At 64.0% G+C, this 55,696-nt stretch carries 59 protein-coding genes, 1 tRNA gene and 1 pseudogene (1 of these 61 running past the window's edge); 22 read left to right on the forward strand and 39 right to left on the reverse strand.

Translation table 11 applies throughout. The features are described from left to right. Positions 1–8: 8 nt before the first annotated feature. The 23 genes and pseudogenes from BM046_RS09095 to BM046_RS09210 form a co-directional block, all read right to left on the reverse strand. Positions 9–1,298, reverse strand: a complete 1,290-nt coding sequence (locus BM046_RS09095; protein WP_090538789.1) for a methyltransferase — start codon at positions 1,296–1,298, stop codon at positions 9–11. Beyond that, on the reverse strand, positions 1,279–1,956 hold the full coding sequence (locus tag BM046_RS09100) for an ABC transporter permease (RefSeq protein WP_090538790.1): 678 nt from the start codon (positions 1,954–1,956) through the stop codon (positions 1,279–1,281). The genes BM046_RS09095 and BM046_RS09100 overlap by 20 nt, the downstream gene beginning before the upstream one ends. 20 nt (positions 1,957–1,976) lie before the next feature. Further along, positions 1,977–2,669 carry an ABC transporter permease gene (locus tag BM046_RS09105; protein WP_090538791.1) on the reverse strand — a complete coding sequence of 231 codons (693 nt, stop codon included), beginning with the start codon at positions 2,667–2,669 and terminating at the stop codon, positions 1,977–1,979. Between the two features lie 51 nt (positions 2,670–2,720). After that, on the reverse strand, positions 2,721–3,473 hold the full coding sequence (locus BM046_RS09110; protein ID WP_090538792.1) for an ABC transporter substrate-binding protein: 753 nt from the start codon (positions 3,471–3,473) through the stop codon (positions 2,721–2,723). Further along, entirely contained in the window at positions 3,470–4,252 is a 783-nt protein-coding gene (locus BM046_RS09115; RefSeq protein ID WP_090538793.1) for an ABC transporter ATP-binding protein, read from the reverse strand. The genes BM046_RS09110 and BM046_RS09115 overlap by 4 nt, the downstream gene beginning before the upstream one ends. Before the next feature lie 682 nt (positions 4,253–4,934). Then, a complete protein-coding gene (locus BM046_RS09120; protein ID WP_090538794.1) occupies positions 4,935–6,794 on the reverse strand; it encodes a ClpP-like prohead protease/major capsid protein fusion protein in 1,860 nt (619 codons plus the stop codon). Positions 6,795–6,796: 2 nt separating this feature from the next. After that, positions 6,797–7,012, reverse strand: a complete 216-nt coding sequence (locus tag BM046_RS09125) for a hypothetical protein (protein ID WP_090538795.1) — start codon at positions 7,010–7,012, stop codon at positions 6,797–6,799. Between the two features lie 236 nt (positions 7,013–7,248). Further along, complete coding sequence (locus tag BM046_RS09130; protein WP_090538796.1) at positions 7,249–7,539, reverse strand: hypothetical protein; 291 nt, start codon at positions 7,537–7,539, stop codon at positions 7,249–7,251. A 271-nt stretch (positions 7,540–7,810) separates the two neighbouring features. After that, on the reverse strand, positions 7,811–8,179 hold the full coding sequence (locus tag BM046_RS16130) for a hypothetical protein (RefSeq protein ID WP_143084174.1): 369 nt from the start codon (positions 8,177–8,179) through the stop codon (positions 7,811–7,813). Between the two features lie 79 nt (positions 8,180–8,258). Further along, complete coding sequence (locus tag BM046_RS09140; protein ID WP_090538798.1) at positions 8,259–8,549, reverse strand: hypothetical protein; 291 nt, start codon at positions 8,547–8,549, stop codon at positions 8,259–8,261. A 162-nt stretch (positions 8,550–8,711) separates the two neighbouring features. Beyond that, positions 8,712–9,869, reverse strand: coding sequence for an AAA family ATPase (locus tag BM046_RS09150; RefSeq protein WP_090538800.1), 1,158 nt, complete (start codon positions 9,867–9,869; stop codon positions 8,712–8,714). Beyond that, positions 9,862–10,278, reverse strand: a complete 417-nt coding sequence (locus tag BM046_RS09155) for a virulence-associated protein E (protein WP_090538801.1) — start codon at positions 10,276–10,278, stop codon at positions 9,862–9,864. Before BM046_RS09155 ends, BM046_RS09150 begins: the two co-directional genes overlap by 8 nt. 3 nt (positions 10,279–10,281) lie before the next feature. Continuing rightward, positions 10,282–10,599, reverse strand: coding sequence for a hypothetical protein (locus BM046_RS09160; RefSeq protein ID WP_090538802.1), 318 nt, complete (start codon positions 10,597–10,599; stop codon positions 10,282–10,284). Next, positions 10,596–10,823 (reverse strand): hypothetical protein, encoded by a 228-nt coding sequence (locus BM046_RS09165; protein WP_090538803.1) that lies wholly within the window; start codon positions 10,821–10,823, stop codon positions 10,596–10,598. Before BM046_RS09165 ends, BM046_RS09160 begins: the two co-directional genes overlap by 4 nt. Continuing rightward, positions 10,816–10,980: a hypothetical protein gene (locus BM046_RS16235; protein WP_177197829.1), complete on the reverse strand. Its 165-nt coding sequence runs from the start codon at positions 10,978–10,980 to the stop codon at positions 10,816–10,818. The genes BM046_RS09165 and BM046_RS16235 overlap by 8 nt, the downstream gene beginning before the upstream one ends. A gap of 289 nt (positions 10,981–11,269) precedes the next feature. Further along, on the reverse strand, positions 11,270–11,620 hold the full coding sequence (locus BM046_RS09175; protein WP_235818613.1) for a hypothetical protein: 351 nt from the start codon (positions 11,618–11,620) through the stop codon (positions 11,270–11,272). Between the two features lies 1 nt (position 11,621). Continuing rightward, positions 11,622–11,840, reverse strand: a complete 219-nt coding sequence (locus tag BM046_RS09180; protein WP_090538804.1) for a helix-turn-helix transcriptional regulator — start codon at positions 11,838–11,840, stop codon at positions 11,622–11,624. Between the two features lie 86 nt (positions 11,841–11,926). Next, positions 11,927–12,376 (reverse strand): hypothetical protein, encoded by a 450-nt coding sequence (locus tag BM046_RS09185; RefSeq protein WP_090538805.1) that lies wholly within the window; start codon positions 12,374–12,376, stop codon positions 11,927–11,929. Between the two features lie 18 nt (positions 12,377–12,394). After that, positions 12,395–13,602, reverse strand: a pseudogene (locus BM046_RS09190) (tyrosine-type recombinase/integrase). 208 nt (positions 13,603–13,810) lie between these two features. Continuing rightward, a tRNA-Phe gene (locus BM046_RS09195) sits at positions 13,811–13,886 on the reverse strand. Positions 13,887–13,962: 76 nt separating this feature from the next. Next, positions 13,963–14,235: an oxidative damage protection protein gene (locus BM046_RS09200; protein WP_090538806.1), complete on the reverse strand. Its 273-nt coding sequence runs from the start codon at positions 14,233–14,235 to the stop codon at positions 13,963–13,965. A gap of 49 nt (positions 14,236–14,284) precedes the next feature. Continuing rightward, positions 14,285–15,328 (reverse strand): A/G-specific adenine glycosylase, encoded by a 1,044-nt coding sequence (gene mutY, locus BM046_RS09205; protein ID WP_090538807.1) that lies wholly within the window; start codon positions 15,326–15,328, stop codon positions 14,285–14,287. Then, positions 15,325–17,520, reverse strand: coding sequence for an AsmA family protein (locus tag BM046_RS09210; RefSeq protein WP_177197830.1), 2,196 nt, complete (start codon positions 17,518–17,520; stop codon positions 15,325–15,327). The genes mutY and BM046_RS09210 overlap by 4 nt, the downstream gene beginning before the upstream one ends. 139 nt (positions 17,521–17,659) lie before the next feature. Between BM046_RS09210 and hisB the strand changes: the two genes are divergently transcribed. The 4 genes from hisB to hisF all read left to right on the forward strand — a co-directional run bounded on the left by hisB (position 17,660) and on the right by hisF (position 20,525). Beyond that, entirely contained in the window at positions 17,660–18,253 is a 594-nt protein-coding gene (gene hisB, locus BM046_RS09215) for an imidazoleglycerol-phosphate dehydratase HisB (RefSeq protein ID WP_090538809.1), read from the forward strand. Beyond that, positions 18,254–18,892 (forward strand): imidazole glycerol phosphate synthase subunit HisH, encoded by a 639-nt coding sequence (gene hisH, locus BM046_RS09220; protein ID WP_090538810.1) that lies wholly within the window; start codon positions 18,254–18,256, stop codon positions 18,890–18,892. Between the two features lie 106 nt (positions 18,893–18,998). Beyond that, positions 18,999–19,733: a 1-(5-phosphoribosyl)-5-[(5-phosphoribosylamino)methylideneamino]imidazole-4-carboxamide isomerase gene (gene hisA, locus BM046_RS09225; RefSeq protein ID WP_090538811.1), complete on the forward strand. Its 735-nt coding sequence runs from the start codon at positions 18,999–19,001 to the stop codon at positions 19,731–19,733. An 18-nt stretch (positions 19,734–19,751) separates the two neighbouring features. After that, positions 19,752–20,525: an imidazole glycerol phosphate synthase subunit HisF gene (gene hisF, locus BM046_RS09230; RefSeq protein WP_090538812.1), complete on the forward strand. Its 774-nt coding sequence runs from the start codon at positions 19,752–19,754 to the stop codon at positions 20,523–20,525. A 67-nt stretch (positions 20,526–20,592) separates the two neighbouring features. Here the strand turns inward: hisF and BM046_RS09235 are convergent, their stop codons facing one another. The 4 genes from BM046_RS09235 to gpmI form a co-directional block, all read right to left on the reverse strand. Next, positions 20,593–21,528 (reverse strand): divergent polysaccharide deacetylase family protein, encoded by a 936-nt coding sequence (locus BM046_RS09235; protein ID WP_090538813.1) that lies wholly within the window; start codon positions 21,526–21,528, stop codon positions 20,593–20,595. Then, a complete protein-coding gene (locus BM046_RS09240) occupies positions 21,525–22,808 on the reverse strand; it encodes a S41 family peptidase (protein WP_090538814.1) in 1,284 nt (427 codons plus the stop codon). Before BM046_RS09240 ends, BM046_RS09235 begins: the two co-directional genes overlap by 4 nt. Positions 22,809–22,949: 141 nt before the next feature. After that, entirely contained in the window at positions 22,950–24,128 is a 1,179-nt protein-coding gene (locus tag BM046_RS09245) for a murein hydrolase activator EnvC family protein (protein WP_090538815.1), read from the reverse strand. A 13-nt stretch (positions 24,129–24,141) separates the two neighbouring features. Further along, positions 24,142–25,680, reverse strand: a complete 1,539-nt coding sequence (gene gpmI / locus BM046_RS09250) for a 2,3-bisphosphoglycerate-independent phosphoglycerate mutase (RefSeq protein WP_090538816.1) — start codon at positions 25,678–25,680, stop codon at positions 24,142–24,144. A 168-nt stretch (positions 25,681–25,848) separates the two neighbouring features. Between gpmI and BM046_RS09255 the strand changes: the two genes are divergently transcribed. The 6 genes from BM046_RS09255 to BM046_RS09280 all read left to right on the forward strand — a co-directional run bounded on the left by BM046_RS09255 (position 25,849) and on the right by BM046_RS09280 (position 28,833). Beyond that, on the forward strand, positions 25,849–26,271 hold the full coding sequence (locus BM046_RS09255) for a rhodanese-like domain-containing protein (protein WP_090538817.1): 423 nt from the start codon (positions 25,849–25,851) through the stop codon (positions 26,269–26,271). A 3-nt stretch (positions 26,272–26,274) separates the two neighbouring features. Then, a complete protein-coding gene (gene grxC / locus BM046_RS09260; protein ID WP_090538818.1) occupies positions 26,275–26,529 on the forward strand; it encodes a glutaredoxin 3 in 255 nt (84 codons plus the stop codon). An 84-nt stretch (positions 26,530–26,613) separates the two neighbouring features. Continuing rightward, a complete protein-coding gene (secB, locus tag BM046_RS09265) occupies positions 26,614–27,108 on the forward strand; it encodes a protein-export chaperone SecB (RefSeq protein WP_090538819.1) in 495 nt (164 codons plus the stop codon). 103 nt (positions 27,109–27,211) lie between these two features. Further along, entirely contained in the window at positions 27,212–27,727 is a 516-nt protein-coding gene (locus tag BM046_RS09270) for a disulfide bond formation protein B (protein WP_090538820.1), read from the forward strand. A 108-nt stretch (positions 27,728–27,835) separates the two neighbouring features. Beyond that, complete coding sequence (gene rsd / locus BM046_RS09275) at positions 27,836–28,324, forward strand: sigma D regulator (protein WP_090538821.1); 489 nt, start codon at positions 27,836–27,838, stop codon at positions 28,322–28,324. Between the two features lie 2 nt (positions 28,325–28,326). Next, positions 28,327–28,833 carry a hypothetical protein gene (locus BM046_RS09280; protein ID WP_090538822.1) on the forward strand — a complete coding sequence of 169 codons (507 nt, stop codon included), beginning with the start codon at positions 28,327–28,329 and terminating at the stop codon, positions 28,831–28,833. Between the two features lie 295 nt (positions 28,834–29,128). On the opposite strand, the gene BM046_RS09285 is transcribed toward BM046_RS09280, so the two are convergent. Further along, positions 29,129–29,581 (reverse strand): TIGR02444 family protein, encoded by a 453-nt coding sequence (locus tag BM046_RS09285; RefSeq protein ID WP_177197831.1) that lies wholly within the window; start codon positions 29,579–29,581, stop codon positions 29,129–29,131. Positions 29,582–29,615: 34 nt separating this feature from the next. Here BM046_RS09285 and BM046_RS09290 point away from each other — a divergent pair, with 34 nt between their 5' ends. Beyond that, positions 29,616–31,529, forward strand: a complete 1,914-nt coding sequence (locus tag BM046_RS09290; RefSeq protein WP_090538824.1) for an ATP-binding cassette domain-containing protein — start codon at positions 29,616–29,618, stop codon at positions 31,527–31,529. After that, on the forward strand, positions 31,526–31,987 hold the full coding sequence (locus BM046_RS09295) for a YaiI/YqxD family protein (protein WP_090538825.1): 462 nt from the start codon (positions 31,526–31,528) through the stop codon (positions 31,985–31,987). The genes BM046_RS09290 and BM046_RS09295 overlap by 4 nt, the downstream gene beginning before the upstream one ends. Positions 31,988–32,066: 79 nt before the next feature. On the opposite strand, the gene BM046_RS09300 is transcribed toward BM046_RS09295, so the two are convergent. Continuing rightward, the gene (locus tag BM046_RS09300) at positions 32,067–32,645 is read right to left on the reverse strand and encodes a DUF6436 domain-containing protein (protein ID WP_090538826.1); all 579 of its coding nucleotides are present in this window, start codon (positions 32,643–32,645) and stop codon (positions 32,067–32,069) included. A 186-nt stretch (positions 32,646–32,831) separates the two neighbouring features. On the opposite strand from BM046_RS09300, the gene BM046_RS09305 reads away from it, so the two are divergent. The 3 genes from BM046_RS09305 (at position 32,832) to ppk1 (ending at position 37,485) form a co-directional block, all read left to right on the forward strand. After that, on the forward strand, positions 32,832–34,061 hold the full coding sequence (locus tag BM046_RS09305; RefSeq protein WP_090538827.1) for a GGDEF domain-containing protein: 1,230 nt from the start codon (positions 32,832–32,834) through the stop codon (positions 34,059–34,061). 69 nt (positions 34,062–34,130) lie between these two features. Beyond that, positions 34,131–35,141, forward strand: coding sequence for a porphobilinogen synthase (gene hemB, locus BM046_RS09310; RefSeq protein ID WP_090538828.1), 1,011 nt, complete (start codon positions 34,131–34,133; stop codon positions 35,139–35,141). A 148-nt stretch (positions 35,142–35,289) separates the two neighbouring features. Continuing rightward, a complete protein-coding gene (gene ppk1, locus BM046_RS09315) occupies positions 35,290–37,485 on the forward strand; it encodes a polyphosphate kinase 1 (RefSeq protein WP_090538829.1) in 2,196 nt (731 codons plus the stop codon). On the opposite strand, the gene ppx is transcribed toward ppk1, so the two are convergent. Then, positions 37,464–38,969 carry an exopolyphosphatase gene (ppx, locus tag BM046_RS09320; protein WP_090538830.1) on the reverse strand — a complete coding sequence of 502 codons (1,506 nt, stop codon included), beginning with the start codon at positions 38,967–38,969 and terminating at the stop codon, positions 37,464–37,466. The two genes, ppk1 and ppx, sit on opposite strands and share 22 nt — an antisense overlap. A 171-nt stretch (positions 38,970–39,140) precedes the next feature. On the opposite strand from ppx, the gene trxA reads away from it, so the two are divergent. The 4 genes from trxA (at position 39,141) to BM046_RS09340 (ending at position 43,559) form a co-directional block, all read left to right on the forward strand. After that, entirely contained in the window at positions 39,141–39,467 is a 327-nt protein-coding gene (trxA, locus tag BM046_RS09325; protein WP_090538831.1) for a thioredoxin TrxA, read from the forward strand. A gap of 210 nt (positions 39,468–39,677) precedes the next feature. Next, positions 39,678–40,943, forward strand: coding sequence for a transcription termination factor Rho (gene rho, locus BM046_RS09330; RefSeq protein ID WP_090538832.1), 1,266 nt, complete (start codon positions 39,678–39,680; stop codon positions 40,941–40,943). A 175-nt stretch (positions 40,944–41,118) separates the two neighbouring features. Continuing rightward, positions 41,119–42,585: a 4-hydroxy-3-polyprenylbenzoate decarboxylase gene (ubiD, locus tag BM046_RS09335; RefSeq protein ID WP_090538833.1), complete on the forward strand. Its 1,467-nt coding sequence runs from the start codon at positions 41,119–41,121 to the stop codon at positions 42,583–42,585. Then, positions 42,585–43,559, forward strand: coding sequence for a 2Fe-2S iron-sulfur cluster-binding protein (locus BM046_RS09340; protein ID WP_090538834.1), 975 nt, complete (start codon positions 42,585–42,587; stop codon positions 43,557–43,559). Before ubiD ends, BM046_RS09340 begins: the two co-directional genes overlap by 1 nt. A 54-nt stretch (positions 43,560–43,613) precedes the next feature. Here the strand turns inward: BM046_RS09340 and BM046_RS09345 are convergent, their stop codons facing one another. The 6 genes from BM046_RS09345 to BM046_RS09370 all read right to left on the reverse strand — a co-directional run bounded on the left by BM046_RS09345 (position 43,614) and on the right by BM046_RS09370 (position 49,682). Next, a complete protein-coding gene (locus BM046_RS09345; protein ID WP_090538835.1) occupies positions 43,614–44,849 on the reverse strand; it encodes a heme biosynthesis HemY N-terminal domain-containing protein in 1,236 nt (411 codons plus the stop codon). Continuing rightward, complete coding sequence (locus tag BM046_RS09350) at positions 44,842–46,032, reverse strand: uroporphyrinogen-III C-methyltransferase (protein ID WP_090538836.1); 1,191 nt, start codon at positions 46,030–46,032, stop codon at positions 44,842–44,844. Before BM046_RS09350 ends, BM046_RS09345 begins: the two co-directional genes overlap by 8 nt. Before the next feature lie 10 nt (positions 46,033–46,042). Continuing rightward, the gene (locus tag BM046_RS09355) at positions 46,043–46,798 is read right to left on the reverse strand and encodes a uroporphyrinogen-III synthase (RefSeq protein ID WP_090538837.1); all 756 of its coding nucleotides are present in this window, start codon (positions 46,796–46,798) and stop codon (positions 46,043–46,045) included. Next, complete coding sequence (gene hemC, locus BM046_RS09360) at positions 46,795–47,733, reverse strand: hydroxymethylbilane synthase (RefSeq protein ID WP_090538838.1); 939 nt, start codon at positions 47,731–47,733, stop codon at positions 46,795–46,797. Before hemC ends, BM046_RS09355 begins: the two co-directional genes overlap by 4 nt. A 116-nt stretch (positions 47,734–47,849) precedes the next feature. After that, positions 47,850–48,599 (reverse strand): LytR/AlgR family response regulator transcription factor, encoded by a 750-nt coding sequence (locus BM046_RS09365; RefSeq protein WP_090538839.1) that lies wholly within the window; start codon positions 48,597–48,599, stop codon positions 47,850–47,852. 21 nt (positions 48,600–48,620) lie between these two features. Then, a complete protein-coding gene (locus tag BM046_RS09370; RefSeq protein ID WP_090538840.1) occupies positions 48,621–49,682 on the reverse strand; it encodes a sensor histidine kinase in 1,062 nt (353 codons plus the stop codon). 93 nt (positions 49,683–49,775) lie between these two features. Here BM046_RS09370 and argH point away from each other — a divergent pair, with 93 nt between their 5' ends. Together argH and BM046_RS09380 are read left to right on the forward strand one after the other, a co-directional pair. Next, positions 49,776–51,170, forward strand: coding sequence for an argininosuccinate lyase (gene argH, locus BM046_RS09375; RefSeq protein ID WP_090538961.1), 1,395 nt, complete (start codon positions 49,776–49,778; stop codon positions 51,168–51,170). A 2-nt stretch (positions 51,171–51,172) separates the two neighbouring features. Next, a complete protein-coding gene (locus BM046_RS09380; RefSeq protein WP_090538841.1) occupies positions 51,173–51,388 on the forward strand; it encodes a hypothetical protein in 216 nt (71 codons plus the stop codon). Here the strand turns inward: BM046_RS09380 and BM046_RS09385 are convergent. The 3 genes from BM046_RS09385 to aguB all read right to left on the reverse strand — a co-directional run bounded on the left by BM046_RS09385 (position 51,334) and on the right by aguB (position 54,778). Further along, positions 51,334–52,686 (reverse strand): hypothetical protein, encoded by a 1,353-nt coding sequence (locus tag BM046_RS09385; RefSeq protein WP_090538842.1) that lies wholly within the window; start codon positions 52,684–52,686, stop codon positions 51,334–51,336. The genes BM046_RS09380 and BM046_RS09385 overlap by 55 nt on opposite strands. Before the next feature lie 112 nt (positions 52,687–52,798). Beyond that, positions 52,799–53,896: an agmatine deiminase gene (gene aguA / locus BM046_RS09390; RefSeq protein ID WP_090538843.1), complete on the reverse strand. Its 1,098-nt coding sequence runs from the start codon at positions 53,894–53,896 to the stop codon at positions 52,799–52,801. A gap of 3 nt (positions 53,897–53,899) precedes the next feature. Continuing rightward, entirely contained in the window at positions 53,900–54,778 is an 879-nt protein-coding gene (aguB, locus tag BM046_RS09395; RefSeq protein WP_090538844.1) for an N-carbamoylputrescine amidase, read from the reverse strand. A gap of 244 nt (positions 54,779–55,022) precedes the next feature. Between aguB and BM046_RS09400 the strand changes: the two genes are divergently transcribed. Further along, positions 55,023–55,696: the 5' portion of a helix-turn-helix transcriptional regulator gene (locus tag BM046_RS09400; RefSeq protein WP_177197832.1), read on the forward strand. Its footprint extends 349 nt past the window's final position; only the first 674 of its 1,023 coding nucleotides appear in the window; its start codon is at positions 55,023–55,025; the stop codon falls past the right edge of the window.

The raw sequence follows: 55,696 nt of genomic DNA on the forward strand, positions 1-55,696 counted from the left end.
CAACCGGTTTACAGGGTGGGGGCGAGCTGTGCGTCAGGGAGTTCGGCCAGCAGCAGGAGGTTGCGCGGGGTCAGGGTGGATTCGCAGAACTGGCCCAGGCGCACCTGATATCCACACTCCTGCAGGTAGAGCCCGCGGTCGAGCAGCAGCCAGATTTCCAATGGCCGGCGGAACAGCCCGGGTACCAGCTCCAGGTTGCGCACCTCGGCCAGTCGCTGCCAGCCCTGCTGTTCCAGGGCCTGCCAGTCTTCCGGCTCCCGCAGTTGCAGGCCGTGGTGGGCGGCCAGGTCCCGGCAGAAGTGGGCAATGCCCTGCGCCAGGGCGCTCTCCGGACGTGAGGGCGTGGGCAGGTACTGATCCACTCCCCTTGCCTGCCTTTGCCAGATATCGAAGGCCAGGCGCCAGGCCATGGACTGGTCGCGCAGGCGACGCACTCGCTGCCCGGCGGTGATGCTCTCCTGCAGGGGCAGCCCGAGATCCTCCCGGCTCAGGCGCAGAACGCTGGCACGGGCACGGGCGGACATCGGCTGGTAGCTGGCACTCTCGATGCGGTTGTAGCAGCAGGGGGACAGCGCCAATTGACGGCAGCCCCGGCGAGCCGCCTGTTCAAGCAGAGTCATGTGCAGTTGCCCACAGGCGTGCAGTGCCACAACGCTGTGCTGGGTCTGCAGCTGCGACCAGCTGTCCGGGTCAAGCACATCGGCATCCACATGGCTGCTGCTTACCCCCAGCTGACGCCCCAGCTCTACGCCCTGTCGGTTGAGCTGCGGATCGCGCTCAAGGCAGGTCAGTGGCTTGCCGGCCTGCCATGCCAGCAGCCGGCCCAGATGGCCCTTGCCGGCACACCAGTCCAGCCAGTGCGTTGCAGGTTGCTGCCAGCCATGACGGACGCATGCGGCGAAATGGGTGATCTGTTGCCATTTGCGGCCGGGAATGTGGCGGCTGAGCAGGTCTGCGGTCTGCCGCTGTTCTGTCGTCGAGCGGGTGCTCGACAACCCGGGATCGACTGATGGCTGATAGTGCGGCAATTGGCTCAGTTCGAGGGCGCGCTGGGCCAGCTGGGCGAAGGGCCTTGGTGCACCCTCGAGCAGATGCGGCTGGTTGTGCGCCGCTTCGGCCTGCTCCAGAGTGCGGCTGCGCAGCCAGTTGGCCAGTTCCGGCCAGTCGGCCTCCCAGGGCAGATGCACAGTGGTGAAAGGCCGCGGGCGCCAGAGTGCCTGGTGCTCGAGCAGCCAGGCATCCAGTTCGGCAAAACGGGCAGCGTAGTCGATGCCCGCGTCAACGGGTGCGGCTGGCATCCACTTTCAGCCAGCGCTCGACCAGCTTGAACAGCTGGGTGAACACCAGGGTAATGGACAGATAGATCAGCCCGGCAACCATGAAGAACATCTCATACTGGTAGGTACGCGCGTTCAGGGTGCGCACCACGCCCATGATGTCCAGCAGGGTCACGGTATAGACCACGGCGCTGGCCTTGAGCATGAGGATGACCTCGTTGCCATAGGCCGGCAGACCGATGCGGATGGCCCGGGGCAGGATGATGTGCTGCAGAGCCTGCCGTTTGGACATGCCCAATGCCCGGGCTGCCTCCACCTCACCCGGCGGAACGGCCTGAATGGCGCCGCGCAGGATCTCGGCGATATAGGCCGCGGTATGCAGGGTCATGGTGATCAGGGCGCACCAGTAGGGTTCGCGCAGGTACGGCCAGAGCGAGCTGTCGCGCACCACCTGGAACTGGGACAATCCGTAGTACACCAGAAACAGCTGCAGCAGCAGCGGCGTGCCGCGGAAGAAGAAAATGTAGCTGTACGGCAGCGCACGGATGTACCAGTGCCGAGAAGCCCGTGCCAGACCCAGGGGGATGGCGAAGAACAGTCCCACCACCACGGCGATGCCCACCAGCTCGAGCGTCAGCAGCGTACCCTCCCAGAGCATGGGCGCCCACTGCACTATCATTGCCCAACGTTCTGCCCAGGTCACAGTTCGGTCCTCGCATAGCCGCGGTTGGCACGGTGCTCGAACCAGTGCAGCGCCGCCATGATGATGACGGTCAGACCCAGGTAGATCAGTGCCGCCATGAAGTAGAAGGTGAAGGGTTCCTTGGTGGCGTTGGCCGCCACCTGGGCCTTGCGCATGACCTCCTCGAGGGAGATCAGCGATACCAGCGCAGTATCCTTGAGCATGATCAGGTACAGATTGCCCAGCCCCGGCAGGGCAACCCGCCACAGCTGCGGCAGGGTGATGCGCCAGAAGATGCGCAGCCGCGACATGCCCAGTGCCAGACCGGCCTCACGCTGGCCCGGATGCAGGGACAGCAGGGCACCGCGGAAGACTTCGGTGGCGTAGGCACCGAAACACAGCCCCAGGGCGATGGTGCCGGCCGCGAAGGGGCTGAGGGTCAGATAGGGGTTGCCGAAGTGGCTGCCGAGCCAGTTCATCAGTGAGGTGGTGCCGTAGTAGGCCATCAGTACCCAGAGGGTCTCCGGCACACCGCGTACCACCGAGGTATAGAAGCCGCCGACACCGCGCAGGGCGCGGTTGCCGGAAACCTTGGCGCTGGCACCGAGCAGGCCGAGCAGCAGCCCGAGAGCCACCGAGGCCAGCGACAGGCGTATGGTCATCCAGGTCCCTTCCAGGAGGGCTGGACCGAATCCGTGTAAGTCAGGCATGTGTGTCAGGTCTGATAAGCGGAACCGGGCCCCGCAGGGCCCGGCCTTCCATCAGCGGATGCTGAAGGGGAAGTACTTGGCGTTGATCTCGTCGTAGGTACCGTCTTCGATGATCTCAGCCAGGGCCTTGTTCAGGCGCTCGCGCAGCGGATCACCCTTGCGCACGGCGATACCGATCTGGTCGTCGTCGAATACCGGCTCACCCTTGAGCTCGAAGTTGGCACCGGCGTCGCTCTGCAGCCATTCGTACTGCACGAAGACGTCAGCCAGCACGCCGTCGATACGGCCGGAGGCCATATCCAGATAGGCGTTTTCCTGGGTGTCGTAGAGGCGGATGGTCACCACGTCACCGAGGTTCTCTTCCAGCCACTGACCGGCGATGGTCGCCCGCTGCGCGCCAATGGTCTTGCCCTTGAGGTAGTCATTGTCCACCTTGAAGTCGCTGTTCTTGGGCGCCACGAACTGCAGCTTGTTGGTGTAATAGGGGTCGGTGAAGTCCACCGCACGCTTGCGCTCCTCGGTGATCGACATGGAGGCCACCAGGAAGTCGAAGCGACGGGTATTGAGTGCCGGGATGATGCCGTCCCAGTCGGAGGTCACCACACTGCACTCGGCGCCCATCTTCTCGCACAGAGCGTGGGCGATATCCAGATCGAAGCCGACCGCCTTGCCGGTGTTGTCGATCTCGTTGAAGGGAGGATAGGCGCCTTCGGTGCCGATACGCAGCTTGTCGGCTGCCACTGCCTGGCCACCCAGGAATACAGCGGCCAGGGCCGCCAGAAGAACTGCCTTGTAGCTTTTCATCGATACTGCTCCTTCTTATGGCTGGACATGAACTGCCTGCAGCGCTCGGAGGTGGGATTGTCGAATACCTGCTCCGGAGTGCCGATCTCTTCCACCTGTCCCTGATGCAGGAACACCACCTGACTGGACACCTGACGGGCAAAGCCCATCTCGTGGGTAACCAACAGCATAGTACGTCCTTCTTCGGCCAGGGCCCGGATAACCATGAGCACCTCATTGACCATTTCCGGGTCCAGTGCCGAGGTCGGCTCGTCGAACAGTATGACCTGGGGCTTCATCGCCAGGGTGCGGGCGATGGCCGCACGCTGTTGCTGGCCGCCGGAGAGCTGGGCCGGATAGGCATGGCGCTTGTCGGCGATGCCGACCTTCTCCAGGAACACCTCGGCGGCGGCGATGGCATCGGCCTTGGACTGGCCCAGCACACGCCGCGGCGCTTCGATGATGTTCTCCAGGATGGTCATGTGCGGCCACAGGTTGAAGCTCTGGAACACGAACCCCACCCGCGCCCGCAGGCGATTGATCTGGGCATGGTCGGCGGCCACCAGGGAGCCGTCGCGACTGGGCTTGAGCTTGAGCTCCTCGCCGGCGACCAGTATCTGGCCCTGATGGGGGTTTTCCAGCAGGTTGATGCAGCGCAACAGGGTGCTTTTCCCGGAACCGGACGAGCCGAGGATGGAAATGACGTCGCCATCCCGGGCCAGCAGGTCGACGCCCTTGAGAACCTCAAGATCGCCATAGCGCTTGTGCAGGTTGCGCACTTCGAGAGCAGGGGGTGTCACGTAAAGTTATCCAATCTGAAGCAATGCCGCAAAGCTAGCACAGGTGGGGGATATGACCAATAAGTCGTTTCGCTGGACCGACAGGCTACGACACCGATACAGACCCGGCCAACCTGGGCAGATCTGCCGACGCGGCCTGGACGGACCGAGATGACACAAAAAAGCCCGCTGGCAAAACCAGCAGGCTTGGAATAATGGTGCCAGGGACGGAATCGAACCAGACACGAAAACCCCTGTAATCACTGGCGCCAGCCATAGCCGGTTGAAAATCTACTCACAAATCTACTCACAAATTGCCGGGCTGTGTCGGTTTTTACCGGCAGTAACTGGCAATCAAACGTGAGGCGGCGCGCATATTGCCGTAAATCGGCGAGGGATTCCACCACCACCGGCGCTGTGAGTGATAACCAGGTTGCTCTATCCGCTGGTCACTGGTGCGGGTGCTCTGTCGAGGGCGGGGCCTTGCGCGGCCTGGCTCTCAGAAGGGAGGCAGCGGCATCAGCGCAGCCAATAACGAAACAACAACCAACCGCTGGAAAATCCTCGTATGTAGCCCTCGGGCGGGCCTCGAATAACCCGCAGGTGGGGTGGGTGCCGGGAGTACCTTTCAGACTTTCACTGCAAAAAAAAGGCGGGTAACGGCTGTCCTCACCCGTTACCCGCCCAACCACACGCCCTAGGGTTATCCGTTGCTAGGTGCCAGCACACCTTTAACCAGGCCACGATAATCCAGCGCGGCCACGCCGGCATCGATGCGTACTTTGTAGCTCACCCCGTCCACAGTCCAGCCTTCCTGCTGCTCAATGTAGGGGGTGTCGGCGCCGTCCAGGTAAGCCACCTCAATGGTGTCGCTGCCTTGCGCTGCCGCAACGTACCAGGTCGAAGCGCTGGTCTCGTCCAGGCGGCTCTCAACAATCAGCGTTCCCATGTTGTTCACTGGGTTCATAATGCCGCTGTTCATCTCCGCGCCGGGGATTGAAGTGCTATTGATGACCTGCATGGCAGCAGACTCCAGGGCCGCCGGCACAATAACAAACGCCGGAGCAATGTTCAGCGCGTTGCCTTTGCTGTCCTTCTGCAGGCGCATCTTCTGGCGAGCCTCACCCAATACGGATGGCGACATCCCGTCCTCAGCTGTGACGATATTCCCGTGGTCGGTATGGAACAGCGCCTTACCGTCAACAAAGTTACCGTTGGTGGTCAGCACCGCATATACCAGGTCGCCGATAGTACGGCTGGCGGCGCGGCCAAGGTTCGCCGGCACAGTGCTGAATGCGCTCAGGTCGTCATTGATGATGGCTTGGCGGGTGATGCTAAACAGGCCGCCATAGGTCGCCAGGGTAATCGGTACTCCATGGTCGTCCGTGGAGACGTACTGATACTCCGCACCTTCTGCCACTCGGGGCAGTTGAGGGAATCCAGCCAGGCCAGCGCGGTGCGCTGTATGGAAGTTGGTCAGCGTCCCCTTCTTGGTCCAGAGCGGGAAGGTTTCGCCGCTGTTCTGCCAGCCGGCCAGCATCGCCTTCTGGCTTACGTCCAGTAGCACATGACCAAAGTCGCTGGTGCTGTGGGTGAAGGCGGCACCGACTACCTGCATTTTGGAGCCGAACCCGGCAATACCCACGCCGCGCTCGGTGAGCGATGCCCGGGCCATATCCATCAGACTCATGGTCATGTAGGGGCTGGCCTTGTCCTGGGCCTTGGCAAGTCCCAGGCGGGCCGCCAGAGCGTCAGTCATGCCGTCGCGAATGATGTTGCCGTTCCCGGCGTGAATGAAGGTGCCGGGCTTGGTCGGCGGCGCTGAAGGGGTTGTATCTTCACCCAGGGCAGCCATGACAGCAGCCCGGATCTCGGCAGGGGTTTTGCTCATGATATCGGTACTCTCAATCAGATTGGTTACGGCGGGGATCGACTGGATTTCAGGGTTCAGGATTGCACTGATTTCCCTGGCTCTGGCCTCGGCCTTGCGTGCTGCCAGGCGCTGGCGACACTGTGCGGCGGCTGCGGGGACTTGTACTACGTCGGCAAGGTAGGTCATGGCCCGGGCTGCCATACGGGGTTTCTCGCGCCCCCCATCCTCCACTCGGTGGGCAAAACCGGCGTCCACCGCCTCATGGGCGTTGTACCAGGTCTCAACTTCCATCAGCGCGGCGACTGTCTCACTCGGCAGGCCGGTACGCTCGGCATAGAGCGCAGTCATTTCGGCAGCAGCTTTATCCAGGGTCTCGGCAGTTTTGCGCATGTCCTCAGCGTCACCAGCGGCAACCGTCCAAGGGTTGTGAACCATCAGCAGGCTGTGCTCTGCCATGATCACTTCATCAGCCGCCAGCATGATGATGGTCGCGGCACTCGCGCACAGGCCATCTACAACTGCCGTCACGCGCCCTTTGTGTTTGCGCAGGGTGCTGTAAATGGCGAGCGCGTCCGTCACGCTGCCACCGGGGCTGTTGATGTGAACAGTTACCGGCGCGCTACCGATCAGAGCGGCCTTGACTACTCTGGCGGTGTTGCTGTCGATAACGTCATAAACATGAATATCCATGCTCAGCCCTCGCTGTTGCCCTGAACTTCATGGCGGAACTGGACAGCAGCCGCTTGCTGGTCGCACCATTTGACGATCGCGTGACGGGCCAGCGCCGGGATGGTGAACGGGGGCAGCACGTCATCAGGCAGCTGCGAATCAATCTGTCGCTTCAGTTGCTCCAGGGCGCGTACTGCGTTTTCGTCAAGATGGATGGTTACGGTTCTCGATGTGGTCATAGCTTGATGGTCTCTACTGAATACTGGATACAATCACAGTATTCTGATGACCATCAGATCGGTCAACCCGGCGCCTTTCCTGTGATATCAGCTGGGATCAGCTGGGAAGAATAAGCGCCAAACTTCCCGACGAACGGCGCCGAAAGACGGGGGCAGAGCAATGTCCGGGCGGGTGGCGAGAATCCTAAACACCCGGGAATCGGGGTATTTGGCGGGGTGCGCCTTCGGGGCGGTGATCAGTCCCGGTGGGTATACCAGCCGGTCACGCAGCCATGCGGGCCGAACGTAACAACCTGGTCACCCGCCGGGCTCCAATACTCCCACTCATCCCCGCCAGGGTAAGCGCTTCGCACCTTGGTCGGCTTGCCCCAACTACGTTCAACGTCCGCCGCCTTCATGCCCACCTTGATGGTTTTCTGGATGATGGCCTGGCGCAGCTGGCTGCTGGTGAACTGCTTGCACTCCGCATGGGCTGTACCCGTCACCAGCAGCCCGATGACTATGGCGGAGAATAGTGGGTGGCGCATGGTGTCCCTCCATGGTCTGCATCAGCGACAAGGTAGCACCCGCGCCAGAGTCAAACCAAATACCGGAATTCCGGTAGTTTAAATACCTCGGAAAAGCGGGATTTAAATGTGACGGAATCCCACTGTTAGCCGGTTTTTCATTCTCTCAGTACAGAAACGCAGAAAGCGGCGCAAACCCGCGCCAGCCGTGGGGTTGATGGAGTGCGCAGAAGTGCATGAGTAGCGAAATAGCCTATGTTCCACGGAGTCCGGGGCATACCGTCACGCGATGTCACGCAGGGTCACGCCGATCCAGCGCCAGCAGCTTGTCCAGCGCAATCTCTGACCTTGCTCTGCTGCCTCGCTTCCATTCAGCAGCAGCCAGCCGGTCATGCTCCAGCCGCCCCGCATTCCAGTAGCACCGCAGGGTCTTATCTCGATGACCAGGGCGGCCGATCTCCACCCAGACCTGGACGGCTTGCTTCTCACTGATAACAAGGCCCTGGCGCTCCATAAGGCGCAGAGTCCGCGCAACCTGTCGATGGCATTTACCGATGATGCCGGCAACGGTCGCCGCGTTTCTGGGGGGCGGGCCGTGTTCCAGATAGTCCGGACTGCTGAGCGCCTCCAGGATCAGGCGTTTGTTATTGGTTAATCTCATGGTTGTTCTACAGATGGTGGGCAATAAGAGGCGGCCGGCAATGCTACAGAGCGTCACTGTAGCGTTACCGGCCCGGTTGTTACTTGACTGTGGCCTGCTCCCACCTGGCTCTGGCTGCCGCTTGGGCTTCAGCATGGGTCATCGGGTTGCCGATCATAGTGAAAGGCGGATACCCCGGCACAATCACCGTCCAGTTACAGCGCCGCGCCAATCCATCCCCGGACGCCAGCTCCGCTATCAGCTCCAGGCGATGGGCCTTGATATAGCGGCGCATATCGTCGGTTAGCCGGCTGGCGGGCGAAACGCGCACCCGCTTACCGCTCAGCCGGACGGCCAGGCCGTGCCGTTTCAGGTAGGCCACTGCGTTCATCACAGTTCCTCCTGGTCGGCTTCGTCGAAGCTGTCCCCCTCGGGACCGGGGGCGATCATAGGTGCCTCATCCGTCCATAGATGCCCTTTTCCCTCATAGATGCCCACTTCTGGGGGCGGGCAAGTATGGTCAGAGGGGGCATCTATGGTGTCAGTAGTCGCATCATCCCCTTTTGTGAAGGCCGCCATGCCACTCCCGAAGACCGCCACTCTTTTTCGTGGCGGTCTTCGAATGGTTTTGGCGGTCTTCGAGACCAAACCTCCAAACCCATCCTTCCTTCAACCCGACTTTTACCGCTTCGATACCAAGTGATTTCTTCGCCCGCTCAACTGTTCTCCAAGCGTGGCCGGCGCCGGCGGCATCGGCCTTAATCTGTTTGACGGGAACCTGCCCGTTAGCCAGTAAGCTGATCAGGAACTGTTCCGCGTCTTCCTTTTCGCTAACTTCCTCACTCTCGACACGCTCAACGTCCGCCAGAATCTCCCGGGCGCTGCCGCTGATGGTGTCGCCCCAGGTCACCACGGTTGTGGTGATGTGGTCGCGGACGGTTGTTTCCATAATCGAGTAGGAGCAGCCACCAGAGTCCTCGGCGATATTCGACTTTGCCCGCGCCAGCACTCGCAGGTCTGAATCCTCCTGCTTTGCCGCCACCAGAACTGTCCGCGCCAGGGCGCCGAACGCTTGCGACCCCAGCACCCGCTCCGCTGGATTATTACCGGCGCTGCCTTTTGAAAAGTGGGTAATGCCCAGCACTGAGCAACCGTGTTTTTCCGCCAGATCAACCAGCACCTGGAGGGCGCGACGGACATCGTTGGCCCGGTGCATATCCCCGGCCACCACCGAGACGATGGGGTCAATCATGATCAGACCCACATCACCAATGCGCTCAAGCTCGTCCGCCAGCAGGTCGGCATCCTTGGCCGGGTCGAATGGCTCAGTCTCACCAAGGTCATTGATTCGGCCCTGGAGAATGTGAACCTTATCCAGATCGGCGCCGGCAGCAATCAGGCGCGGGATAATGGTGTCCGCTGGGTCATCCTCGCTTGACCAGATCAGGGCGCTACGGGGCTCGCTGCAAGGTGTGCCATCCGGCCAGCGCCCTCCAGATGTCAGGGTGGCTATCAGCCCAATGCTGAGGGTGGTCTTTCCGGTACCGCCAGCGCCGGCCAGGATGGTCAGCTTGCCCAGGGCAATCCAGCCGGGCCATGCCCACTGAATAGCGGCGGGGGAGATGCTCGAAGCGGGCACAGCGTGGGCCCGCCATTTTGTGCGGGCTGCCTTCGCCCATTCCTCGGCGTACCGGTCAATAACGTTAGCCATGCCTCACCCCCAGGCGCTCACGGGCCAGCTCAAAGCGCTGGCGGTCGGTCTCATTCAGCTTCTCGCCGCGCCGCAGCGTGTCCAAGCCGATGCGGTAGATGAATTGTTCATGGAGAATCGCGGCCCGGCTGGGCCCCTGCCTGGGTTTTTTGTCGCCCGGGAACAGATCGCGCATCTCCAAGCCGATGGCCGCCATAACATCTTGAGTAGAACAGCCGGCCCAGCAGTGAATCAGCACACGGCCGTCCGGCAGTTCACGGACAGACAGGCTGGGGTCTTTGTCATCGTGCGCCGGGCAGCAGGCTTTCCACTTATCCGCAGCGGTCTGCTTTACCTTGTCCAGCCGCCCCAGCACTTTCTCCAGGCAAGCCGATCCCGTCGGCGCCAGTGCGCCGTTTTTGTTTTTCATGGGTTACTCCTGCTTCTGGCTGGCTGGGTTATCGCTTGCGGCAGCTATGCTCGAGCGCAGCGCCGCCAGGGTGGCCCGCGCACGTTGTTGCTTTTGCTCGGCGCCTTCTTGGTCAAACCGCCATGCAGCCGCCTTCATGCAGATCACACTGGCACGGGACGAGGGAAAGGCGGCAGCGATTGAATCAGCAGCATCCTGGGCCTCACTTTCGGCAGCGAAGGGACCCAGCAGCTTGGCGACGAATATGCAGCCATCATCCACCGGCTGTGTGGCAGCGTAATAGGTGGTTACCAGACCGTGGATTTCGACAAACTGGCTCATTGGCCACCTCCTGCCGCTTCAGCGGCCCGGTTGATGTGCTTCGACAGCTCGGCGGCTGCCTCCGCTGTTAGGGTGATACGCATGGGGCCGAACGACAGGCTTACGTCGCCATCGCTGTAAGCGGTGACGGTCGTGCCGCTATTGTCGAGCTCGCCCTCTGCAAAGTACACGCGCCCAAACAGGCCGCCGGTGAGTTGCCCGGAAACGATTAATTGGTTACGCATGGCCGACCTCCAGCGCTTCCAGGGCGCGGGCCTTGGTCATTGCCTCGTTGTAACGGCGCAGACGGACGGACAGGGAGGAATCAGAGCGCAGGGCAGCCAGGGCTCGGGCGCGATAGGCAGCAGCGCGGCTGCTGGACGGATTGCGGGTGTGTTTCATGGGTGTAGCTCCTATGTCTGAGGAGCTGCCACGGATCGCCGCTAAACGATTGAGGGTGGCAGCTGTACGCAGGTTAGCGGACCGGGGACAAAGGAACCCGGCAGACCTTTCGGTCTCCCACGCACAGCCGCCATAAACACGAACTGCGGGCACAAAAAAAGCGCCTGCTGTCGGTGATGGGGCGCTTGTGCGCCTCTGTCTGCTCGGGCCGCTAAACCCGGTCGCTGAATTTGCAGCGACGGGCAAACCATAGCGCGGCTGATTCTGGTTGGCAAGTGCTGGCAATGAATTATTCAGCATTGGCCACCCCCTTCACCGGCTTGGCATCCAGCGCCGCCAGCACAGCCCGGGCGCGCTTGAGCTCACTGGCCGGCAAGCTGTAGCGGGTCACGTCGCAGGGGTCACCCCAGCCGTTGGGGACGCGCTCGGCGCGGCGCTGGAAAGTCAGGCCGTAGCGGTTGGCCAGCGCCGCCACGGTGCTGGGAAGGCAATGATCCCCCATGCGCTCGGCCTCAAAGCGGTTGAGGCTGGCACCGGTCAGCAGGTGCGCCAGTATCCGGGCTATTTTTGTCCTGGGCTTGGTTGTATGATCGGCCTTGCGCGGGCGGCTTGTTTCTTCGGAACGGTCGCCTTTTTTCATTTCAGGCCACCTCGCGCCGGGCGGCCATTTCATCGCACCAGGCCAGAATCTCAGACTCAACCCAGGCGACGGACTTAGGCCCCAGTGTTACCTGGGCCGGAAAGGTACCGGCGGCAATGCGCCGGTAAATTTCAGAGGTGGAAAGGCTGGTGTGCTCGCGCACCTGGGCCAGCTTGATAAAGCGGCGGGCGGCAGTGGTCTGACTGGTTTTCATTGGCATCGTCTAGGCCCTCCGGGGCTTTGTTGGTAAGTGACGATGCAATGGTGGCGGGCTGGAGGTGTTGAGTCAGGGGACAGAATACCGGCTTATTTTGTCCGTCCTCGCTTTATCCTCTGCCGGATTTTCTCGTCTGCCGCCTGGACGTCATAAAGCGGAGCTGAATCATCATTAAAGTTCTGCCGCCCCACAAGATCCTCCGCATCTATGCGTGTCAGCCCTTGCCGCATCAGATCCTGAATGATCCATTCCATATTCTTGGCATACCAAACACCATATTTCTTTTTCCGAGTCAGGCCTAACGCCTTGTCCGCGCTCTCGCCTCCTTTAGCGATGCGCCGGAAAGCCTCGCCGAGCAGTGCTTGGACGCTAGGGTCGATTTCCTTTGCGTTGCCTTGATCCAGCAGGAACGCGATAGAATCCAGGGCAGCGCGCACCTCCCCGGATGTGCCGAACTCCAGAAGGTCGGCAATGCTCGGGGTGTAACACAGCTCCCACGCTGCCAGATCGACAACCACCTCTTTGTCTTCGTCGTCCACCCTCTTACTCCTTACGTCTTACGCCTTGCGCTTGATGCTCACCACATTGGCACCAGCACACAGCGCATCAATGGAATCAGCCCAGGCTTGCATCATTTCCCGGCGCTGCTCCAGATAGGTGGCGTGGTTGTAGGTGTCGCGTATCTCGTCGTTATCGCCATGCGCCAGCTGGCGCTCAATCCAGTCCCGGTTATAACCGCGTCCGTTCAGCTCGGTACTCAGCAGGTGCCGAAAGCCGTGGCCGGTCTGGCGGCCCTTGTAGCCCATCTGGCTCAGCGCCTTGTTGATGGTGTTTTCACTCATGGGCCGGCCAGGATTCTGCTGACCAGGGAATACCAGGGGGTAACTGCCGCTGATGTCTTGAACATCCCGCAAGATGGCGACGGCTTGCGTTGGCAGCGGGACCACGTGCGGGCGGCGGGCCTTCATGCGCTCTTTTGGGATCGTCCAGGTTGCGCTCTCCAGGTCGAATTCAGACCAGGGCGCTTGCCTCAGCTCCCCGGGGCGGACGGCCGTCAGTATCAGCAGCCGAATGGCGCAGCGGGTCAAGGTGTGCATGCTCGTTGCCTCCAGCTGCTCCAGCAACGCTGGCAGCTCCGCAAACGACACGTGAGGATGATGGCGAGTTGCTCCCCGTGGCGCAGCCACCACATCCAGATCGGTGGCCGGGTTGGCCTCGATCACGCCTTTTGCCAGGCCGAACCTGAATATCTGGTGCAACCACTGCCGGATCTTGCCGGCCGCATTCAGAGCGCCGCGTTTCTCCACCTTACGCACCAGCATAACCAGCTCAGGGCGCGTCAGCTCCCGGGCCGGCCGGCTGCCAATGATCGGCAGGATGTCATTGTCCAGGTAAAGACGGGCTTTGTAGCGGGTGCTTTCGGCCCAGCGGGGCGCGTGGTAGCCGTACCACTCGTTAGCCAGGGCCTCAAAGGTGGCCAGCTCGGCCATGCGGGCGCGCTGTTGGGCTTTTCGATGCTCACCCGGATAGACCCATGCGCCAGCACTTCGCGGGCCTTGTCGCGCCTTGTGCGAGCTTCCAGCAGCTTTACAGCAGGATAAGCACCCAGCGCCAGCATCTTGGCCTTCCCGTCGAAGCGGTAGCGGTAACGCCAGAGCTTCGAGCCCGCCGGGGTGACTTCCAGGCACAGGCCGTCCGCGTCGGCAATGCGATAAATCTTGTCTCTCGGCTTGGCGTTGCGGATAGCGGTGTCTGTGAGGGCCATAGCCACCCCGTTGAAGGCCGCGCGGGCTGGGCGCTGGCGGCGAATGTGTGAGTAGATTTTCGACCGAACTGAATCTACTCACAAATCTACTCACATACGGCGGGGCTTACAAGGGTTTGGCTGGGAAGCATAGAAAACAAAAAACCCGCACGGGGCGGGCTTCTTGTGGGGGTTTCGGGTGGTTTTGGCACCACCTGAAAGGTATCAGTGGTGCCCAGGGACGGAATCGAACCGCCGACACGGGGATTTTCAATCCCCTGCTCTACCGACTGAGCTACCTGGGCAACGGGGCGCTATTAAACGATTCGAGACTCGACATGTCAAGCATGGCCGGCAGATATTTTTACTTTTATCAGCCGCTTAGGCTGAGGGCGGTACATAGCCGTCGGCCTTGGCGTAATCTTCGCCGGCCAGGAACTTGTCCATTTCCGCCTGGATGAACTTGCGATCCTCGGGATCCATCATGTTCAGACGGCGTTCGTTGATCAGCATGGTCTGGTGCGCCTGCCATTCTTCCCAGGCCTTTTTCGAGACTTCGTTGAAAATCTTCTCGCCCTTGGGACCCGGGTAAGGCGGGCGCTCGAGGCCGGGCAGCTCCTGCTGGTACTTGCGACAAAACACGGTGCGCGACATGGAAACTCTCCTCTTGACGGACTGGCTCGGGGACGGCCTCAGGCGGCGCTCAGACCAGCTGCTCGACCTGACTGAGCAGCTTGCTGACCGGCGCGGCCAGTCCCAGGCGGTCGGGTTGGCGCAGGTTATACCAGACCTGCCCCGGTTCGGCCACGCCGGGCGCCGGTGCTACCCGTACCAGCAGTGGCTGTATGTCCAGATGAAAATGGCTGAAGGTGTGCCGCAGCGGCTGCAGGGCCTGCTGCTGCTCGACGCGCCAACCGAGGCCGGCCAGAAGATCTTCCAGCTCGCCATGGTCGTCCAGCTGGGGCGGGCACCAGAGCCCGCCCCAGAGGCCGGAATCAGGCCGTCGCTGAAGCCAGATCTCGCCGTTGGGATTGACCAGCAGCGGCATCACGCACTCGCGCACCGGTAATGCCTTGCGCGGTTTCGAGTGCGGATAGGCGGTGGGCTGCCCCAGACGTCGCGCCTCGCAGCCGGCCTGCACCGGACACAGCAGACAGGAGGGCTTGCTGCGGGTACACAAAGTGGCGCCCAGATCCATCATCGCCTGGGTGTAATGGTTGAAGCGCTGCTGCGGGGTATAGCGCTCGGCAATCTGCCAGAGCCGGTCATGTACCGCCTTCTCCCCCGGCCAGCCCTCCACCGCATGGTAGCGGGCCAGTACCCGCTTGACGTTGCCATCCAGGATAGGCGCGCGCAGGCCCATGCTCAGGCTGGCGATGGCGCCGGCAGTGGAACGGCCGATGCCGGGCAGCGCCTGCAGTCCCTCGACGCTGGCTGGGAATTCCCCGCCATGCTCGCTGACGACTATCTGCGCGGTGCGGTGCAGGTTGCGGGCACGGCTGTAGTAGCCCAGCCCGGTCCACAGGTGCAGCACCTCGTCAGGCGCGGCGGCGGCCAGTGCATGTATATCCGGCAGCGTCTGCATGAAGCGCTGGTAATAGGGGATCACTGTCGCTACCTGCGTCTGCTGCAACATGATCTCCGACACCCACACCCGGTAGGGCGTCATGTCGTGCTGCCAGGGCAGGTCCTTGCGCCCGAACTGGTCATACCAGGCCAGTACCGCCCGGGAAAAGTCTTCGTTCACCGGTTGAACAAGCCTCTGATGGCATCACGCACCGCCGGTGCCTGCTCGCCGAGTTTCTCTTCGAGCTTTTCCTCGACCTTATCGCCGATCTTGCGTTCGGCCTCGTTGCGCAGCAGCTGGCCGGCAATCCGGGTCACGCCCTGGGTATCCACCCCGCAGCTCTTGGCCGCGTTATGCAGATAGCCTTCGCAGCGCAGCGGCCATTCCACACCGACGTAACGCTGGTTGATGCGGCAGGCCGGGTCGGGCATCTCGCGCTGATCACCCTCCAGCACCAGCGCCACGCCGTAGTCCAGGCGCTGCTCGGGCAGATGGATGTCACCGTTGCCCTTGGCGGTGATACCCGGCAGCGACGCCACCAGATCACGGCTCTGCACGGTTCCATTGACGATGCGGAAGCTGCCGGTCAGCTTGTTGAACGGTGTGTTCTCGGCGCCGAAGTCGCTGGTCAGCGCCTCCCGGTTGGCCAGGGCGATGGCCTGGCAGAGCCGCTGCTCGAGATTCACGCCCAGCAGGGCGCCGTCGCTTACATCGAAGCTCAGGTTGCCGTTGAGCTCATCGATCCAGCTGCGCATGCTGTTGCCCCGGGTGCGCAGGTCCATCTCCAGATTCAGACGCCCGCGTACCTGCTCGGGCATCTCGTAGGCACGCTGCAGCGCCTGTGAATCCATACCGCTCAGCTTGCCCTTGAGGGTCAGCGGTGCCGGCAACTGGCCGGCGCCCAGGGTGCCGGTGGCGCTGAACTGACCGCCGAAAACGCCCCCTTCGAAGCGGCGCAGGCGGATATTGCCGTCTGCCGCTTCCAGAGTGAGTGTGAAGGGGCTGATGCTCTGGCCGGTCAGCTGCACCTGCTGCAGGTCCAGACTGCCGTGGACATTCAGCCCGGCCAGGGTCTCCAGCGGCAGCAGCGGTTCGTTACTCCAGGGCTCGGGCTTCGCGGTGGAGCTGCTGCCGCCCTGCGCCGGTGCCGAGCTGGCACTGTCAGCGGTCTGCTCGGTGGGCGGCAGGTAGTGATCGATGTTCAGGCTGTCGCCGCTCAGCTCGAAGCGCAGCGCCTGCTTGGACAGATCTTCCAGGCCCAGCCGGCCACGCAGTTCGGTCCCATCCAGCTGGAGCCTGAGATCATTCAGCATCAGGCTGTTGGCGCTCCCCTCCAGATCCGCACTCAGCGCAATTCGACTCAGGGCCGCCGCATGGGTCATGTCCGGCAGTTCCTGACCGAGATCGTGGAGCAGCGTACGGGCATCGAACTGGGCAATGTCGATACTGCCGACCAGCGCCGGCTCGCTGTCCAGTCCGGTAACAGACAACTCGCCGGTGGCACGCAGATCCGCCAGGGCCATGCGCAACTGGCGCAGCTGAGCCGTCTGTTCGGCCAGATCCACCAGCGCATCACCCTGCAGGCGCATTCCGGTTGCCCGGCCATTGAACAGGTCACCGCTGGCGTCGACCTTCAGGTCGAAACCGTCAAGCTGGTACAGCTGGTCGGCCAGACTGAAGCTGGCAACGGTTTTCAGATCGATACGTGCACGGGTGGCCGGTTGATCGGTGAGCAGCAGGCCGAGAAATTCCACATCGAAGGGCTGCTTGTCGATCAGCGCCCCGGTTCGCAGATTGACCTCCTCCAGCAGCAGGTGCTGATTGGCCTGACGGTCGGTGTATTCGATACGGGCATTGGTGATGCGCACGCTCTGCACGGAGACCTGCAGCTGGCCATGGCGCTCGGCTTCGGCCTCGGCGCTGGCCCGGCCCTGCTCGACTGCCTCGGCCCCCTCACCTTCGGCCTGCGCCTGGGGGCCTACGGTCGACCAGTTGGCCTCACCCTTTTCGTCCACCAGCAGATTGAGCCGGACGCTGTCGAGAATGACGTCACTCATGCGCAGCTCGCGACGCAGCAGCGGCAGCACCTCGACGCCGAGACCGACGCTGCCCACGTCCGCCAACGGCTGCTCGGGCTGGCCGACCGGCGCTATGCCCACCTGCTTGAGTTCGATGCCCAGCCAGGGAAACAGCGACCAGCCGATGTCGCCGCCCAGGGACAGCTCGATGTTGGCCTGTTCCCGCGCCGCCTGCTGGATCTGTTCCTTGTAGTCGTTGGGGTCGAACAGGCGGGTAAGGAAGAACAGCACCCCGACCGCCAGGATGACAAGGGCGAGCAGTGCCAGCCCGATGATTCCGGCCAGTTTCTTCATGGTCACTCCCAGATTCTGCGAATGGGTACAGGGTAAAGCTTGTCGGGTCGTCACGCCACCGCCGGCCCTGTCTATAGCCCCGGACCGCGGGGTGCACGTATAATGCCCGCCCCTGATGAAATATTTGCGGAGAATCGCCATGATGGAGCGCAAGGCAAGTGTCGAGCGCAACACCTCGGAAACCCAGATCAAGGTGGAGATCAACCTGGACGGTACCGGCCAGGCCCGCTTCGATATCGGTGTTCCCTTCCTTGAGCACATGCTGGATCAGGTGGCCCGGCACGGCCTGATCGACATGCACATCGAATGTCGCGGCGACCTGCACATCGACGATCACCACACAGTGGAAGACGTTGGCATTACCCTGGGGCAGGCCTTCGCCAAGGCCGTCGGGGACAAGAAAGGCATCCGTCGCTACGGCCACTCCTACGTGCCCATGGACGAAGCCCTGTCCCGCGTGGCGCTGGATTTCTCCGGCCGCCCCGGTCTGCAGATGCATGTACCCTTTACCCGTGCGGTGGTGGGGCGTTTCGACGTGGACCTGTTCCAGGAGTTCTTCCAGGGGTTCGTCAATCACGCCCTGGTGACCCTGCACATCGACAACCTGCGCGGGCAGAACACCCACCACCAGATCGAAACCGTGTTCAAGGCCTTCGGCCGGGCACTGCGCATGGCGCTGGAGATAGATCCGCGCATGGGCGACCGCATTCCCTCGACCAAAGGCTCGCTGTAAATGGGGTCAGTTGCCGTCATTGATTACGGTATGGGCAACCTGCATTCGGTTGCCAAGGCGCTGGAACATGCCGGTGCCAGACAGGTGCTGGTCACCAGTTCGCCGGAGCAGATCCTGGATGCCGACCGCGTGGTGCTGCCGGGTGTGGGCGCCATCCGCGACTGCATCAGCGAACTGCGCCGGCTCGGTCTGGACCAGGTGGTCCGTCAGCTGGTGGACGAGAAGCCGCTGCTGGGCATCTGCGTCGGCATGCAGATGCTGCTGGAGCACAGTGAAGAGAACGGTGGTGTGGATGGCCTGGGGCTGTTCCCCGGTGGCGTGCACTTCTTCGGCGACGACCTGCAGGAGCAGGGTCAGCGCCTGAAGGTGCCGCACATGGGCTGGAACCAGGTCACCCAGACCATCGACCACCCGCTCTGGCACCGCATCGAGCAGAACGCCCGCTTCTACTTCGTGCACAGCTATTACGCCCGTCCGGGCAAGGCGACGCAGATGGCCGGACGCTGCCACTACGGCGTGGACTTTGCTGCGGCACTGGCCCAGGACAATGTATTCGCCACCCAGTTTCACCCGGAGAAGAGCCATACCAACGGCCTGCAGCTGCTGCAGAACTTCCTGGCCTGGGATGGCCGCTGGTAAGCGGCAGGCTATCGGCTGCAAGCGATAAGCTGGCCGTGCGTTTTATTAGTTTGAAGCTTGCAGCGTGACGCTTGCAGCTTCCCTACACTGAATCAGGAAGGTTGCGATGCTTATTATCCCGGCAATTGATCTCAAGGACGGCGCCTGCGTACGCCTGCGCCAGGGCCTGATGGACGATGCCACGGTTTTCTCCGATGACCCCGTAGCCATGGCCGCCAAGTGGGTCGAAGCCGGTTGCCGGCGCCTGCACCTGGTCGATCTGAACGGCGCCTTCGAGGGCAAGCCGGTCAATGGTGAAGTGGTCACCGCCATCGCCCGGCGCTATCCGGACCTGCCGATCCAGATCGGCGGCGGCATCCGCAGCCTGGAAACCATCGAGCACTACGTGCGCGCCGGGGTCAGCTACGTGATCATCGGCACCAAGGCGGTGAAGGAGCCGGAATTTGTCGGCGAAGCCTGCCGCGCCTTCCCCGGCAAGGTGATTGTCGGCCTTGACGCCAAGGATGGCTTTGTCGCCACCGACGGCTGGGCCGAGGTCAGCGAACTGCAGGTGGTCGATCTGGCCAGGCGCTTCGAGGCCGACGGCGTGTCCGCGATCGTCTACACCGACATCGCCAAGGACGGCATGATGCAGGGCTGCAACGTGGAAGCCACGGCGGCACTGGCCAATGCCACCCGCATCCCGGTGATTGCCTCGGGCGGCATCCACAATCTGGGCGACATCCAGCAGCTGCTCGACGCCCGCGCCCCCGGCATCATCGGCGCCATCACCGGCCGCGCCATCTACGAAGGTACCCTGGATGTCGCCGAGGCCCAGGCCCTGTGCGACGCCCACCAATAGATTCCAGCGGAGACTGACATGAGCCTGGCCAAACGCATCATTCCCTGCCTGGACGTGGAAAACGGCCGGGTGGTCAAGGGCGTGAAGTTCGAGAACATCCGTGACGCCGGCGATCCGGTGGAGATCGCCCGCCGCTACAACGAGCAGGGTGCCGACGAGATCACCTTCCTCGACATCACCGCCACCCATGAAGGCCGCGATACCACCCTGCATACCGTCGAGCGCATGGCCAGCGAGGTGTTCATCCCGCTGACCGTCGGCGGTGGCGTGCGCACCGTGCAGGATATCCGCAACCTGCTCAACGCTGGTGCCGACAAGGTATCCATCAACTCTGCCGCGGTATTCAACCCGGACTTCGTCGGCGAAGCCGCCGACCGCTTCGGCTCCCAGTGCATTGTCGTGGCCATTGATGCCAAGCGCGTCTCCGGTCCCGGTGAGGCGGACCGCTGGGAGATCTTCACCCACGGCGGGCGCAAGCCCACCGGACTGGATGCGGTGGAATGGGCGAAGAAGATGGAAGCCCTGGGCGCCGGCGAGATTCTGCTGACCAGCATGGATCAGGATGGAGTGAAGAGCGGCTACGACCTGGGCGTCACCCGGGCCATCAGCGACGCGGTGGGCGTGCCGGTGATCGCCTCCGGAGGCGTCGGCAACCTGCAGCATCTGGCTGACGGCATCCTGCTGGGCGGCGCCGATGCGGTACTGGCCGCCAGCATCTTCCACTTCGGTGAGTACAGCATTCCCCAGGCCAAGGCCTTCCTCGCCGAACAGGGCATCGAAGTCAGGCTCTGAGCGCCCTGCCTGCGGCTTCGCCTGCTCTCCGGGCGAAGCCGTTCCCTTCCTTCCCTGCCCTGGGCGGTCAGCCGCCGCGTCCCAGCAACTCCTCAACACTGACCACCTGCACGCCCTCGATGGCCGGCAGATCCTCGGTCAGCCGCCGCTCAAGGTAGTCGATGGTCTGCGGATAGGGATGGCCGATCATCACCGCCGTGCCGGTACGCCGGGCAATCGCCAGTGCCTGATCGAAGGCCTGGCCAATGGCCTCCGGGGTGCGCTGATTGTCGAGAAACACCTGGCGGGATAAATGGGGCACACCGGCCGCACCGGCCGCGATGGCCGCCTGGGTCTGCGCCGTGGTCCGACTGTCGATGAAGAACAGTCCGCGCTCGCGCAGTACCTGCATGACCCAGTCCATGGGCTCGCGCTCGGCAGTGAGCCGACTGCCCATGTGGTTGTTGACCCCGCGCACCCCGGGCAGGCTGTCGAGGTTGCTGCGCAGCTGCGCCTGCAAGCGCTCCCGGGACATGCCGCTGTACATGCCACCGGGACCGATGGACAGACCCGCGCCGTTCTCCATGGGTTGATGCAGCAGCACGGTGCGCCCCGCCGCCACCGCCTCCCGGGCCAGCTGCTCGGCAGCCAGCGTCTGCGGCAGTATGGCCAGGGCCACGGGCTGCGGCAGGGCAATCAGGCGTCGTCCCTGGCGCAGATTGTGGCCGACATCGTCGATGATGATGGCTACCGCTGGAGTGCTGTCCTGAGGCTCGGCCGGCTCGGGAACCGGGAAGGGAGTTTCCGCCACTTCTGGCAGGGGCTCAGGATCCGGCGGCGTCAGTGCCGGCCGTTCCAGCTCCAGCCAGCGGGAGCGCAGCTCGTGAAAATCGTCCACCAGGGGCTCGCCGGCCGGCAGCTGCAGCTCAGGTTCGGCGATATCGGGGTCAGGGGCGGGGGGATCCTGGGGTTCACTGCAGGCTGCCAGCAACAGCGCCAGCAGCCCCGCTATGCATCTCTTCATTGACGACGGGTGATGTTGAGCCCCTTGAGCAGGTTCAAGGCCTGATTGAGCTGGTAGTCCGCGTCGCGCTCGGCATTGGCACCGGTGGCCGGGGTGCGTACTGTCGGGCGCTCCTGCCCGTCGCCGTTGCCGTTGTTCAGATGCCCAAGCAGATCGGCCTCGCGGTAGCTGACCTCATCCGCATCCCGGGTCAGCTGGGCGCGCTGCACGACGATATCCGGCTCTATGCCCTGGGCCTGGATGGAGCGGCCGTTGGGCGTGTAATACAGTGCGGTAGTGAGCTTCAGCGCACGGTCGTTATTCAGTGGCAGCACCGTCTGCACCGAGCCCTTGCCGAAGCTGTCGGTCCCCATGATCACCGCCCGACGACGGTCCTGCAGGGCGCCGGCAACGATCTCCGAGGCAGATGCCGAGCCGCCATTGATCAGCACCACCAGGGGCACATCACCGCCGGGGTTGGCGGCCGTGGCATTGAAGCGCAGCTCGCTGTTGGGCAGCCGGCCCTTGGTGTAGACGATAAGGCCGTCGCTGAGGAAGGCATCGGCCACCTCGACCGCCGACTGCAGCACGCCGCCGGGGTTGTTGCGCAGGTCCATGATCAGCCCCTTGAGTTCGCCCTGCTCCTTGAGCGTGGCGAGACTGCGGCGTACCTCGTCTCCGGTATTGTTCTGGAACTGGGTGATGCGCAGGTAGGCGTAACCGGGCTCCAGAGTATCGGTGCGCACGCTGCGCACGCGGATGACTGCCCGCTCCAGTTCCACATCGAAGGGCCGACCGGCGCCGCGCACCAGGGTCAGGGTGATCTTCGAGCCCGCGGGACCCCGCATGCGATCGACCGCATCCATCAGGCTCATGCCCTTGACCGGATGATCATCGATCTTGACGATCAGATCCCCCGGCTCGATGCCGGCCCGCGAGGCGGGGGTATCGTCGATCGGCGAGATGACCTTGATGAAGCCGTCCTCCTGCCCCACTTCCAGTCCCAGACCGCCGAACTGGCCGGTGGTGGTGTCCTGCAGGCCCTGGAAGGCCTCGGGTTCGAGGTAGGCCGAGTGCGGATCAAGCCCTTCGAGCATGCCGCGGATGGCATTTTCCAGCAGGGTGGCGTCGTCCACCTCCTCCACATAGGAAGTACGGATCCGCTCCAGTACCTCGGTGAAGGTACGCAGCTCGTTCAGGGGCAGCGGCGCCGCCGGTTCCCGCTCCTGAGCCAGCGCCGGTGCACCGGCCAAGGCCACAAGCAGTCCGACAGTGATGGATAGATCACGCACAGCGGCCATCAAAACTCTCCCCGTCATAACACCCCTGAAATGTATCGGCAGACTGCCGCAGTGCTGGGATCCCGCTCTCCCTGATCACAGCTGGCTTGCTCGAGTATCGCTAGCAGCATGAACGAGGAAGGCGGTTTTTTCAAAGCATTCTCAGCGTGGCAGCATACACCAGGCGGCCGGATCCAGTGGCTGGCCGCGATGGCGAATGGAAAAATACAGCGCCGGCTCACCCAGGCCGCCACTGTTTCCGACAGTGGCAATGGCGTCCCCGGGCTGAACCCAGGTGCCCACCTCGTGCAGCAGCGTCTGGTTATGGCCGTACAGGCTCAGATAGCCGTTGCCATGATCCAGAATCAGCAGAAGTCCCGAGCCGCGCAGCCAGTCGGCGAAGACCACCCGTCCGCCGTGAATGGCATGTACCCGCGTGCCCTCCGGCGCGCCGATCAGCAGACCGTCCCACTTGAGCCGCGCGTCGCTGCCGCGCTGGCTGCCGAAGCGGGCGCGGATCTGGCCATTGACCGGCAGTGGCAGCTTGCCCCGCGCCTGGGCAAAGGGCAGGCTGCCGGCCGGGGTGGGAATGCTGGTGATGGCCTCGTCCAGCTTCTTGATCAGCGCGGCCAGCTCGGCTCGCTCCGCTTCACGCTGGTTGACCTCCTGCTGCTGGGTGCGCTGGCGTTCGCGCAGACTCGCGAGAATGGAGCTGCGCTTGTCCCTTTCGCTTTCCAGCGCTGCCTGGCGCTCGACCAGGGCGGCGCGATCACGCTGCAGCGCGGTCTGCTGCTCGGCGATGCTGGCACTGGCCTGGCGGATCTGTTCGATGGTCTGGGTGTAGCGATTGATCTCTTCCACGCGGGCGCGGTTGAAATCCCCGTAGTAGCGCATCATGCGGGCAATGCGCGCCGGGTCATCCTGGTTGAGCAGCACCTTCAGGTAATCCTGCTGGCCGGCGCGGTGCGCCGCACGCAGCTGGCGGGCGATCTGTTCCTGCTGCTCTTCCAGCGCCTGTTGCAGGGCGGCGGCCTGACTCTGCAGGTCGACCAGTCGTGCCTCACCATCGCGGATCTGCTGCTCGATGCCGCCGGCCTCGCGCCGCAGCCGGCCTATCTGGCTTTCGCTGTCGCGCAGCTCCTTCTCCAGCCCGGACACCTCCTGCCGAAGATTGCCGAGCATCCGCTTGAGCCGGTTGATCTCCGCCTCGGTCTGGCGCAACTCCGCCCGGGCCGCTTCAGCATCGGGTTCGGCGTGGGCCGGCGCAGCGGCCAGCCACAGCAGGACGAACGCCGCTGCACAGGCAACGGCGCGACATCCGGCACTGGCCAACCAGCCCATGCAGCGAGCCTGCTCAGTCTTGCAGGGTGAGGATGGAGCGGCCGGTCATTTCCTGCGGCTGCGGCAGTCCGAGCAGGGTCAGCACGGTGGGGGCCACGTCGGACAGTATGCCGCCTTCGCGCATGGTCACCTTGCGCGGACCGACATAGACGAAGGGCACGGGCTCGCAGGTGTGGGCGGTATGCGCCTGCCCGGTGCTGGCATCGGCCATCTGTTCGACGTTGCCATGGTCAGCGGTGATCAGCGCTTCGCCGCCGACCTTGTGCAGCGCGGCCTCGATGCGGCTGATGCACTGGTCCAGGCATTCCACGGCCTTGACCGCGGCCTCGAACACCCCGGTATGGCCCACCATGTCGCCGTTGGCGTAGTTGACGATGATGACGTCGTAACGCTGCTGCTCGATGGCCTCGACAATGCGGTCGGTAACCTCGGGGGCGCTCATTTCGGGCTGCAGGTCGTAGGTGGCCACGCCGGGCGAGGGAATCAGGATGCGCTCTTCGCCTTCGAAGGGCTCTTCCCGACCACCGGAGAAGAAGAAGGTGACGTGGGCATACTTCTCGGTCTCGGCGATGCGCAGCTGGGTCTTGCCCTGTTTGGCCAGGTATTCGCCCAGCACGTTGTCCAGCGTCGAGGGCGGGAAGGCGCAGGGGGCCGGAATGTCGGCGGCATACTGGGTCAGCATCACGTAACCGGCCAGCTTCAGCTGGCGCTGGCGGGTGAAGCCGGAGAAGCTCGGCTCGACGAAGGCGCGGGTCAGCTCACGGGCCCGGTCAGCGCGGAAGTTCATGAAGATCACGGCATCGCCATCTTCCACCCGTACCGGCTCGCCGATCACTGTCGCCTTGACGAACTCATCGCTCTCGTCCCGGGCGTAGGCGGCCTTCAGGCCCTCGGCAGCACTGTCGGCCCGGTACAGGCCCTGCCCCTCGGTGATCAGGTTGTAGGCGGCCTCTACACGGTCCCAGCGGTTGTCCCGGTCCATGGCGAAGTAGCGACCGATAAGGCTGGCGGTGCGACCCTTGCCCAGGCGCTGGTAGGCCTGCTCCAGCAGAACCAGGGAAGGCTCGGCGCTGCGCGGCGGGGTGTCGCGGCCGTCGAGGAAGGCGTGCACCTGGATCTGCTCGGCGCCGCGGCGGGCAGCCAGCTCGACCATGGCGACGATATGGTCCTCATGGCTGTGCACCCCACCCGGCGATACCAGACCCATGATGTGCACCGCGCGACCGGCGGAGACGGCCTGGTCGACGGCGGCGCAGATCGCCTGGTTGTCGAAGAATTCGCCGTCGGCAATGGCCTTGGTCACCCGGGTGAAGTCCTGATACACCACCCGACCGGCACCCAGGTTCATGTGGCCGACCTCGGAGTTGCCCATCTGACCATCCGGCAGCCCCACATCCATGCCAGAGCCGGAGATCAGCGTCCGCGGCGCGTTCGCCCACAGGCGATCCCATACGGGCGTATTGGCCGCCATGATGGCGTTGGAGTCCGGTGACTCGCTGTATCCGAAGCCATCCAGAATCATCAATACCACGGGTTTGGGAGCTGCTGTCATCCGATTACTCGCTGTAGTAGAAGAGGTAAGGGAAACCCCTGCCGGCGGTGGCAGGCATGCCGGCAAGTTTACTTGGCCGGCGTCGGCGTGTCATGCCCGGTGGTAGTACTGCAGCCGGGATCGGCTGTGTATACTGGCGGGCTTTACTGGTCGCGGAATGATACCTCCATGCAGTTCGTACAACACCTTATAGAGTTCATAGCCAATCACTATCTGCTGTCCGGGGCCTTCCTGGTCGTGCTGGTACTGCTGATCGTCACCGAGGGCCGCAAGGCCGGCAAGGCTCTGACCTCCCAGCAGGCCACCGTCCTGCTCAACCGGGAAAATGCCGTGCTGGTGGATATCCGTCCCAAGAAGGACTTCGCCGCCGGGCATATTGTCGATTCGATCAATATTCCCCTGGACAGTTTCGCCACTCGCATGGTCGAACTGGACAAGCACAGGGAAAAACCCATCATTCTGGCCTGCGCCAACGGCCAGCATGCCGGCGCCGCATCCAAGCAACTCAAGGCTGCCGGTTATGCCAATGTCAATCGGCTGGCACATGGAATCAGTGGTTGGCGCGCAGACAACCTACCTCTGGTCAAATAACCCATGGCAGATATCACCATCTACAGCAGCGACTATTGCCCCTTCTGCATCCGTGCAAAGCAGCTGCTGAACAGCAAGGGCGTGAACTATCAGGAAATCGTCGTTGATGGCAAACCCGCCGTTCGTGCCGAAATGGCCCGTCTGGCCGGGCGCACCTCGGTCCCGCAGATCTGGATCAATGACACCCATGTAGGCGGATGCGACGACCTGATGGCACTGGATCGCTCTGGCAAACTCGATAGAATGCTGGCAGGCTGACTGCCCTGATCACTCAGGAAATCCGCTCGGGGCCAAGGGCGCCTTGTGGATTTTCCATACCACCGGCACCAACAAGGACTGAACATGGCTGAAGAGCAACAGAACAACACCGCCGCCAATGGCGCCAACCAGCCGCAGGTACAATTCGCCCTGCAGCGCATCTACGTGAAGGACCTGTCCTTCGAGTCGCCGAAGTCCCCGGCGGTATTCCAGAGCCAGTGGAACCCGCAGGTCAGTCTGGATCTGAACACCCGTCACAGCCAGCTGCAGGAAGGTATCCACGAGGTGGTGCTGAGCCTGTCCGCGACCGTGACCAACGGCAATGACGAAGTCACCTTCATCGCCGAAGTACAACAGGCCGGTATCTTCGCCATCAACGGACTGGATGAGGCGTCCATGCGCCACACCCTGGGCGCCTTCTGCCCGAACATCCTGTTCCCCTACGCCCGCGAAGCGATCGACAATCTGGTATCCCGCGGCAGCTTCCCTCCCCTGATGCTGTCGCCGGTCAACTTCGATGCCCTGTTCGCCCAGGCCGAGCAGCGTCGCATGGCCGAAGGGCAGCAGGCCGACGCCTGATCGCCCACACCGCCGGCCGGGTGCCGGCGGTGTACCCACGCTTGTCAGCCGCCTGCGGCTCATCTAATGTATTCCGTCGCTCATCCAGCCACCGGACCCACGCATGACCCTGCCTGCCTCACGCCCCCTGTATCTGTTTGCCTTCATCGTCTGTGTACTGCTGCTGGCAACCGCCTATTACATGGAATACGTGATGGAGCTGCTGCCCTGTCCGCTGTGCCTGGTGCAACGGGCGGCATTCCTTCTCATCGGCCTGACCTGCCTGGCCGCAGTGCTGCATAACCCCCAGCCCCGTCCGGGTCGCCACCGCGCCATTGCCGCCCGTGCCTACGCCGTGGGCGTGACCCTGCTCGCCGCCTTCGGTGCCGCCACCGCCGGTCGCCAGGTCTGGCTGCAGCACCAGCCTTCGGATCAGCTGCCCTCGTGCCTGCCCAGCCTGGATTACATGATCGATGTACTGCCGGTGTTGGAGATGCTCACCCTGCTGTTCAGCGGAACGGCGGATTGCGCCAAGGTCACCTGGACCTTCCTCGGTCTGAGCATCGCTGAATGCACCCTGCTGGCCTTCATCGGTTTTGCCCTGTTCGGTCTCGTCCAGCTGGTGCGCAGCGAGGACTGATACTGGCACTATGCCCGCTTGATACCACCTGCCGGACTGACCTATTCTGTCGGATCCATGGGAACAGCAGTCCCGATCCCGGGCTCACAAGGCAAAACGAGGTGGATCATGCTGGAGAAATACAAGAATGCCCAGGAACGCTGGGGCGGAGTCGACAGGCTCATTGACCGCTGGCTGGCTGATCGAAAGGAACTCGTGGACCAGTATATTGCGCTGCGTGACCAGACCCATGAGGGTCGCAGCGTTCAGGAACAACTCAACCTCTTCTGCAGTGCCCTGCTTGATTACGTGTCAGCAGGGCATTTTTCCGTCTACGAACAGTTGGTGCGCGGCGCCGAGGAAGCCGGTGACGACCGGGCGCTGGAGCTGATGGCTCGGGTCATGCCGCGGATAGAGACCATCACCCAGTTCGCCGTGCTGTTCAATGACTACTACGGGGCCAGGACCAAACGCGTGCTCAAGGAAGATGTCATGCGCTCACGCCTGCTCAAGATGGGCGGCCTGCTGGACGAGCGCTTCGAGCTCGAGGACTGCCTGATCGAGGTTCTGCACAATGCCCATCGCCAGCCCCAGCAGGCGACTGCGACGGTGGGGTGACCATGGCAGAGCAACGCAAATCACCGGCCGCCCCGGTGCCGACTCCCCTGCACCTGCTCCAGGGGCTGACCCGGACGCTGAACGAGCATCTTGCCGAGGCCTGTCAGCGGGCCGAGGAAGATGCGCAGAAGGTGCTGGACAAGCTGGCGCAGAAGCGTGCCCGTCTCGATGAGAAAACCGCCCAGGCCGAGGCCCGACTGGCCGAGGCTCGGGCCAGCGGTGGCAGTACGGACAAGCTGGAAAAGCTCGACGGCAAGCTGAGCGAACTCAGGGAGCAGCTGGCCGTCGTCGCCCAGGCCCATGATGAAGCGCAGAGCTATGCACGGCAGCTCAACAGCGATGTGCGCCAGACTCTGCGCCTGGCCAAGGGACTGGCGCGGATTGATGCCCAGGCCGGCCAGGCCATCGAAAAGCGCAACAACCCGACCGCCACCACGGAAAAGCGCCCCTCCTCCCGGCGATCCCGCGGTCGTCGCAACAACGACAGCGAACCCACCCCCGAACTGTAGGAACAGCGCCCCCGCTGCGAACGGCGTGCACAGCACGCCCCAGGGCCAACCCCTTCGTTCCCGGGGCGGGGGCTCCTACAAAACCAGCGCAAGCCACCCCACACCCCACCACCCGTAGGAGCAGCGCCCCCGCTGCGAACGGCGTGCACAGCACGCCTAGGGCCAACCCCTGCGCCCCCGGGCCGGGGGCTCCCACAAAACCAGCGCAAGCCACCCCAAACCCACCACCCGTAGGAGCAGCGCCCCCGCTGCGAACGGCGTGCACAGCACGCCCAGGGCCCGGAACGGAGGCCCCCTAGAGGCTACCCTGCCCAAGCCCGACCGCGACCCGCTCCAACTCCTGCGTCGGCGCTTCGGCACCCAGACTCAGGTGTTCGCCGACAGTCCGCATGCCCGCGGCGGCCAGGTTGCGCCGCTCACACAAGGCCTCAAGCACCCCGAGCTGCTGCCACTCGGCTGCCAGCTCACAGGCCTTGACCTGCTCGTACAGGCTCCGGCAGGCACTGTCGCCGGCCAGGCGCCGGCGCACCTGGCGCAGCGGCACTATCACCTCATCCCGCCAAGGTTGCTGCACGGCCTTCAGCTCGCCCCACAGAGCGGGATCGGCTTGCAGTCCATGCGTGCCCAGCCAGCAGGCGGTCAGCAGCAACAGCACATCCTCGCCGTGCTCATCCTGCAGCCCCAGCAGCAGCTCCTGCACCCCCGGCTGCGCATACAACCAGCCGGCGTAATCGGTCAGGCCGGTCATCGCTTGTACCCTCGACGCTGATATACTCCGCGCCATGATAAAGATCGAATCCCTGACCCTGCAACGCGGCCCCCTGCGCCTGCTGGAAAACGCCAGTCTGACCCTGCACGCCGGTCAGAAAGTCGGCCTGCTGGGCACCAATGGTGCCGGCAAGTCGAGCCTGTTCGCCCTGCTGCTCAGGCAACTGACACCGGACGCCGGTGACTGCTCCCTGCCGCCGGACTGGCGCATCGCCCACATGCGTCAGGAAATAGATGACCTCCAACGCCTTGCCGTGGATTACGTGCTCGACGGTGATCAACGGCTGCGCCAGATCCAGCGCCAGCTGGCCGAGGCCGAGCAACGCCAGGACGCCACTCAGCTCGGCACCCTCTACGCCGAACTGGAGGCCCATGGCGGCTTCAGTGCCGACAGCCGCGCCCGCACCCTGCTGGCCGGTCTGGGCTTCACCCCGGATCAGTGCGAGGCCCGGGTCGGTGACTTCTCCGGGGGCTGGCGCATGCGCCTGAACCTGGCCCAGGCACTGATGTGCCCGTCAGACCTGCTGTTGCTCGACGAACCGACCAACCATCTGGATCTGGACGCCATTCTCTGGCTGGAAGACTGGCTGCGCAGCTACCCCGGCACCCTGCTGCTGATTTCCCATGACCGGGACTTTCTGGATGCGGTGGTGGAGCACATAGTCCACGTCGAATCACAGAAGCTGACCCTCTACCGTGGCGGTTACAGCCAGTTCGAACGGACCCGTGCCGAACGCCTGAGCCAGCAGCAGGCCGCCTACGAGAAGCAGCAGGCCCAACGCGAGCACATGCAGAAGTACATTGCCCGGTTCCGCGCCCAGGCGACCAAGGCGCGCCAGGCCCAGAGCCGACTCAAGGCCCTGGAGCGCATGGAACTGCTCGGCCCGGCCCATATCGACTCGCCCTTCAGCTTCAGTTTCCGCGAGGCCGACAACCAGTCCGACCCGCTGCTCGACCTGACCGGTGGCACCCTGGGTTACCAGGGCAAGGCGGTGCTGGAACAGGTGAAACTGCGTCTGGCCCCCGGGGCACGGATCGGCGTACTGGGGCCCAACGGCGCTGGCAAGTCCACCCTGATCAAGACCCTGGCCGGCACCCTGCCGCTGATCGCCGGCGAGCTCAAGACCGGTGAACATCTGGCCATCGGCTACTTTGCCCAGCACCAGCTGGACAGTCTGGACCCGCAGGCCAGCCCCTTGCTGCATCTGGCACGCCTGGCGCCCCAGACCCGGGAGCAGGATCTGCGCAACTTCCTCGGTGGCTTCGATTTCCATGGCAGCCGTGCCGAGGAGCCCGTGCTGCATTTCTCCGGCGGCGAGAAGGCGCGACTGGCCCTGGCCCTGATCGCCTGGCAGAAACCCAACCTGCTGCTGCTCGATGAGCCGACCAACCACCTGGACATGGAAATGCGCCACGCGCTGACCCTGGCGCTGCAGAACTTCGAGGGCGCCATGCTGCTGGTCTCCCACGACCGTGCGCTGATCCGGGACACCACCGATGAGCTGTGGCTGGTGGCCGATGGGCGACTGCGCGTCTACGAGGATGATCTGGACAGCTACACCCGCTGGCTCGCCCAGTTCCGCCAACAGCAGAACAGCGCCGGCGCCCCCGAGCCCACCCCCTCCACGCGCATCGACCCCAAGGCCCAGCGCCGCCTGGCCGCCGAGCAGCGCCAGCGTCTGGCCCCGCTGAAGAAGGCAGCCGACCGGCTGGAGCAGCAGCTGGACCGCGCGCAGCAGGAAATGGCCGGCATCGAAGCCGAACTGGCGGACAACGACCTCTACACCGACAGCCAGCGCGATCGGTTGAAGACCCTGCTCGCGCGGCAGGCAGCCTGCCGCCAGCAGATAGATGAACTGGAAATGCAGTGGCTGGAGGCCCACGAGGCAATGGAGCAGCTGCAGGCCGAACTGGCGGAGACACCATGACCCTGTGGATAGACGCGGACGCCTGCCCGCGCCCGGTGCGTGACATCATGCTACGCGCTGCCAAGCGCCGGCAGCTGCAGCTGGTGCTGGTGCTGGTGGCCAACAGCTCGCTGGGCCTGCCGCCAGCCCCGGGCGTGCGCCAGGTGGTGGTACCCGGCGGCGCTGATGTCGCCGACCTCTATATCATCGAGCACGCCGAGCCCAATGATCTGGTGGTCACCGCGGACATTCCCCTGGCGGACGGGCTGGTACGACGCAATATCACCGCCATCAACCCGCGCGGCGAAGTCTATGACAGCGGCAGCATCGGCGAGCGACTGGCGGTACGCAATCTGATGGACGAGCTGCGCGGCGCCGGTCTGGCCGGTCGCGGCGGCCCGGCACCCTACAGTGACAAGGACAAGCAGGCCTTCGCCAACGCGCTGGATCGGCTGCTGGCCAAGGGACTGGGCAAGTAGCGCGTCTGCCAGGGTGCAGCGCACCCGCGCTACGCCTCCCCCCATCATCAATGGCGCCGCCCACATTTCAGGGCGCAAATCAGGGCGCGAATGCCTCCTCATCCAGCTCGCACAGACAGGCCAGGGTGTCGTAGCGGGCCGCAGTGACCGCGCGACCTGCCAGCAACGCACGCAGTACCGGCTCGATAAAGCTGCTGTCCTGATTGCAACTGGCGCCGTCGCTGTAGGGCCCTACATAGGCCAGCTGGCCGCTGGCATCCCAGATGGCGACCGATGGACCTCCTGGCCAGTCGGCCCAGCTGGCGGGCAACCGCCAGTGGGGCAGCTCGCCGAGCACATCGCCACGCCCCCCGGGCAGACTGCCGGCCCGGGCGAACCGCACCCCCCGGGCACTGAAGCGCTCGGTCATCTCGCGGATATAGGCTTCATGCCCGGCATTGCAGGGGCAGCCACTCTGCCACACGTGTACCACCTGAATCTGCCCGGCGGGAAACGGCCCGGGCACCTGGTCGCCGGCAAAATAGGCCGGCCGCTCGAATACCTGCCCGTGCCGCCCGTCCATCCACCACCATGCCCAGACCAGCCCCGCAGCCCAGACCAGAGCCAGGCTCCACAGCAGCCGGCGACGCCAGTCAGCCATGCCGGTTTGATTTTCCATTGCGATCCCCGCCTGCCCTGAGCCTATAATGGCGCAGTGCCATAAAAGTTGTATGCCAACCTCCGCACATCCTGCGCAGGTGATGCTTTTCTCCGCTGCACGCGCAACATAGTCTTGTCGGTCACGCTGGAACTGCTGCTCCGACGCTGCGCTGCCCCATGGAGTCGGACAAGGACTATCCGCACCATGCATACAGAGTTGAACACATATTCCCTGGCCCTGGCGCTGGTGCTGGTGACCCTGGGCATGACCCTGGTGCTGATCATGGCCGCCTGGCATTCCGGCAGCGAGAAAGGTCTGCGTCACTGGGCACTGGGCAACCTGGCCCTGACCATGGGTCTGGTATTGAACATCAGCCAGGGGCTGCTGCACCACAGCCTTTCCCAGATTCTTGCCGCCGGGCTCATGGCCCTGGGCCTGGGGGTGATCTGGCTGGGAGTACGTGCCTTCAAGGGCGCCAGCCAGCCACAGGCCGGGCCGCTGATGGCTGCGCTGCTGATCATGTCGCTGCTTGCCTGGTTCCACTACGTCGACGACAACCCCGCAGCCAGGCAGGCGAGCGTCGGCGCCTGCCTCGGTGTGCTGGCACTGCTGTCGGCACGGGAGCTGCTGGTCCCGGCCCGCGCACCATTGCGCCGGGCCTATTGGTTCACCGGCGGCATCATGCTCCTCAGCGGTGTGGGCCTGCTGCTGCGCGCGGCACTCAGCGCCGGCGACACCCAGATGGTCGGGGCCGACAACCAGGGACTGCAACATGCCACCCTGCTGGGCGTGATGGTCGCCCAGATCGGTATGGCCGGCGGCTTCATCCTGATGACCCATTACCGCACCATGATGGCCCTGCAGCGCCTTTCCGAGCACGACGCCCTGACCGGCACCCTGAATCGGCGCAGCATGCTCGAGCAGGCCCGTGCGGTGCTGGAAATAACCTGCCAACGGGGCCTGCCAGCCACCCTGCTGATGGTCGACGCCGACCATTTCAAGCGGATCAATGACGAATTCGGACACCAGACCGGGGACGCGGTCCTCTGCCATCTGGTCAGCCGCATACGCCATCACATGCGCTCCGACGATCTGCTGGGCCGCTTCGGCGGGGAAGAATTCGTACTGCTGCTGCCCGGCCTGGACGCCAGCACCGCCCTGGATGTGGCCGAGCGCATCCGCCAGGCGGTACACAGCCACACCGACATCATCTCCGATCAGGCAATCACCCTCAGCGTCAGTGTCGGCGTCGCCGGCACCTGCACCCACGGCCACGATTTCGATGCGCTGATCGCCGCGGCGGATTCCGCGCTGTACCGGGCCAAGGCGATGGGGCGCAACCGCGTGGAGGTCAGCACCGAGTCCGGTGACGAGCTGCGCGACAACCTGGCCCTACGTTTACTCTCCCAATTCCGTCATAATCTCGACGTCTGAGGAAGAGCGGCAGCGCCGCCTTCCGTTCTGCCCACTGTCTTCGGTGCTGCACGCACCCAGGGAGTCGAAGTGACCTTTCAGCCAGCCCCCCGCCCGTTCCCCCTGTCCCGCATGCGCCGTTCGCGCAAGGACGACTTCTCCCGCCGCCTGATGCGCGAGACCCGCCTGACCACGGACGATCTGATCTATCCGGTGTTCGTGCTGGAGGGAACCGGCCAGCGCGAGCCGGTGGCCTCCATGCCCGGTATCGAGCGGCTGTCGATCGACATGCTGCTGGAGGAAGCCAGGGAACTGGTAGAGCTGGGGATCCCCGCGGTGGCGCTGTTCCCGGTGACCCCGGCCGAGGCCAAATCGCTGGATGCCGCCGAAGCCTGGAACCCCGAAGGCCTGGCGCAGCGCGCCACCCGGGCGCTCAAGCAGCACTTCCCGCAGCTGGGGGTGATCACCGATGTGGCACTGGACCCCTTCACCACCCACGGTCAGGACGGCATCATCGACGAGCAGGGATACGTGCTGAACGACGTCACCGTCGAGGCGCTGGTGCGCCAGGCGCTGTCCCATGCCGAGGCCGGTGCCGACATAGTCGCGCCGTCGGACATGATGGACGGCCGCATCCTGGCCATCCGCGAGGCACTGGAGGATGCCGGCTACATCAATACCCGCATCCTGGCCTACTCCGCCAAGTACGCCAGCGCCTACTACGGTCCGTTCCGTGATGCGGTCGGTTCCGCCGCCAACCTCGGCAAGGCGGACAAGGCCACCTATCAGATGGACCCGGCCAACAGCGACGAAGCCCTGCACGAGGTCGCCATGGACCTGGCCGAGGGCGCCGACATGGTCATGGTCAAGCCCGGCATGCCCTATCTGGATATCGTCCAGCGGGTCAAGGAACACCACAAGGTGCCGACCTTCGTCTATCAGGTCAGTGGCGAGTACGCCATGCACCAGGCGGCCATTGCCAACGGCTGGCTGAGCGAGGCAGTGATCATGGAATCGCTCACCGTGATCAAGCGCGCCGGCGCCGATGCCATCCTCACCTACTACGCCAAGCACGCCGCCCGCCAGCTGCGCGGCCTCTGACTCGGCAACGGGGCGGCCTCGGCTGCCCCGTCCTCCGCACACTGCCCTCCCCTACGCTTGCTGCTGCATTTCCGTCATACTGCCGGAGTATAACAGGACCTTGCCGGCCCCCTGTGGCCGGATCAACAGGCAGACTCCAGAGGACATTATGCGGGATCCAGACAACGAGCCGGAGCTGGCTCAGGACACCATCCAATCCACCCCCGCTGATGTCGGGCGCAACGAGAACGACGCGCCGGCATCACCCGTCGAACCCGTACTCTCGCTGGATTCCCCGGAACTCTACATCCACCGGGAGCTGTCCCAGCTGCAGTTCAATATCCGGGTGCTGGAACAGGCGCTGGACGAGTCCTACCCGCTGCTGGAACGCCTGAAGTTCCTGTTGATCTTCTCCAGCAACCTGGACGAGTTCTTCGAAATCCGCGTGGCCGGACTCAAGGAGCAGATCGCCTTCGCCCGTGAGCAGACCGGCCCGGATGGCCTGCAGCCGCATCAGGTACTGGCCAAGATCAGCGAAATAGCGCATCAGCAGGTGGCCCGCCAGTACAGCATTCTCAATGACGTACTGCTGCCCGAACTGGCCCGGCAGAAGATCCGCTTTCTGCGCCGTCGCCAGTGGACCTACAAGCAGACCCTGTGGGTGCGCCGTTTCTTCCGCAACGAGATTGCGCCCATCATCAGCCCCATCGGCCTGGATCCGACTCACCCCTTCCCGCTGCTGGTGAACAAGAGCCTGAACTTCATCGTCGAGCTCGAGGGGGTCGACGCCTTCGGCCGGGACAGCGGTCTGGCGATCATTCCCGCTCCGCGCTCACTGCCACGGCTGATCCGCGTGCCGGACGAACTCTGCGATGGCGGCGACAACTTCGTGTTCCTCTCGTCGATGATCCACGCCCATGCCGGCGATCTGTTCCCGGGCATGCAGGTGCGCGGCTGCTACCAGTTCCGCCTGACCCGCAACGCCGACCTGGAGGTCGACCCCGATGAGGCCGACGATCTGGCCCGGGTGCTGCGTGGCCAGCTGCTGTCGCGCCGCTACGGTGATGCGGTACGCCTGGAGGTGGCGGACAACTGCCCGAAGAAGCTGTCGGATTTCCTGCTCAAGCAGTTCGGCCTCGGCGAATCGGAGCTGTATGAGGTCAACGGCCCGGTCAACCTGACCCGACTGTTCTCCATCACCACCATGGATAACCATCCGGAACTCCAGTTCCCGCCGTTCACCCCGGGCATCCCCAAGCCCCTGACCAATGCGGACAACCTGTTCCAGGCCGTGCGCAAGCAGGACATCCTGCTGCTGCACCCCTACGAGTCCTTCAGCCCGGTGGTGGACATGCTGCGCCAGGCGGCACAGGACCCCGGCGTGCTGGCGATCAAGCAGACCCTGTACCGCACCGGGGCCAACTCGGAGATCGTCAACGCGCTGGTCGACGCCGCGCGCAACGGCAAGGAAGTGACCGTGGTGATCGAGCTGCGGGCGCGCTTCGACGAGGAGTCCAACCTGCAGCTGGCCAGCCGACTGCAGCAGGCCGGCGCCGTGGTCATCTACGGGGTGGTGGGTTTCAAGACCCACGCCAAGATGATGCTGATCCTGCGCCGCGAAGGCGAGGAACTGCGCCGTTATGCCCATCTGGGCACTGGCAACTATCACGCCGGCAACGCCCGCCTGTATACCGACTACAGCCTGCTCACTTCAGACCTGGCCATCACCGAGGACGTGCACAAGCTGTTCAACCAGCTGATCGGCATGGGCAAGGCCCAGCGCATGAAGAAGCTGCTGCAGGCCCCCTTCACCCTCAAGCGCAAACTGCTCGAGCTGATCAACCGCGAAACCCTGGCGGCCCAGGCCGGCAAGCCGGCGCACATCATCGCCAAGGCCAACTCACTGACCGACGTCAAGGTGATCAAGGCACTGTACAAGGCGTCGCAGGCGGGCGTGAAGGTGGATCTCATCATTCGCGGGATGTGCTGCCTGCGCCCCGGCATCCCCGGGGTGTCGCACAACATCACGGTACGCTCGGTGATCGGCCGTTTCCTCGAGCACAGTCGGGTCTACTACTTTCTCAGCGAGGGTCAGGAGCAGATCTGGCTGTCCAGCGCCGACATGATGGAGCGCAACCTCGACAAGCGGGTCGAGACCTGTTTCCCGCTGGAGGGCAAGAAGCTGGTCAGCCGCGCCAAACAGGAACTGCTGGTCCATCTCAACGACAACACCCAGGCCTGGCTTCTGCAGTCCGACGGCAGCTATGTGCGCTGTACCCCGACCGGCAACCAGAACCCGCGCAGCGCCCAGCTCACCCTACTGGAGAAGCTGGCCAGCTCGCCTCAGCGTACCGTCAGCCTGTAGCCGATCTTCGCCCAGTAGCCGGCTTCCTGCTCGAAGTCGGCCTGGGTCAGCGGGTTATCCTCCAGCCAGCCCGGCGGGAAGGTCAGGGTCAGCCCGTGGTCGTCGGCTTCGGCCTCCAGCTCCGGCATCTGCTGGTAGCCGCGGATGTGATGGTAGAGGATGGCCAGACGCAGCAGCATGCACAGCCGGCGCAGGGCCGGCCCATCCTCGCCCACCTCGGCCACCCGCTCTTCACTGGGCAGGTTGCGCCTGTGGCCACGCACCAGCAGGGCGATGGACTGCTGCTCCTGACGGGAGAAGCCCGCCAGATCGGCGTGTTCGATCAGATAGGCGCCGTGCTTGTGATAATGGTGATGGGCCACATCCAGACCCACCTCGTGGACCCGGGCCGCCCAGCGCAGGAGACGGGCATGCTTGGCGTCGGTCAGCCCCCAGGCGGGCGCCACCCGCTCGAGCAGGCTCACGGCCTTGCTCTCGACCCGGGCAGCCTGCTCCTGATCCACGTGACTGCGCTCGGCCAGTGCGTTCAGGGAGCGCTCGCGCACATCCTCATGATGATGACGTCCCAGCAGCTCGTACAACACCCCTTCACGCAGCGCCCCCTCCGAGTGGACCATGGTCTGCACGTCCAGAGCGTCGAACAGGGCCTCGAGGATAGCCAGCCCGGACGGCAGGATGCCCCGACGCTCCGCCTTGAGTCCTTCCAGGTTCAGCCGATCCACATGGCCGGCCTTGAGGATCTTGCGCTTGAGCCACTGCAGCCCCTCGCGGGTGACCTCGCCGTTGCTCAGTCCGGCGCCACGGATGCACTGGCCGACTGTGCGGATGGTACCCGATGCGCCGACCGCCTCCTGCCAGCCAAGCCGTTGAATGCCCTGCTCGATCGGCATCAGCTCAAGACGTGCCGCGGTGTAGGCCTGCCGGCAGGCACGCTCGGTGATCCTGCCGTCGGCAAAGAATCGGCGGGCGAAGGATATGCAGCCCATCGGCAGGCTTTCACGCAACAGGAATTCGAAACGTTCGCCGACGATGAACTCGGTGCTGCCGCCACCGATGTCGACGACCAGGCGCTTGCCTCGATCATCGGCCAGAGTGTAGGCCACGCCCAGATAGATGAGTCGCGCTTCCTCGCGCCCGGATATCACGTCCACCCGGTGGCCGACGATCTCCTTGACCTGTCGGACGAAGTCCGCACGATTGCGCGCCACCCGCAGGGTGTTGGTAGCCACGATGCGTACAGCGCTCGGGGGCAGCCCGTTGATCAGTTGGGCAAAGCGCCGCAGGCAGTCCAGCCCGCGCTGCATGGCCTCCTCGGAGAGGTTGTCGTGCTCGTCCAGACCATTGGCCAGCTGCACCTTCTCACCCAGCCGCTCCAGAATCCGGATCTCTCCATGATCCACCCGGGCCAGCACCATATGGAAGCTGTTGGAGCCCAGATCTATGGTCGCCACCAGTGGCATATCCGCCTGTTCTATCTGCGCCATGCGCTTGTCCCCTGTTCGGCATCGGGGAATTCTACCCATTAAGCACGCTGGGTGTCCGCCCCATGCGACAAACTGGGCTCGTCGCCAATTCCCGTGGCGCGTTTCACAGTTGCCCGAGGGGATGCTATCATCCGTGCAATCCGCGACCGCGAACCTTTTCTGGAGATACTCATGAGTGATTTGATCGTGCACGTGACCGATAGCAGCTTCGAGTCTGAAGTGCTGAAGGCCGACGGCCCTGTTCTGGTCGATTACTGGGCCGAATGGTGTGGCCCGTGCAAGATGATTGCCCCGGTTCTGGACGATATCGCCCGCGACTACCAAGGCAAGCTGAAGATCTGCAAGCTGAACATCGACGAGAATACCGACACTCCGCCCAAGTACGGCGTCCGTGGTATCCCCACGCTGATGCTGTTCAAGGACGGCAATGTTGAAGCGACCAAGGTCGGCGCCCTGTCCAAGTCCCAGCTGGCAGCCTTCCTCGACAGCAATATCTGATTCACCCGCCGCTCTCCGGTCATCCGGAGAGCGGTTTTGTTGGCCACAGATGTAGACGGCGCCCGCGTGCGGTGCTAGATTTGCGTTCCAACTCCCTGTCGCACCCTGCGGCAATTGGCTTCCCTACTTGCCAGATCACTGCCCCAACACCCACTTGGCGGCTATTACGAACCCATCCTGCCGATAGACATCTCACTACTCACCGAACCTATGAATCTGACAGAACTCAAGCAAAAACCCATAACTGAACTTCTCGAACTCGCCGAGCAGATGGCCCTGGAAAACATGGGGCGTTCGCGCAAGCAGGATGTGATCTTTGCCATTCTGAAGAAGCATGCCAAAGGCGGTGAAGACATTCACGGCGATGGCGTCCTGGAGATTCTGCAGGATGGTTTCGGTTTTCTGCGCTCGGCCGACTCGTCCTATCTGGCAGGCCCCGACGATATCTACGTTTCCCCCAGCCAGATCCGCCGCTTCAACCTGCGCACCGGCGATACCATCTCCGGCAAGATCCGGCCACCGAAGGATGGGGAACGCTACTTTGCCCTGCTGAAGGTCGATTCGATCAACTTCGACCGCCCCGAGAACACCAAGAACAAGATCCTCTTCGAAAACCTCACCCCGCTGTTCCCCGACGAGCGCCTGGTGATGGAAGCCGGCAACGGCTCCACCGAGGATCTGACCGCACGCATCATCGACCTGTGTGCCCCCATCGGCAAGGGCCAGCGCGGCCTGCTGGTGGCACCGCCCAAGGCCGGCAAGACCCTGATGCTGCAGAACGTCGCCTCCAACATTGCCCGCAACAACCCCGAATGCCACCTGATTGTCCTGCTGATCGATGAACGCCCCGAAGAAGTGACCGAGATGCAGCGCACCGTGCGCGGCGAAGTGGTCGCCTCGACCTTCGACGAGCCGCCGGCCCGCCACGTGCAGGTAGCCGAGATGGTGATCGAGAAGGCCAAGCGCCTGGTCGAACACAAGAAGGACGTGGTCATCCTGCTCGACTCCATCACCCGTCTGGCCCGTGCCTACAACACCGTGATCCCCAGCTCCGGCAAGGTGCTGACCGGTGGTGTCGACGCCCACGCCCTGGAGAAGCCCAAGCGTTTCTTCGGTGCTGCGCGTAACATCGAGGAAGGCGGCAGCCTGACCATCATCGCCACCGCGCTGGTCGATACCGGCTCGAAGATGGACGAAGTGATCTACGAGGAATTCAAGGGCACCGGCAACATGGAGATCCACCTGGATCGCAAGATTGCCGAGAAGCGCGTATTCCCGGCGATCAACATCAACCGCTCCGGCACCCGTCGTGAAGAGCTGCTGACCAGCGAGGATGAGCTGCAGCGCATGTGGATCCTGCGCAAGATCCTGCACTCCATGGACGAGATCGCCGCCATCGAATTTCTGCTGGATCGTCTGAAGGACACCAAGACCAACGACGAATTCTTCCAGTCGATGAAGCGCGCCAAGAACTGACCCCCAGCCGGAAGCGGCAAGCTGCAAGCTGCAGGCAGTTCGATACTGCTTGCAGCTTATGGCGATCAGACTGTCCTGCGGGGCAAGCCGCTGTCGGCACCGCTTCTGACCAGACATTCGAGCTGCGGCATTCCTCCGATTGCTTACAGCTTGCTGCTTGAGGCTTGAAGCTCAGATGCAATATTCCGATCTTCGCGATTTCATCAAGGGACTGGAACAGCGCGGTGAACTCAAGCGCCTCCAGACCCCCGTCTCCCCCGTGCTGGAAATGACCGAAGTCTGCGACCGCACCCTGCGCCGGGGCGGCCCGGCACTGCTGTTCGAGAACCCCACCGGATACGACATGCCGGTGCTGGGCAACCTGTTCGGCACCCCTGAGCGGGTCGCCATGGGCATGGGTGCCGAGAGCGTCAGTGAGCTGCGCGAGATCGGCAGACTGTTGGCCTACCTCAAGGAACCCGACCCGCCGAAGGGGCTCAAGGACGCCTGGTCCAAGCTGCCGCTGGTGAAGAAGGTGATCTCCATGGCGCCGAAGGTGGTGCGCGATGCGCCCTGCCAGGCCACCGTCATCGAGGGCGACGATGTTGACCTGTCGCGCATCCCGGTACAGACCTGCTGGCCCGGCGATGCCGGCCCGCTGATTACCTGGGGGCTGGTGATCACCCGTGGGCCGAACAAGGATCGCCAGAATCTGGGTATCTATCGCCAGCAGGTGATCGGCCGCAACAAGGTGATCATGCGCTGGCTCAGCCACCGCGGCGGCGCCCTGGACTTCCGTGAGTGGTGCGAGAAGCACCCAGGCGAGCCCTTCCCGGTTGCCGTGGCGCTGGGCGCCGACCCGGCCACGATCCTGGGAGCCGTTACCCCGGTACCTGACACCCTGTCCGAATACGCCTTTGCCGGGCTGCTGCGCGGCCAGCGCACCGAACTGGTGAAGTGCCGTGGTTCCGAGCTGCAGGTGCCGGCCAGTGCCGAGATAGTGCTGGAGGGGGTGATCCACCCGGGCGAGATGGCCGATGAGGGCCCCTTCGGGGATCACACCGGCTACTACAACGAGGTCGACCGCTTTCCGGTATTCACCATCGAGCGCATTACCCAGCGGGAAAAACCCATCTACCACAGCACCTACACCGGCCGTCCGCCGGATGAACCGGCGGTGCTGGGCGTGGCCCTGAACGAAGTGTTCGTGCCCATCCTGCAGAAGCAGTTCCCGGAAATCACCGACTTCTATCTGCCCCCGGAGGGCTGCTCCTACCGCATGGCCGTGGTGTCGATGAAGAAGCAGTACCCGGGCCATGCCAAGCGCGTGATGCTGGGGGTGTGGAGCTTCCTGCGCCAGTTCATGTACACCAAGTTCGTCATCGTGGTCGACGACGACATCAACACCCGGGACTGGAATGACGTCATCTGGGCCATCACCACGCGCATGGACCCCAAGCGCGATACCGTGATGATCGACAACACACCGATCGACTATCTGGACTTTGCCTCGCCGGTTTCCGGTCTGGGCAGCAAGATGGGCCTGGATGCGACCAACAAGTGGCCGGGCGAAACCAGCCGCGAGTGGGGTACCGCCATCACTCAGGACCCGGCGGTGCAGCAGCGCATCGACGCCATCTGGTCCGAGCTGGGAATCGACTGATGAAGGTAACCCTGCAGCCTTCCGGGCATATCATCGAGCTGTTGCCCGGCGAGCGCATCATCGATGCGGTGCGACGCCTGGGTTACGACGCGCCCCAGAGCTGTCGCAACGGCAACTGCCATATCTGTGCAGCCAACCTGATCAGCGGCCGGGTGCTGCAACATGGCACCGAACGCAGTCGCGGCGAGCTGTTTACCTGTATCGCCGAACCGCTGGAGGATTGCGAGGTGGAATGGCAGGGGGTACTGGCCCCGGATGAGCTGCCGCTGCGCCAGCTGGCCTGCCAGGTGATCGACATCGAGGACGTCGGCGGCGACGTCTGCCGGGTGCTGCTGCGTACCCCCGCCGGCAAGCCCCTGCGTTACCACGCCGGCCAGTACCTGCTGCTGGAGCGGCCGGACGGCGAGCTGTCGGCCTTCTCCATCGCTTCGGCGCCCCATGAGGAGCGCCTGCTGGAGCTGCATATCCTGACCCGGGAGCCGAGCACCCGGGAGCTGGTGGAGCATTTGCGCACCCAGCGCCTGGCCCGGGTGCGTGCGCCACTGGGCGACTGCTGCCTGCCCCGCGTGCCGGAGCGACCGCTGGTAATGATTGCCGCCGGCACCGGGCTGGCGCAGATGCAGAGCATGGCGCAATTCTGCCTGCACCAGGGCTTCAGCCTGCCCCTGCACCTGTACTGGGGCGTACGCCACCCCGATGATTTCTACCGGGCGCCGCACTGGCAGCAGTGGCAGCAGGAGCCTCAGGTCTATCTGCATCAGGTGGTCAGCGATACGCCGGAATGGGAAGGACGTCAGGGTATGCTCTGCGAAGCGGTCTGCGAGGACCTGACCAGTCTGGCGGACTACGAAATCTACCTGTGCGGCTCACCACCCATGGTCTACGCCACCCTGGACGCGCTGCTGGCAGCAGGCGCGGTGCAGGAGCAGGTCCACTCCGACGTCTTCGCCTACGCGCCGCGGGACGGGGTGTAGGCCGCCGGCGCGCCTGCCCCCCAGGACAGCCGGCGAGCTGACGCTCGCCCGCTCTCAGTGCCTGCGCGGCTGCGGCAGCTCCGGCAGGTCGTTGACCATCAGACCAAAGCCCTGGCGCAGCACCTTCTGCGCCGCCGCCTGCTCATCCATGTGCTCCAGCAGCCGCACCAGCTCGGCGCAGGTCTGGATATCCCGCCGGTTGGCGTAGCTCGCCTCCAGATACTCCCGGGCCTTGCCCCACAGCTCGTTGCGCAGCGACAGGCGCCCCAGGGCCAGCAGCAGGGTAGCGTCGTGGGGATGGCCGTCCAGCCAGCGTTCTGCAGTCGCCAGCTGGCGTGCCGGGTCGGAACCACGGACCAGTCCGTAGATGTGCACCAGCCGATCATTGAAGGCATGTCCAAGCGCCTCGCGCAGGACCTTCTCCGCGTGGGATTCGGCCCCTGCGGCGCGCAGTTGCAGCGCGTAGGTCTCCACCAGGGCGGGGTCCTGCCTGAGCTGTCTGGGCACTCGCTCCCAGGTGCCGGTCACCGGATTGGCCGCGCCCGGCTCCACCCCCTGGGCGCGTTGCCCCGCCTGCACCAGCAGGGCGCCGTAGACCCGGCGTTCCAGCTCGAGCTGTTCGGTTTCCGTGTGCAGATGGTGGCGGCGCAGCTCCGGCAGCAGTTGCTCGAGTCGCTCCCAGTCCTCCAGCCGCAGGTAGAGCTGGCCCATGAGCTTGAGCGCATAGAGATGCCGGGGATGTTCCTTGCGTACCCGGGTCAGGGTGGCCAGGGCCTGTTCCAGCTGGCCGCGGGAGATCTGCAGCTGGGCCTGAGTCACGGCAATGGCGACATCCGCATCCGGGGTGGTTTCATAGGCTTCGCGCAACAGGTCGTCGGACTCGCGGTACTCTCCCTGCTCATGGGCGGCGCGGGCGGCGGCCAGGTAGTTGATCAGCGGCTGCTCGACATGGGGCGCCGCACGGCGCAGCAGGCGCTGGGCATTGGCCCAGTGCCCCTCGGCGAACTCCAGCAGGCCCCGGGTGGTGACCTGGCTGGCGCGGCGGGCGCGATTGCGCCGGGACCAGGGATTGACCCGGCGGCTGGAGGCGTTGATCAGGCGCACCACGGCGCGCAGCAGGGCAACCAGCAACCACAGCGCCAGCAGGAAGGCCAGACCGACCCAGATGCTGGTTTCCACCGACACGTTGCGCCAGGCAATCAGCAGGTAACCGGGGTCTTCGGCCACCGCCATGCCGAGCAGGGCGGCGATCAGCAGAACCATCAGTACCGCGATATAGCTCTTACTCATCGCTGCTTTCCCCCGTGCTCGCCGCAGGGGCTCGGTGCTGGCGACTCTGGATGTAGGCCGTCAGGCTCTGCTGCAGCGGCGCCAGGTCCGGCGGGACCAGGGTCACGCGCTCGCCGGCGAGCTGGTTCAGCCGATTGCGCATGGCCTGAACCTGGGGATTGTCCATCTCGAAGAACTGCTCGAGCATGTCGGCGGCCCGCTCGATGCTCACCCGGTACACCTCACCCTCGCTGCGCAATACCGCCCACTGGGCCTGCTCCAGGGTCAGCTGCAGAGTGCGGCGCACCCGCTGCATCTCCGCCTCGTCGAGCAGGGGCGTGATCACCTTGCCGCGCTGGAAGTCGACCCGCACATAGCGCTCCAGACGCATCAGCATGCGTTCGCCGCGGGTGCGTCGGGCCAGCCTGTCCTCGAACTCCTCCTCCGGGGTGACCTCGTCAGGATCGAATACCGGCACCGGCAGGGCGACCAGATCAGCCACCTGGCCGTGCAGCGCAGCCAGTTTCAGGTAGATACCGGCACGGTCGACCACGGGCAGCGCATCCAGCTGGGCCTGATAGCGCGCCAGCTGCTCGCGCACGGCAAAGACGCCACTGTCGGGCTGCTCCTGCAGGATACCGTCCACCGCCTCCAGCAGCTCCCGGGCCGAGCGTACGTCCTGGGCCGCCAGCAGACGCAGAGAGGCCAGGCGCAGCAGGTACTCGGCCTCGGCCAGCTTCCAGTCTGCCCGGGCGTCGCCTTGCAGATCCGCCAGCCGCTGGCCCAGGGCCTGCTGACTGCGCTGCAGGTCGGCGATCAGCCGCTGCTCCTGCTGCCACTGATCGGCCGAGGGCAGCCCATCGAGACGTTGTCCCAGGGTGTTCTGGTTCTGGCGCTGGGCATTGGCCAGCTCGGTGATGCGGTTTTCCAGCTGGCTGAGTGTGCTCTGTCCGGCGCCGGCCTGCTGCTGACCCTGGTACCACTGCCAGCCCGACAGCCCCAGCGCAGCGACGGCAACTACCAGCGCCAGCAGGGCCGGTCCACGGCCACCGCCGGCATTGCGTGGTTTGTTCCGCGTACGGGAGGCGGTGTTCTTGTCCGCTGCGGCAGCTTTGTGCTCCGCGCCCGGGGTCACTGCCGCGCTGGCGGCCGGTGCACTGTCTTCCGGGCTGGTGTTCTGGTTGTTATCGTTTTTCGATTCCACGCTTTTCCCCTTATGGCGTGATTGGGTGCGCGCCTATCGCGGCGAGCACGCTGTCGTCATCGGCACCATCACAGATCACGACGTCGGTGCAGCCCAGCTCTGCGGCAAGCGCCGCCACCCTCGTTCCCGGCACCCAGCAGCGCCAGTGCCGCTGCTGCTCCCAGGCGGCTCCGGCGGCCTGACGCCAGTGCTGCAGCGCCTGACCACTGAGTATGACTATTCCCCGACAATCCCCGGCCAGCGCCGCCAGAGCGTCAGCCAGACCCGGGGGCTGCCCCCGGCGATACAGCTCCAGCAGATCCACCCGGCCACCGGCCTGGCGGATGGTGGAGGACAGGTGCTCACGACCGCCCTGCCCCCGCCAGATCAGTACCCGCAGATCGGGCAGGCTCAGCAGCTCATCCCAGATCGGCAAACGCAACAGCGCTTCGCTGTCCTGGCCGTCGCGGGGGTACTGCACGGACAACCCGTAATCTTCCAGTACCGCAGCTGTACCTGCGCCCACCGCAAACCAGTGCAACCCCACCGGCGGCTGGGGCCAGTACTCATCCAACCGCTGCAGGCCCAGCCGGGCGGCGATGGGGCTGACCGTCATCACCGCATGGTAGCGGTCCAGATCCAGCATCATGCTGCGCTGCTGGGGCGTCTCCTCCAGCAGCTCGATCTGCAGCAGCGGCAGACTGCAGGCCTTCATGCCCAGTTGCTGCAGGCGGCTGCCCAGCCGCCGGTTGTCCTCCTCCGAGCGCGTCAGCAGCACCCGACTCACTGGCCGTCGGCCTCCCGGTACACCGCCTCGAGGATGTCCCGGGCGCCCTGTCGCAGCAGATCCTCGGCCACCGCCACGCCCAGTTGCTCGGGCTCGGCTTCGGGGCCACGGGCTTCCGCGGTCAGCAGCCTGCTGCCGTCTGGCTCACCGACCAGGCCACGCAGCCAGAGCTCTCCGTTGCTGCGCTCGGCGTAACAGGCGATAGGCACCTGACAGCCACCATTGAGGTGGTTGTTCAGCGCCCGCTCGGCGCGCACCCGCAGGGCGCTGTCCAGATCGTTCAGCGGCGCCAGCAGCTGGTGCAGCTCGGTATCATCGGTCCGGCACTCGATGCCTACCGCGCCCTGGCCGCCGGCGGGCAGGCTCAGCTCGGGAGCGATGGCACTGCGGATGCGGTCATCGAAGCCGAGGCGCTTGAGACCGGCAGCGGCGAGAATGATGGCGTCGTATTCGCCAGCATCCAGCTTGGCCAGGCGGGTATTGACGTTGCCACGCAGGAAGCGGATCTGCAGATCCGGGCGGCGGGCCATGAGCTGGGCCTGGCGGCGCAGACTGGAGGTGCCGACCACGCTGCCCGGGGGCAGCGCATCTATGGATTCATGGGTATTGGACACGAAGGCGTCGCGGGGATCCTCGCGTTCGCAGATCACGTAGAGACCGAGGCCTTCGGGAAAGTGCATCGGCACATCCTTCATGGAGTGCACGGCCAGGTCCGCCTCGTTGGCCAGCAGCGCCGCTTCCAGCTCCTTGACGAACAGACCCTTGCCGCCGATCTTGGCCAGGGGCGCGTCGAGCAGCTTGTCACCGCGGCTGACCATGGGTACCAGGCTGACCTGCAGCCCGGGATGCAACTGTTCAAGACGCGCCTTTACATACTCGGCCTGCCACAGGGCCAATGCGCTCTTGCGGGTGGCGATTCGCAGATGTCGACTCATGGGTTTCTCATCCTGTACCAACCGGCATGATACGCCATGCCCCGGTTATCATCCATGCGTCAGTCCGGCCCGGGCCGCGCCACCGGCCGTCGGCGGCAGCCCTCCGGCGGCGGATTCTAGAGCTCCTCCATCAGCCGGCGCAGCCCGGGCACATGGCGGCGGCTGACGGTCAGCGCCTCATCCGCGAGGCCCTTGAGGTACAGGTGGAAATGCCCCATGGAGGTGCGCTGCAGACGGCCGATCCGGTCCCGGGCCACCAACGCATTACGGTGAATGCGCACGAAATGGTCACCGAACTCGTCTTCCAGCGCCTTCAGCGGCTCATCCAGCAGCAGCTCGCCACCGGTGTGACGCAGGGTCACGTACTTGTGGTCGGCGATGAAATAGAGCACATCCTCGATCGGCACCAGCTCCACGCCCTTGCGGGTTCGTGCGCTGATATGGCTGCGCGCCTGCTGGGTCTCGCTGGCAATGCCGGCCTTGCCGAGACTGGCCAGCTGTACCCGGTTGAGTTTCTGGGCCTTGCCCAGGGCACTGGCCAGGTCCTCGCTGCGCACCGGTTTGAGCAGGTAGCCCACAGCGCTGACGTCGAAGGCCTCCAGCGCGTATTCCCCGTGGGCGGTGCAGAAGATCACGGCCGGAGCGTCGGACATCTCGCAGAGGCGGGCGGCAGCCTGAAGACCGTCCATGCCGGGCATGCGGATATCCAGCAGGACAATGTCGGGATGCAGCTTCTCCACCAGCTCAAGCGCCTCCTGGCCTGTGGCTGCCATCTCCGGCAGGACTGTATGGCCGGGCAGCGCTGACACCAGTCTGGCCAGTCGCTCCCGGGCAAGAGGTTCATCATCGGCGATCAGTACTTTCATGCCTGAATGACTTCCTGTGCGTTATGTGGAAGGTTGCTTACAAGGATAGACCAGCCTGCTGAAGTAGCGCGTCCCTTCCTGCCAGGCTTCTACCCGCGCTGAAGCCCCGAACAGAGCCGCCAGGCGGGCGCGGATGTTGTTCAGCGCCATGCAGGCTCCACGGTGCTCGGACTGCTGTGGACAGCTGTTGGACACCAGCAGTTCAACGTGCCCCTCCCGGTAGTGGCCGACCACCTGGATGTCGCCGCCGCTGACGCTGGGCTGCAGCCCGTGGAGGATGGCATTTTCCAGCAGCGGCTGCAGGGTCAGCAGCGGCATGGGCAGGTTCGGCGGCAGTTCGTCCACCTGCCATGTCACCCGCAGGCGATCCCCCAGGCGATACTGCTCGATCCGCAGATACCCCTGGCACAGCCGATACTCATCTGCCCAGGTCGCCACGGCATCGGCCTCGCCGAGATTGGCTCGAAACAGGTCTGCCAGGTCCAGCACGGCGTTCTCGGCCTTGTCCGGCTGGGTGCCGATCAAGCTGACAATGCTGTTCAGACTGTTGAACAGGAAATGTGGGCGGATGCGCGACTGCAACGACTGCAGCCGCGCCTGCAGGGCGGCCTGGTTATGCAGCTGCCACTGCTGCTGCAGGTAGAAATAGCGCAGCAGCAGGCTGGTCATGATCAGGGCGATCAGACCGTGACGCAGCAGCGGATCACTCGGCAGCAAGAAACGTTCGGCCATGCCCTGGTAGAGCACCCATTCGGCGAGGACGGTAAACACCAGAGTCAGCCCCACCACCACCGCGTAGCAGCAGGCGATCGCCAGGCCCAGCGGACGGGCCTGCATCCAGGAGCGCAGTCGGCACAGCAGGCCTGCGGACAGCAGCACTATCCATTGCACGAACAGCGACGCCAGCGCCAGCTGCAGCCAGTCGAACCCCTCGGCTGCCGGCTGCGCGAGCACCCAGACCAGCACCATGAGCTCGGCCAGCACCACCAGGGTGAACACGGCGACGGAGGAGCACAGATCCGGGAGAAAGAAGTCCTCCCCCTCCTGCGGCTTGCTCAGTAATGACCAAAATCCATTCTTCATTGCTGCAGTCTCCGCCAGCCGGGCGCCATCATGCAAGCATGAAGATGCTATGCTATGCGCCTTTTCAGATTACTGCAGCGGACCGACCGACCCATGAGCCAAGATCAGACTACCAACCAATCCTGGGGCGGCCGTTTCAGCGAGCCGGTGGACGCCTTTGTTGCCCGGTTCACTGCTTCGGTCGACTTCGACAAGCGCCTGTACAAGCACGACATCCAGGGCTCCATTGCCCATGCCACCATGCTGGCCAGGGTCGGCGTGCTGAACGATGCCGAGCGCGACAGCATCATCGATGGCCTGCGCGCCATCCAGGGCGAGATCGAGGCCGGCCAGTTCGACTGGCGGGTGGATCTGGAAGACGTGCACATGAACATCGAGGCGCGGCTGACCGAGCGCATCGGCATCACCGGCAAGAAGCTGCACACCGGCCGTTCGCGCAATGATCAGGTGGCCACCGACATCCGCCTGTGGCTGCGCGAGGAGATCGACATCATCGTCGCCGAGCTGGAGCGCCTGCAGCGCGGCCTGCTGGATCAGGCCGAACAGCATGCGGACGTGATCATGCCCGGTTTCACCCACCTGCAGACCGCCCAGCCGGTGACCTTCGGTCATCACCTGCTGGCCTGGTTCGAGATGCTCTGCCGCGACCGCGAGCGTCTGCTCGACTGCCGCAAGCGGGTCAACCGCATGCCGCTGGGCTCGGCGGCGCTGGCCGGTACCACCTACCCCATCGATCGCCAGCTGACCTGTGAGCTGCTGGGCTTCGAGGCGGTATCCGGCAACTCCCTGGACGGCGTGTCCGACCGCGACTTTGCCATCGAATTCTGTGCGGCGGCCTCGCTGGCCATGATGCACCTGTCGCGCTTCTCGGAAGAACTGGTGCTGTGGACCAGCGCCCAGTTCAACTTCATCGAGCTGCCCGACCGCTTCTGCACCGGCTCCTCCATCATGCCGCAGAAGAAGAACCCGGACGTGCCCGAACTGGTGCGCGGCAAGTCCGGCCGGGTATACGGCCACCTGATGGGCCTGCTGACCCTGATGAAGAGCCAGCCGCTGGCCTACAACAAGGACAACCAGGAGGACAAGGAGCCGCTGTTCGACGCCGCCGATACCCTGCGCGACAGTCTGCGCGCCTTCGCCGACATGATTCCGGCGATCCAGCCGCGGGTTGAGGTGATGCGCGAGGCCGCCCGCCGCGGCTTCTCCACCGCCACCGACCTGGCCGACTACCTGGTGCGCAAGGGCCTGCCGTTCCGCGACTGCCACGAAATCGTCGGCCACGCGGTGAAGTACGGCGTGGACAGCGGCAAGGACCTGGCCGAGATGAGTCTGGAGGAGCTGCGCCGCTTCAGTGATCAGATCGAGCAGGATGTGTTCGAGGTGTTGACGCTGGAAGGTTCGGTCAATGCCCGTGACCACATCGGGGGTACCGCTCCTGCACAGGTACGGGCTGCGGTGCAGCGCGGTCGGGAATTGCTGGGCAACTGACCATGAGCCAGCCTGTACAACGCCCCCGTTATCGTGTCAGCGCCGACCGCCGGTCGGCGGTGCGCCGGGTGCGCTATGTGGAAACCAGTCACCCCGAGCGAGGTGACTGCACCCTGTGCCAACTGGATGAGCTGGCACAGGGTGAACATGACCCGGCGGAAAACTACCGCGCCGAACTGACCGACAGCTCGAAGCTGCCGGTACCCTCATCGCCATAGCTGCCACTGGTCAACTGATATTCGCCTGCATCCAGCCACAGCTCCAGCTGTGCGTTGGTGCCGCCGGCGCTGTCGTCATCCTGTTCCTCCAGTCCCTGCCCTTCGAGGCCGAGCATGGCATCGAACTGGGAGGAGCTGAGGGTGACCCGATAATGCCCGGGCTCGCTGATGGTCAGCACGCTGGTGACCGGGCCGCCCGAGGTCAGCCGACCGATGCGGCTTTCACCGGGAGCAATGTTGCCTTCGAGCATCTGCGCCTCGCCGAGTTCGGCCTGCAGGGTGAACATGCCTTCCCCGTTGCTGTAGCTGTTGGCCTTGATCCGGTAGGTACCCGGCTCGACCACGGTGCTGATAAGGGCATCCACACCGCCACCGCTGTCATCGTCACTGACGTTGGTTCCCGGTCCGCTCAGTTCCAGCATGCTGTCCAGATCACCGGAGCGCATGCTCAGGCGCAGCAGTCCGCGCTGCTCCACGGTCAGGGTGTAGGTCTGGGGCTGGCCCATCATCATGCCGGTGTACTCCTCACCCGGCGTCAGCTCGGCGCCATCGGCGAGGTTGACGCCCTCCGGCAGCTCCCAGGCCTTGATGCTGAGGCTGTAGACGCCCTCATCGGTCGAGTCGATGCCGCCCGCGATCAGCTGGTAGCTGCCTTCCTGCAGGGTGGCCAGCAGCCGCGCATCGGTGCCGCCGCCGCTGTCATCATCGGTCTGGTTGACGCCCTTGCCGCGCAGCTTGAGCACGGCGTCGAACTCGCCGGAACGCAGCACTATTTCATACGGCCCGCTCTCGCTCACCTTGAAGGTATAGCGGTTGCCGCCGCTGCTGGTCTTGGGCTGCAGCTGGCCGAGGATGTCCGCCCCGGCTTCCAGCTCGCCGCCATTGACCGCTTCGGCTGTGTTCAGCTCCAGGCGGAAGGGACCGAAATCCCTGGCGCTGCCCGCGCTGATCGCCAGACGGTAGACGCCGTCCTCTTCCGGTTGCAGGAACAGCTGCTCGGTTCGCGGGCCGTCAATCAGCTGATTGTCGCCGGACAACAGGGTGAGCTTCGGCTGCTGCAGACTGCCGCTGCTGGTGACCCGATACAGGGTGCCGCCCTTGAGCTGCAGATCAAAGCTCTGGTTGCGGGAGCCGTCATTGAGATTGACCGGACTCTGGCTGGTCAGCTCACCGGTAAGGGTTGCTGGCATGTCCTTGACCGGGGCGCTGGAAGCAGTAGCACCCGGTTCGTTACAGCCGGACAGGAGAATCGCCACGCCTGCCAGCGGCAGGGCTATCGCACGATGGGTGATGCGCATGAAGAATCCTTTTTTATGCTCGTAAGTAGGGAGGCTTGCCCGGAACACCACAGATCGACGAGCCAGCCGACAGACTATATTACGAATTGTTTCCCTTGCGCAGTGGTCTGTATCACACCGCCGGCTGCTGCTGGGTGATGCAGTGGATATTGCCACCACCGAGCAATATTTCCCGCCCCGGCACCATCACTACGCGCCTGTCGGGGAACAACTGCTCGAGTATCTGGCGGGCACTGTCATCCTGCGGATCATCGAACGCCGGTGCGATGACGCCGCCGTTGACGATCAGGAAGTTCACATAGGAGCCCGCCAGACGAATCTCCGGACTGCGCGGCTGGGTGCCAGGCAACGGCTCTACCCCTGCGCACTCCTCCGCCGTGGCATGAATGGGGCCGGGAAGGGGAATGCGGTGCACGGTCAAGGATCGTCCCCGGGCGTCGGTGGCCTGCTCCAGCACGCTCAAGGCCGCCTGGCAGCGGGCATGGTTGGGGTCCTCCGCATCATCGGTCCACGCCAGCAGCACCTCCCCGGGCTTCACGAAACAGCAGAAGTTGTCCACGTGGCCATCGGTCTCATCGCTGTAGAGGCCCTGGGGCAGCCAGATGATACGCTCCACCCCGAGATGGTCGCAGAGCGTCTGCTCGATCTCGTGCCGCTGCAGGTGCGGGTTGCGGTTGGGATTGAGCAGACATTCCTCAGTAGTGATCAGGGTGCCCTCGCCGTCCACATGGATAGCCCCGCCTTCGAGGACGAAGCCTTCGGTGCGGTAACGCGGGCAACGCTCCATGCTGAGCACCTTGTCGGCTACCTGATCATCCAGATCCCAGGGGGAGTACAGGCCGCCGTCCAGACCACCCCAGGCGTTGAACATCCAGTCCACGCCACGCAGCCCACCCTGGCCGTTGATGACGAAGGTCGGTCCGGTATCCCGAACCCAGGCATCATTGCTGCTGATTTCCACTACCCGGATCGCCGGATGATCCAGCTGCGCACTGGCATTGGCGTACTGCGCGGCCGAGACTCCGACGGTCACCGGCTCGAAGCCGGCGATCGCCCGGGCCACCTCGGCAAAGGCGGCCTGCGCCGGCTTGCCGGCAAGGCGCCAGTTGTCCGGCCGCTCGGGCCAGAGCATCCAGGTCTGACTGTGGGGCGCCCACTCCGCGGGCATGTAGAAACCGTCGGCGCGGGGTGTGCTGTGCAGGGTGTACATGAATCAGGACTCCAGCGAACCATCCAGGGTTTTCAGCGGACCGTACAGGTTCGGCCGGCGATCGCGGAATACGCCCCAGGCAGCGCGAATATGCTCCAGCTGGTCCAGATCGAACTGCTGCACCAGCACCGTCTCGTCGGTGCCGTTGGCCTCCTGGACCTTCTCGCCGAACTGATCGGCGATAAAGGAGGCGCCGTAGAAGGTGATGTCGTAGCCATCCTGCTCCTCCCGCCCTACCCGGTTGCTGGCCACCAGCGGCATCAGGTTGGCCCCAGCGTGGCCCTGCTGCACCCGCTGCCAGTGATCCTTGGAGGTGATGGACGCATCATGCGGCTCGCTGCCGATGGCGGTGGGATAGAAGAGAATCTCCGCACCCTGCAGCGCCATGGCCCGGGCGCACTCGGGGAACCATTGATCCCAGCAGATACCCACCCCAATGGTGGCGAAACGAGTCTTCCACACCTTGAAACCGGTATCGCCGGGGTTGAAGTAGTACTTCTCGTGGTAGCCGGGTCCGTCGGGGATATGGCTCTTGCGATAGACACCCAGATTGCTGCCGTCGGCGTCGATGATGGCGATGCTGTTGAAGCGGGCCCGACCGGCCAGCTCGAAGAAGCTGATCGGCAGCACCACCTGCAGCTCCCTGGCAATTGCCTGGAAATGCTTGATGGCCGGGTTCTCATCCGTAGGCGTCGCCATTTGCAGATATTCAGGATTGGGCTTCTGGCAGAAATACGGCGTCTCGAACAGTTCCTGAATCAGAATGATCTGCGCACCCTGCGCGGCAGCCTGGCGCACCAGCTGTTCAGCCTTGGCAATATTGGCTTGGCGATCCCAGCTGCAGCTCATCTGGGTGGCGGCGACGGTAACGAGACGGGGCATGGCGTTCTCCGGTGAGAGGATTGGTCTGCCAGAGCATAACCCATAGGCACGGCGGGGGAGGAATCTCTGTTGTCTGGAGGCGGCGTCAACCCTGCACAGGTAGCCTTTCTCAGTAATAGATGATGCAATGGCATGTGATTTTCGGGCCCACAAGGATGTAGAGGGCAATGATCTGGCAACCCTTTGTAACGCGACAAAGAAATGCGCTGCCGATCAACCCTTCTCATACAAGCAGGTAAGAAGAATGGAAAATCTGCATCGTCTCTTCACACTGGACAGCCTGCTACGCAACAGCCGGCGGCCAGTCCCTCTGGATCGAATCCTCGATACCCTTGAGTGCTCTCGCGCTACATTCAAGCGCCTGTTGCAAACGTTGCGAACCGTCTACGACGTGCCAATCCATTACAGTCGACAGCAAAAAGGTTATTACTATGACGCCGAGGACAGAGTAAACATCCCAGGGGTGTGGTTCACTCAGAACGAGCTCTATGCACTACTCGTTATGCGCCAGCTGCTTGAGCGAAGCCAGCCTGGTGTACTGACTGAACACTTTCAGATCCTGGCCGAGCGCGTTGATAAATTACTGACGGCTGGTGGCCAATCGTTACCCATTCTGTCCGATCGAGTGCGCATTGTGCCGCTGGCTCACCAGCAGCTTAACCCTGACCTCTTCCAGACAGTTGCACGAGCAGTATTTGACCACCAGCGCTTGCGCATCCACTACCGGGACATTCACGGCAACCGGACGGTACGGAAAATATCGCCCCAGCGTCTGGTGTACTACCGCGACCACTGGTACCTGGATGCTTACTGTCATAACCGTGCTGCACTGCGTACTTTCTGGCTGGCAGGCATCAGCCAGGCTGACCGCCTGCAGGATGAAGCGCACCATCTTCCAGCAAATGAGTTGAACACGGC

The organism is Halopseudomonas formosensis, from assembly GCF_900115905.1.
Lineage (GTDB): Bacteria > Pseudomonadota > Gammaproteobacteria > Pseudomonadales > Pseudomonadaceae > Halopseudomonas > Halopseudomonas formosensis.

Bases quoted from the DNA above. Each gene is read 5' to 3' on its own strand.
- BM046_RS09095 (WP_090538789.1), bottom strand. From the start codon at position 1,298: ATGCCAGCCGCACCCGTTGACGCGGGCATCGACTACGCTGCCCGTTTT.
- BM046_RS09100 (WP_090538790.1), bottom strand. From the start codon at position 1,956: ATGATAGTGCAGTGGGCGCCCATGCTCTGGGAGGGTACGCTGCTGACG.
- BM046_RS09105 (WP_090538791.1), bottom strand. From the start codon at position 2,669: ATGCCTGACTTACACGGATTCGGTCCAGCCCTCCTGGAAGGGACCTGG.
- BM046_RS09110 (WP_090538792.1), bottom strand. From the start codon at position 3,473: ATGAAAAGCTACAAGGCAGTTCTTCTGGCGGCCCTGGCCGCTGTATTC.
- BM046_RS09120 (WP_090538794.1), bottom strand. From the start codon at position 6,794: ATGGATATTCATGTTTATGACGTTATCGACAGCAACACCGCCAGAGTA.
- BM046_RS09125 (WP_090538795.1), bottom strand. From the start codon at position 7,012: ATGACCACATCGAGAACCGTAACCATCCATCTTGACGAAAACGCAGTA.
- BM046_RS09130 (WP_090538796.1), bottom strand. From the start codon at position 7,539: ATGCGCCACCCACTATTCTCCGCCATAGTCATCGGGCTGCTGGTGACG.
- BM046_RS16130 (WP_143084174.1), bottom strand. From the start codon at position 8,179: ATGAGATTAACCAATAACAAACGCCTGATCCTGGAGGCGCTCAGCAGT.
- BM046_RS09140 (WP_090538798.1), bottom strand. From the start codon at position 8,549: ATGAACGCAGTGGCCTACCTGAAACGGCACGGCCTGGCCGTCCGGCTG.
- BM046_RS09150 (WP_090538800.1), bottom strand. From the start codon at position 9,869: ATGGCTAACGTTATTGACCGGTACGCCGAGGAATGGGCGAAGGCAGCC.
- BM046_RS09155 (WP_090538801.1), bottom strand. From the start codon at position 10,278: ATGAAAAACAAAAACGGCGCACTGGCGCCGACGGGATCGGCTTGCCTG.
- BM046_RS09160 (WP_090538802.1), bottom strand. From the start codon at position 10,599: ATGAGCCAGTTTGTCGAAATCCACGGTCTGGTAACCACCTATTACGCT.
- BM046_RS09165 (WP_090538803.1), bottom strand. From the start codon at position 10,823: ATGCGTAACCAATTAATCGTTTCCGGGCAACTCACCGGCGGCCTGTTT.
- BM046_RS16235 (WP_177197829.1), bottom strand. From the start codon at position 10,980: ATGAAACACACCCGCAATCCGTCCAGCAGCCGCGCTGCTGCCTATCGC.
- BM046_RS09175 (WP_235818613.1), bottom strand. From the start codon at position 11,620: ATGAAAAAAGGCGACCGTTCCGAAGAAACAAGCCGCCCGCGCAAGGCC.
- BM046_RS09180 (WP_090538804.1), bottom strand. From the start codon at position 11,840: ATGCCAATGAAAACCAGTCAGACCACTGCCGCCCGCCGCTTTATCAAG.
- BM046_RS09200 (WP_090538806.1), bottom strand. From the start codon at position 14,235: ATGTCGCGCACCGTGTTTTGTCGCAAGTACCAGCAGGAGCTGCCCGGC.
- BM046_RS09210 (WP_177197830.1), bottom strand. From the start codon at position 17,520: ATGAAGAAACTGGCCGGAATCATCGGGCTGGCACTGCTCGCCCTTGTC.
- hisB (WP_090538809.1), top strand. From the start codon at position 17,660: ATGATGGAGCGCAAGGCAAGTGTCGAGCGCAACACCTCGGAAACCCAG.
- hisH (WP_090538810.1), top strand. From the start codon at position 18,254: ATGGGGTCAGTTGCCGTCATTGATTACGGTATGGGCAACCTGCATTCG.
- hisA (WP_090538811.1), top strand. From the start codon at position 18,999: ATGCTTATTATCCCGGCAATTGATCTCAAGGACGGCGCCTGCGTACGC.
- hisF (WP_090538812.1), top strand. From the start codon at position 19,752: ATGAGCCTGGCCAAACGCATCATTCCCTGCCTGGACGTGGAAAACGGC.
- BM046_RS09235 (WP_090538813.1), bottom strand. From the start codon at position 21,528: ATGAAGAGATGCATAGCGGGGCTGCTGGCGCTGTTGCTGGCAGCCTGC.
- BM046_RS09240 (WP_090538814.1), bottom strand. From the start codon at position 22,808: ATGGCCGCTGTGCGTGATCTATCCATCACTGTCGGACTGCTTGTGGCC.
- BM046_RS09245 (WP_090538815.1), bottom strand. From the start codon at position 24,128: ATGGGCTGGTTGGCCAGTGCCGGATGTCGCGCCGTTGCCTGTGCAGCG.
- gpmI (WP_090538816.1), bottom strand. From the start codon at position 25,680: ATGACAGCAGCTCCCAAACCCGTGGTATTGATGATTCTGGATGGCTTC.
- BM046_RS09255 (WP_090538817.1), top strand. From the start codon at position 25,849: ATGCAGTTCGTACAACACCTTATAGAGTTCATAGCCAATCACTATCTG.
- grxC (WP_090538818.1), top strand. From the start codon at position 26,275: ATGGCAGATATCACCATCTACAGCAGCGACTATTGCCCCTTCTGCATC.
- secB (WP_090538819.1), top strand. From the start codon at position 26,614: ATGGCTGAAGAGCAACAGAACAACACCGCCGCCAATGGCGCCAACCAG.
- BM046_RS09270 (WP_090538820.1), top strand. From the start codon at position 27,212: ATGACCCTGCCTGCCTCACGCCCCCTGTATCTGTTTGCCTTCATCGTC.
- rsd (WP_090538821.1), top strand. From the start codon at position 27,836: ATGCTGGAGAAATACAAGAATGCCCAGGAACGCTGGGGCGGAGTCGAC.
- BM046_RS09280 (WP_090538822.1), top strand. From the start codon at position 28,327: ATGGCAGAGCAACGCAAATCACCGGCCGCCCCGGTGCCGACTCCCCTG.
- BM046_RS09285 (WP_177197831.1), bottom strand. From the start codon at position 29,581: ATGACCGGCCTGACCGATTACGCCGGCTGGTTGTATGCGCAGCCGGGG.
- BM046_RS09290 (WP_090538824.1), top strand. From the start codon at position 29,616: ATGATAAAGATCGAATCCCTGACCCTGCAACGCGGCCCCCTGCGCCTG.
- BM046_RS09295 (WP_090538825.1), top strand. From the start codon at position 31,526: ATGACCCTGTGGATAGACGCGGACGCCTGCCCGCGCCCGGTGCGTGAC.
- BM046_RS09300 (WP_090538826.1), bottom strand. From the start codon at position 32,645: ATGGAAAATCAAACCGGCATGGCTGACTGGCGTCGCCGGCTGCTGTGG.
- BM046_RS09305 (WP_090538827.1), top strand. From the start codon at position 32,832: ATGCATACAGAGTTGAACACATATTCCCTGGCCCTGGCGCTGGTGCTG.
- ppk1 (WP_090538829.1), top strand. From the start codon at position 35,290: ATGCGGGATCCAGACAACGAGCCGGAGCTGGCTCAGGACACCATCCAA.
- ppx (WP_090538830.1), bottom strand. From the start codon at position 38,969: ATGGCGCAGATAGAACAGGCGGATATGCCACTGGTGGCGACCATAGAT.
- trxA (WP_090538831.1), top strand. From the start codon at position 39,141: ATGAGTGATTTGATCGTGCACGTGACCGATAGCAGCTTCGAGTCTGAA.
- rho (WP_090538832.1), top strand. From the start codon at position 39,678: ATGAATCTGACAGAACTCAAGCAAAAACCCATAACTGAACTTCTCGAA.
- ubiD (WP_090538833.1), top strand. From the start codon at position 41,119: ATGCAATATTCCGATCTTCGCGATTTCATCAAGGGACTGGAACAGCGC.
- BM046_RS09340 (WP_090538834.1), top strand. From the start codon at position 42,585: ATGAAGGTAACCCTGCAGCCTTCCGGGCATATCATCGAGCTGTTGCCC.
- BM046_RS09345 (WP_090538835.1), bottom strand. From the start codon at position 44,849: ATGAGTAAGAGCTATATCGCGGTACTGATGGTTCTGCTGATCGCCGCC.
- hemC (WP_090538838.1), bottom strand. From the start codon at position 47,733: ATGAGTCGACATCTGCGAATCGCCACCCGCAAGAGCGCATTGGCCCTG.
- BM046_RS09365 (WP_090538839.1), bottom strand. From the start codon at position 48,599: ATGAAAGTACTGATCGCCGATGATGAACCTCTTGCCCGGGAGCGACTG.
- BM046_RS09370 (WP_090538840.1), bottom strand. From the start codon at position 49,682: ATGAAGAATGGATTTTGGTCATTACTGAGCAAGCCGCAGGAGGGGGAG.
- argH (WP_090538961.1), top strand. From the start codon at position 49,776: ATGAGCCAAGATCAGACTACCAACCAATCCTGGGGCGGCCGTTTCAGC.
- BM046_RS09380 (WP_090538841.1), top strand. From the start codon at position 51,173: ATGAGCCAGCCTGTACAACGCCCCCGTTATCGTGTCAGCGCCGACCGC.
- BM046_RS09385 (WP_090538842.1), bottom strand. From the start codon at position 52,686: ATGCGCATCACCCATCGTGCGATAGCCCTGCCGCTGGCAGGCGTGGCG.
- aguA (WP_090538843.1), bottom strand. From the start codon at position 53,896: ATGTACACCCTGCACAGCACACCCCGCGCCGACGGTTTCTACATGCCC.
- aguB (WP_090538844.1), bottom strand. From the start codon at position 54,778: ATGCCCCGTCTCGTTACCGTCGCCGCCACCCAGATGAGCTGCAGCTGG.